This is a genomic window from Haloarcula taiwanensis, from assembly GCA_002844335.1.
Lineage (GTDB): Archaea > Halobacteriota > Halobacteria > Halobacteriales > Haloarculaceae > Haloarcula > Haloarcula taiwanensis.
In genome coordinates, this window is sequence record CP019154.1 from 509,612 (window position 1) to 566,345 (window position 56,734).

General features: G+C 63.6%; 55 protein-coding genes, 1 tRNA gene and 1 pseudogene (1 of these 57 only partly in view). 29 read left to right on the top strand and 28 right to left on the bottom strand.

Annotated elements, in window-relative coordinates:
- Positions 1–8: 8 nt before the first annotated feature.
- Positions 9–350, bottom strand: coding sequence for a ferredoxin (locus BVU17_02670; GenBank protein ID AUG46476.1), 342 nt, complete (start codon positions 348–350; stop codon positions 9–11).
- 57 nt (positions 351–407) lie between these two features.
- The gene (locus BVU17_02675; GenBank protein ID AUG48818.1) at positions 408–1,193 is read right to left on the bottom strand and encodes a molybdenum cofactor biosysynthesis protein; all 786 of its coding nucleotides are present in this window, start codon (positions 1,191–1,193) and stop codon (positions 408–410) included.
- A gap of 166 nt (positions 1,194–1,359) precedes the next feature.
- On the opposite strand from BVU17_02675, the gene BVU17_02680 reads away from it, so the two are divergent.
- Positions 1,360–3,681: an amino acid permease gene (locus BVU17_02680; protein ID AUG46477.1), complete on the top strand. Its 2,322-nt coding sequence runs from the start codon at positions 1,360–1,362 to the stop codon at positions 3,679–3,681.
- A gap of 21 nt (positions 3,682–3,702) precedes the next feature.
- Here BVU17_02680 and BVU17_02685 read toward each other — a convergent pair whose 3' ends face one another.
- The 3 genes from BVU17_02685 to BVU17_02695 all read right to left on the bottom strand — a co-directional run bounded on the left by BVU17_02685 (position 3,703) and on the right by BVU17_02695 (position 6,490).
- Positions 3,703–4,251, bottom strand: a complete 549-nt coding sequence (locus BVU17_02685; protein AUG46478.1) for a peptidylprolyl isomerase — start codon at positions 4,249–4,251, stop codon at positions 3,703–3,705.
- 166 nt (positions 4,252–4,417) lie between these two features.
- On the bottom strand, positions 4,418–5,350 hold the full coding sequence (locus BVU17_02690; GenBank protein ID AUG46479.1) for an epoxide hydrolase: 933 nt from the start codon (positions 5,348–5,350) through the stop codon (positions 4,418–4,420).
- A gap of 54 nt (positions 5,351–5,404) precedes the next feature.
- Positions 5,405–6,490: an anthranilate phosphoribosyltransferase gene (locus tag BVU17_02695; protein AUG46480.1), complete on the bottom strand. Its 1,086-nt coding sequence runs from the start codon at positions 6,488–6,490 to the stop codon at positions 5,405–5,407.
- A gap of 109 nt (positions 6,491–6,599) precedes the next feature.
- Between BVU17_02695 and BVU17_02700 the strand changes: the two genes are divergently transcribed.
- The 3 genes from BVU17_02700 (at position 6,600) to BVU17_02710 (ending at position 9,324) form a co-directional block, all read left to right on the top strand.
- Positions 6,600–7,637, top strand: coding sequence for a heme biosynthesis protein (locus BVU17_02700; protein AUG46481.1), 1,038 nt, complete (start codon positions 6,600–6,602; stop codon positions 7,635–7,637).
- A gap of 73 nt (positions 7,638–7,710) precedes the next feature.
- Entirely contained in the window at positions 7,711–8,310 is a 600-nt protein-coding gene (locus BVU17_02705) for a DNA-binding protein (GenBank protein AUG46482.1), read from the top strand.
- Positions 8,311–8,397: 87 nt separating this feature from the next.
- Positions 8,398–9,324 (top strand): GTP cyclohydrolase, encoded by a 927-nt coding sequence (locus BVU17_02710; protein AUG46483.1) that lies wholly within the window; start codon positions 8,398–8,400, stop codon positions 9,322–9,324.
- Positions 9,325–9,533: 209 nt separating this feature from the next.
- Here BVU17_02710 and BVU17_02715 read toward each other — a convergent pair.
- Positions 9,534–10,340: pseudogene (locus tag BVU17_02715) on the bottom strand (transcriptional regulator).
- 76 nt (positions 10,341–10,416) lie between these two features.
- Positions 10,417–12,030 (bottom strand): thioredoxin domain protein, encoded by a 1,614-nt coding sequence (locus BVU17_02720; GenBank protein ID AUG46484.1) that lies wholly within the window; start codon positions 12,028–12,030, stop codon positions 10,417–10,419.
- Positions 12,031–12,109: 79 nt separating this feature from the next.
- Between BVU17_02720 and BVU17_02725 the strand changes: the two genes are divergently transcribed.
- The 3 genes from BVU17_02725 to BVU17_02735 all read left to right on the top strand — a co-directional run bounded on the left by BVU17_02725 (position 12,110) and on the right by BVU17_02735 (position 14,266).
- Positions 12,110–13,486, top strand: a complete 1,377-nt coding sequence (locus BVU17_02725) for a cytochrome P450 (protein ID AUG46485.1) — start codon at positions 12,110–12,112, stop codon at positions 13,484–13,486.
- Positions 13,487–13,559: 73 nt separating this feature from the next.
- Positions 13,560–14,111: a membrane protein FxsA gene (locus BVU17_02730; GenBank protein AUG46486.1), complete on the top strand. Its 552-nt coding sequence runs from the start codon at positions 13,560–13,562 to the stop codon at positions 14,109–14,111.
- A gap of 81 nt (positions 14,112–14,192) precedes the next feature.
- A tRNA-Ile gene (locus BVU17_02735) sits at positions 14,193–14,266 on the top strand.
- Between the two features lie 67 nt (positions 14,267–14,333).
- Here the strand turns inward: BVU17_02735 and BVU17_02740 are convergent.
- A complete protein-coding gene (locus BVU17_02740; GenBank protein AUG46487.1) occupies positions 14,334–14,747 on the bottom strand; it encodes a low molecular weight phosphatase family protein in 414 nt (137 codons plus the stop codon).
- Between the two features lie 380 nt (positions 14,748–15,127).
- The gene (locus BVU17_02745; GenBank protein ID AUG46488.1) at positions 15,128–16,414 is read right to left on the bottom strand and encodes a hypothetical protein; all 1,287 of its coding nucleotides are present in this window, start codon (positions 16,412–16,414) and stop codon (positions 15,128–15,130) included.
- Between the two features lie 100 nt (positions 16,415–16,514).
- On the opposite strand from BVU17_02745, the gene BVU17_02750 reads away from it, so the two are divergent.
- From BVU17_02750 to BVU17_02760, 3 genes are read left to right on the top strand one after another with little or no spacing between them, the layout of a single operon-like run.
- Complete coding sequence (locus tag BVU17_02750; GenBank protein AUG46489.1) at positions 16,515–16,910, top strand: hypothetical protein; 396 nt, start codon at positions 16,515–16,517, stop codon at positions 16,908–16,910.
- Between the two features lie 47 nt (positions 16,911–16,957).
- On the top strand, positions 16,958–17,554 hold the full coding sequence (locus tag BVU17_02755) for a ribonuclease H (GenBank protein ID AUG46490.1): 597 nt from the start codon (positions 16,958–16,960) through the stop codon (positions 17,552–17,554).
- Positions 17,547–18,101 carry a rnhA operon protein gene (locus BVU17_02760; protein ID AUG46491.1) on the top strand — a complete coding sequence of 185 codons (555 nt, stop codon included), beginning with the start codon at positions 17,547–17,549 and terminating at the stop codon, positions 18,099–18,101. The genes BVU17_02755 and BVU17_02760 overlap by 8 nt, the downstream gene beginning before the upstream one ends.
- Positions 18,102–18,185: 84 nt before the next feature.
- Here BVU17_02760 and BVU17_02765 read toward each other — a convergent pair whose 3' ends face one another.
- Positions 18,186–18,545, bottom strand: coding sequence for a PadR family transcriptional regulator (locus tag BVU17_02765; GenBank protein AUG46492.1), 360 nt, complete (start codon positions 18,543–18,545; stop codon positions 18,186–18,188).
- Positions 18,546–18,842: 297 nt separating this feature from the next.
- Here BVU17_02765 and BVU17_02770 point away from each other — a divergent pair, with 297 nt between their 5' ends.
- A complete protein-coding gene (locus tag BVU17_02770) occupies positions 18,843–19,376 on the top strand; it encodes an inorganic pyrophosphatase (protein AUG48819.1) in 534 nt (177 codons plus the stop codon).
- Positions 19,377–19,719: 343 nt separating this feature from the next.
- A complete protein-coding gene (locus BVU17_02775; GenBank protein AUG46493.1) occupies positions 19,720–21,063 on the top strand; it encodes a nucleotide pyrophosphatase in 1,344 nt (447 codons plus the stop codon).
- A 40-nt stretch (positions 21,064–21,103) separates the two neighbouring features.
- Here BVU17_02775 and BVU17_02780 read toward each other — a convergent pair whose 3' ends face one another.
- Entirely contained in the window at positions 21,104–22,177 is a 1,074-nt protein-coding gene (locus tag BVU17_02780; GenBank protein ID AUG46494.1) for a cell division protein, read from the bottom strand.
- A gap of 101 nt (positions 22,178–22,278) precedes the next feature.
- Complete coding sequence (locus BVU17_02785) at positions 22,279–22,554, bottom strand: ArsR family transcriptional regulator (GenBank protein ID AUG46495.1); 276 nt, start codon at positions 22,552–22,554, stop codon at positions 22,279–22,281.
- Positions 22,555–22,696: 142 nt separating this feature from the next.
- Here BVU17_02785 and BVU17_02790 point away from each other — a divergent pair, with 142 nt between their 5' ends.
- On the top strand, positions 22,697–23,227 hold the full coding sequence (locus tag BVU17_02790; protein AUG48820.1) for a polyketide cyclase: 531 nt from the start codon (positions 22,697–22,699) through the stop codon (positions 23,225–23,227).
- Between the two features lie 15 nt (positions 23,228–23,242).
- Here the strand turns inward: BVU17_02790 and BVU17_02795 are convergent, their stop codons facing one another.
- Entirely contained in the window at positions 23,243–23,914 is a 672-nt protein-coding gene (locus BVU17_02795) for a halocyanin (GenBank protein ID AUG46496.1), read from the bottom strand.
- Between the two features lie 118 nt (positions 23,915–24,032).
- Here BVU17_02795 and BVU17_02800 point away from each other — a divergent pair, with 118 nt between their 5' ends.
- Positions 24,033–24,782 carry a hypothetical protein gene (locus BVU17_02800; protein AUG46497.1) on the top strand — a complete coding sequence of 250 codons (750 nt, stop codon included), beginning with the start codon at positions 24,033–24,035 and terminating at the stop codon, positions 24,780–24,782.
- Positions 24,783–25,000: 218 nt separating this feature from the next.
- On the opposite strand, the gene BVU17_02805 is transcribed toward BVU17_02800, so the two are convergent.
- Both BVU17_02805 and BVU17_02810 read right to left on the bottom strand, forming a co-directional pair.
- Entirely contained in the window at positions 25,001–25,186 is a 186-nt protein-coding gene (locus BVU17_02805; protein ID AUG46498.1) for a hypothetical protein, read from the bottom strand.
- Between the two features lie 149 nt (positions 25,187–25,335).
- Positions 25,336–26,085: a hypothetical protein gene (locus tag BVU17_02810; protein ID AUG48821.1), complete on the bottom strand. Its 750-nt coding sequence runs from the start codon at positions 26,083–26,085 to the stop codon at positions 25,336–25,338.
- A gap of 78 nt (positions 26,086–26,163) precedes the next feature.
- On the opposite strand from BVU17_02810, the gene BVU17_02815 reads away from it, so the two are divergent.
- Complete coding sequence (locus BVU17_02815; protein ID AUG46499.1) at positions 26,164–26,469, top strand: nucleotide pyrophosphohydrolase; 306 nt, start codon at positions 26,164–26,166, stop codon at positions 26,467–26,469.
- Here BVU17_02815 and BVU17_02820 read toward each other — a convergent pair whose 3' ends face one another.
- Complete coding sequence (locus BVU17_02820) at positions 26,470–27,624, bottom strand: molecular chaperone DnaJ (GenBank protein ID AUG46500.1); 1,155 nt, start codon at positions 27,622–27,624, stop codon at positions 26,470–26,472.
- A gap of 111 nt (positions 27,625–27,735) precedes the next feature.
- Between BVU17_02820 and BVU17_02825 the strand changes: the two genes are divergently transcribed.
- Positions 27,736–28,254, top strand: a complete 519-nt coding sequence (locus BVU17_02825; GenBank protein ID AUG46501.1) for a hypothetical protein — start codon at positions 27,736–27,738, stop codon at positions 28,252–28,254.
- An 83-nt stretch (positions 28,255–28,337) separates the two neighbouring features.
- On the opposite strand, the gene BVU17_02830 is transcribed toward BVU17_02825, so the two are convergent.
- The 9 genes from BVU17_02830 to BVU17_02870 form a co-directional block, all read right to left on the bottom strand.
- The gene (locus BVU17_02830; GenBank protein ID AUG46502.1) at positions 28,338–28,646 is read right to left on the bottom strand and encodes a hypothetical protein; all 309 of its coding nucleotides are present in this window, start codon (positions 28,644–28,646) and stop codon (positions 28,338–28,340) included.
- Between the two features lie 427 nt (positions 28,647–29,073).
- On the bottom strand, positions 29,074–30,966 hold the full coding sequence (locus BVU17_02835; protein AUG46503.1) for a molecular chaperone DnaK: 1,893 nt from the start codon (positions 30,964–30,966) through the stop codon (positions 29,074–29,076).
- A gap of 165 nt (positions 30,967–31,131) precedes the next feature.
- A complete protein-coding gene (locus tag BVU17_02840) occupies positions 31,132–31,812 on the bottom strand; it encodes a nucleotide exchange factor GrpE (protein ID AUG46504.1) in 681 nt (226 codons plus the stop codon).
- 75 nt (positions 31,813–31,887) lie between these two features.
- Positions 31,888–32,079: a hypothetical protein gene (locus tag BVU17_02845; GenBank protein AUG46505.1), complete on the bottom strand. Its 192-nt coding sequence runs from the start codon at positions 32,077–32,079 to the stop codon at positions 31,888–31,890.
- A gap of 45 nt (positions 32,080–32,124) precedes the next feature.
- The gene (locus tag BVU17_02850; GenBank protein ID AUG46506.1) at positions 32,125–32,745 is read right to left on the bottom strand and encodes a hypothetical protein; all 621 of its coding nucleotides are present in this window, start codon (positions 32,743–32,745) and stop codon (positions 32,125–32,127) included.
- A gap of 88 nt (positions 32,746–32,833) precedes the next feature.
- Positions 32,834–33,724 (bottom strand): tRNA pseudouridine(55) synthase TruB, encoded by an 891-nt coding sequence (locus BVU17_02855; protein AUG46507.1) that lies wholly within the window; start codon positions 33,722–33,724, stop codon positions 32,834–32,836.
- 4 nt (positions 33,725–33,728) lie between these two features.
- A complete protein-coding gene (locus tag BVU17_02860; protein AUG46508.1) occupies positions 33,729–34,307 on the bottom strand; it encodes a cytidylate kinase in 579 nt (192 codons plus the stop codon).
- 45 nt (positions 34,308–34,352) lie between these two features.
- On the bottom strand, positions 34,353–35,243 hold the full coding sequence (locus tag BVU17_02865) for an HTR-like protein (protein ID AUG46509.1): 891 nt from the start codon (positions 35,241–35,243) through the stop codon (positions 34,353–34,355).
- An 87-nt stretch (positions 35,244–35,330) separates the two neighbouring features.
- The gene (locus BVU17_02870; protein ID AUG46510.1) at positions 35,331–35,981 is read right to left on the bottom strand and encodes an adenylate kinase; all 651 of its coding nucleotides are present in this window, start codon (positions 35,979–35,981) and stop codon (positions 35,331–35,333) included.
- A gap of 451 nt (positions 35,982–36,432) precedes the next feature.
- Here BVU17_02870 and BVU17_02875 point away from each other — a divergent pair, with 451 nt between their 5' ends.
- On the top strand, positions 36,433–38,814 hold the full coding sequence (locus tag BVU17_02875; GenBank protein AUG48822.1) for a hypothetical protein: 2,382 nt from the start codon (positions 36,433–36,435) through the stop codon (positions 38,812–38,814).
- Between the two features lie 214 nt (positions 38,815–39,028).
- Here BVU17_02875 and BVU17_02880 read toward each other — a convergent pair whose 3' ends face one another.
- On the bottom strand, positions 39,029–40,078 hold the full coding sequence (locus tag BVU17_02880) for a histidine kinase (protein AUG46511.1): 1,050 nt from the start codon (positions 40,076–40,078) through the stop codon (positions 39,029–39,031).
- Positions 40,079–40,281: 203 nt separating this feature from the next.
- On the bottom strand, positions 40,282–41,157 hold the full coding sequence (locus BVU17_02885) for a homoserine kinase (protein AUG46512.1): 876 nt from the start codon (positions 41,155–41,157) through the stop codon (positions 40,282–40,284).
- Between the two features lie 123 nt (positions 41,158–41,280).
- Here BVU17_02885 and BVU17_02890 point away from each other — a divergent pair, with 123 nt between their 5' ends.
- Positions 41,281–43,512, top strand: coding sequence for a histidine kinase (locus BVU17_02890; protein ID AUG46513.1), 2,232 nt, complete (start codon positions 41,281–41,283; stop codon positions 43,510–43,512).
- A gap of 8 nt (positions 43,513–43,520) precedes the next feature.
- Entirely contained in the window at positions 43,521–44,876 is a 1,356-nt protein-coding gene (locus BVU17_02895) for a protoporphyrinogen oxidase (GenBank protein ID AUG46514.1), read from the top strand.
- A 42-nt stretch (positions 44,877–44,918) separates the two neighbouring features.
- Here the strand turns inward: BVU17_02895 and BVU17_02900 are convergent, their stop codons facing one another.
- Positions 44,919–45,527, bottom strand: coding sequence for a hypothetical protein (locus BVU17_02900; protein AUG46515.1), 609 nt, complete (start codon positions 45,525–45,527; stop codon positions 44,919–44,921).
- 121 nt (positions 45,528–45,648) lie between these two features.
- On the opposite strand from BVU17_02900, the gene BVU17_02905 reads away from it, so the two are divergent.
- From BVU17_02905 to BVU17_02950, 10 genes are all read left to right on the top strand, one after another.
- Positions 45,649–46,899, top strand: coding sequence for an NADH oxidase (locus BVU17_02905; GenBank protein AUG46516.1), 1,251 nt, complete (start codon positions 45,649–45,651; stop codon positions 46,897–46,899).
- A gap of 48 nt (positions 46,900–46,947) precedes the next feature.
- Complete coding sequence (locus BVU17_02910) at positions 46,948–47,172, top strand: hypothetical protein (protein AUG46517.1); 225 nt, start codon at positions 46,948–46,950, stop codon at positions 47,170–47,172.
- 52 nt (positions 47,173–47,224) lie between these two features.
- A complete protein-coding gene (locus BVU17_02915) occupies positions 47,225–47,641 on the top strand; it encodes a hypothetical protein (protein AUG46518.1) in 417 nt (138 codons plus the stop codon).
- A 74-nt stretch (positions 47,642–47,715) separates the two neighbouring features.
- On the top strand, positions 47,716–48,561 hold the full coding sequence (locus tag BVU17_02920) for a hypothetical protein (GenBank protein ID AUG46519.1): 846 nt from the start codon (positions 47,716–47,718) through the stop codon (positions 48,559–48,561).
- A gap of 110 nt (positions 48,562–48,671) precedes the next feature.
- Positions 48,672–49,445, top strand: a complete 774-nt coding sequence (locus tag BVU17_02925) for a hypothetical protein (protein AUG46520.1) — start codon at positions 48,672–48,674, stop codon at positions 49,443–49,445.
- 54 nt (positions 49,446–49,499) lie between these two features.
- Positions 49,500–50,033, top strand: coding sequence for a hypothetical protein (locus tag BVU17_02930; protein ID AUG46521.1), 534 nt, complete (start codon positions 49,500–49,502; stop codon positions 50,031–50,033).
- Positions 50,034–50,082: 49 nt separating this feature from the next.
- Positions 50,083–50,862: a hypothetical protein gene (locus tag BVU17_02935; GenBank protein AUG46522.1), complete on the top strand. Its 780-nt coding sequence runs from the start codon at positions 50,083–50,085 to the stop codon at positions 50,860–50,862.
- 69 nt (positions 50,863–50,931) lie between these two features.
- Positions 50,932–51,162 (top strand): hypothetical protein, encoded by a 231-nt coding sequence (locus BVU17_02940; GenBank protein AUG46523.1) that lies wholly within the window; start codon positions 50,932–50,934, stop codon positions 51,160–51,162.
- A 156-nt stretch (positions 51,163–51,318) separates the two neighbouring features.
- Positions 51,319–54,570, top strand: a complete 3,252-nt coding sequence (locus BVU17_02945; GenBank protein AUG46524.1) for a carbamoyl phosphate synthase large subunit — start codon at positions 51,319–51,321, stop codon at positions 54,568–54,570.
- A gap of 107 nt (positions 54,571–54,677) precedes the next feature.
- Positions 54,678–56,734, top strand: the 5' portion of a protein-coding gene (locus BVU17_02950; protein ID AUG46525.1) for a two-component system sensor histidine kinase. It continues 964 nt past the right edge of the window; 2,057 of the gene's 3,021 nt are visible here — the first part of the coding sequence; the start codon lies at positions 54,678–54,680; its stop codon lies off the right edge, out of view.

Here is a 56,734-nt window from a genome sequence, read left to right on the forward strand (position 1 = left end):
GCACTGCGCTACCAGTCGACGGAGAGCGTCCCGTCGCCGTTCGGGTCCGGGGCGATCTCCTCGTTGGTCCGCCGGTCGACGACGTGGATGATGCCGCGGTCTTTCTTCGCCGGGCAGGCCTCGGCGGCCGCGATGTTATGATCGAGATCCGATTCGTCGATGAAGTAAGTCTCGGGCTTGGCGATACCAGTATCCAGGTCGAGCGTCCAGTTGCGCGACTTCTCGGCGCACTTGCCCGCCCCGAAGCATTTGTTGGCCTCGAAGATTATCTTGTAGGGCTTCTCCTCGACCGGGGGGCCGTCCTGTTCGCCGATTTCGCTCGGGTCGACGTGTTCGTCCGCGTCTGCCATTACTCCGTGTTCGTGGCCGACCGTCTTTCGATTGTCGGTCTCGCCGTCGGGGGTTCACTACGTTTCGGCCGCCGGCACGACTTCGACGGGGTCCCCGACGGCCAGTTCCGCGCCGCGGTCGGCCTCGGGGACGTGGGTGATGAGCATCACGGTATAGAAGTGATCGAAGGCGTCCTGGTCGGCCCACTCCGGGAACGTCGCCTGCCGGCGCTTGACGAACTGCTCCCGGAACCCCGGCGTTGCCTCGCCGGTGTCGGGGTCCCGCTGGGGGACGACACAGCGACCGCAGGGGGTCACTCCCTCGAACCGGACGCCGCCGGCCCGGAAGGCGGGGGCGTCCGCGCCGACAAATCGGTCCTCCCAGAACGCCGGGACCCCGCCGATTTCGACGTTCGCCCGGAGCCGCCGGCGCAGGCCGTCGACGGTCACGTCGTCGAACCACGACGCTACGGTTTCCAGCGTCGCGGTGCTGATGACCGACGGCCCCATCTCACGGCGGTCGACGTAGCCCAGCGTCTCGTCGCGCTCGACGGTCAGGTCCACGCCGAAGAACACGCCGAGCCAGTCGGCCGCCCGCGAGCGGCCGCGCTCGTCCCGGAGGTCGAACGACGCGCTGTCGTCGTCGGTCGTGACCGACAGCGTCCCCGACTCGGGGTCGTAGCCGGTGTCGATGTCGTGGACGCGGCTGGTCCGCTTCCCGTTGACCACGTCTCCGGCGTCGTCGAACATGGCGAACTCGCGGTCGTGGGCCAGTGTGCCGCCCGGGCGGATCGATACCGATTCGCAGTCCATGCCGTCCAGCGCCTTGACGGGGTAGACGGTGAGTCGCTCGACGTGTGCCACTGCCATTAGCTTCGGCGGCCGGGCCTATAGCAGTGTCCCGTTCTCGGCCGCAGGCGAAGCCGACGCGGCGGCCGCCTGTCCGAAACCGGGGCGAAAACGAGGATATCCGGGGACGCGCCTGAACGATACTATTACGTATCGACTGGGGTAATCAGTCGCCAGACGAATGGTCGAACACACTCGAACGCTGGATTTCAAAATCGCGTTCGCAATCGGGCTGGGGACGATGATCGCGGCCGGAATCTTCTCGCTGTCCGGCACCGCCGTCGCAGCAATCGGATCGAGCGCCGTCATCGCGTTCGTCATCGCCGCCGTCATCGCGGGCGTCACCGCCGCCGCGTACTCCGAGTTCGCGTCGGTCTACTCAGAAAACGGCGGCGGCTACCTCTTCTGTTCGCGGACCTTCGAGGACCGGGACCTGCTGACCTACAGCATCGGGATGTCGCTGTTTCTCGGCTACACCGGCACGACGGCGTTCTACCTCGCGACGATGGACGAGTGGGTCGTCCGCTTTCTCCTTCCCGAGGCGCTTCACTTCCTGCCACACGGGACCGCCGGCGTGGCGACTGCGGTCCTGCTCGGCGTTCTCAATGCCCGCGGGACCGAGGAAAGCGGGAGCTTCCAGCTCCTCGTCACGGGCGCGAAGGTCGCCGTTCTGCTCGCGTTCATCGGCGGTGCGTTCGCCTTCCGCGGGCCGTCGGTGGCCGTCAGTAAGTTCGCTGGAAACTTCGGCGGCGGCCCCGTCGATATCCTGACTATCTCTGCGCTGGCGTTCATCACGTTCTTCGGCTTCTCGGCCATCGCGGCCAGCGCGGGCGAGATAATCGAGCCGAAGCGGACCGTCCCACGGGCCATCGCCGCGAGCATCCTCACAGTCACTGTCCTCTACGCGCTCGTCATCGTCGCGATGGTGAACTCCCCGATTCCAGCAGAGGTCATCGCACAGGAGGGCGAGACGGCGATGGGGCGGGTCGCCGCTTCGTTCCTCGGGAGCATCGGCGAGAGCCTCATTGTCGCCGGGGCCATCTTCTCGATGGTGTCGGCCTCGAACGCGTCGATACTCGCCGCGAGCAGCATCGGCTCGCTGATGGGGACCCGCGGGCAGGCCCCCCGGCGGTTCTCGCGCATCCACCCCGACTACGGGACGCCGTCCTGGAGTGTGGCGACCGCGACGGCGACCATCGTCGCGCTCATCGTGTTCTTCATCGCGCTGTTCCCGGCTGAGGGCGGCCTGTTCAGCGGGCTCGGCCTCCATCTCGGGCTGAACGCCCTGACCGGGTTCGCAACGCTGAACCTCCTGTTGCCGCTCGCCGTCGTCAACGTCGCGCTCATCTACTCCCGGCGGCGGTTCCCGGATATCACGCGGGGCTTTCGCGTCCCCGGCGTCCCGGTGGTCCCGGTCATCGGCGTGCTGGCGAACCTCGGGCTCATCTACAACCTCCCGCCGAAAGGCGTCGTGACCGGGCTCGTACTGACGGGCGCGATGGTCGTTGTGTACCTCGCCTGGGGCGGCGCGCCGGAGACCGAGGACCTGCTTCGGGAGGTGGTCCCGGAGACGCCGGCGTCGGGTGCAGCGGGGGCTGAAGCGGCCGCCGAGACCGGCGGCTTCCGCGTCCTCGTCCCAATCGCACGTCCGGGCCGGGCCGCTCGCTACGTCGAACTCGCCGCGGCGCTGGCGAAGGTGTCCGACGAGGACCCCGTCATCCACGTCCTCAACGTGACGCAGGTCCCCGACCAGACGCCCTGGGAATCCGTCCAGGACACCGCGAAAGCACGGACCGAGCGCATCCGGTCAGAACTGGGGGATGACTACGGCGTCGACCTCCTCATCGAGGGCCACACCTGCCGGGACGTGGCCTTCGATATCCTCCAGACGGCGCGCGACGACGACGCCGACCTCATCCTCATGGGGTATCCTGAACGCCATCAGGACGTGACCGAGACCGTCGAGCGCGAAGCACCCTGTGACGTGTTCTTCGCCGACAAGACTGCGTCTGCGGACGCCCTCGACGTTATTAACATCGGCGCAGGCGGCGGCCCCCACCATCAGGCCGTGCTCCCGCTGGTGAACGCGCTCGGGCAACTGGGGAGCGACCTCCACCTCATTAACGTCAGCACCGACGACGAGGGGGCAAACGAGGCGTCGGGGACGACGCTTGACGCGCTTGAGGGCGTCGAGACGACCCAGGTCCACAACGTCCGTGCCGGCACCGTCGCCGACGGCCTCGTCGAGACCGCGGCGGAAAACGGCGGCGTGCTGGTCATCGGCGCGTCGCGGGACCGCTGGCTCAGGCAGGCCCTGTTCGGCAGCACTCCTGACGAGGTCATCGCACTGGCCGCCGACCGGGATGTGCCGGTCCTCGTCTACGCCAGCCAGACCGGCGTCTCGGGCCGGCTGAGCGAGCGGCTGTTCCCGGTCACGCGGTACCTCAGAAAGCGGCTGTCGCGGTCGGGCCGGAAACAGGGGTCTAGCCCCGACTGGAACTAAGTCGTCTCGCAGCCGGCGCGCTTATCGGTGGATGTCGACCGATTCGAGCAGCATTTCTTGGGTCGGCGCGTCGTTGCGGTCGGTGTCGACGCTGCCAATGGACTCGACGACGTCCATCCCGTCGACGACCTTCCCGAAGACGGCGTGTTTGCCGTCCAGGTGGGGCTGGGCGTCGAGGGTGATGAAGAACTGCGAGCCGTTGGTGTTCGGGCCGCTGTTGGCCATGCTGAGGACGCCCGGGCCGTCGTGAGTGAGGTCGTCGTGGAACTCGTCGTCGAAAGAGTAACCGGGGCCGCCGCGGCCGGTGCCGGTCGGGTCCCCCATCTGGATCATGAAGTCCTCGATGATGCGGTGGATGTCGATGTCAGTGTACAGCGGATCGATCCGCTTCTCGCCGGATTCAGGGTCCTCCCACGCGCCGGTCCCCGGAGCGATTTCGGTCCCGTCGTAGTCGTTGGCGCCTTCGGCTAGGCCGACGAAGTTCTCGACGGTGGTCGGCACGCGCTCGTCGTACAGTTCGACTTCGATGTCGCCCTCTGTCGTGTGCAGGGTCGCGGTCAGGTCGCTCATACTCGGTCGGAAGGAAGCCCGGCAGAAAAGCCTGCCCACTGACCGAGGGTTCTTGTGCCAGCACCGAACCACCCCCGCCGTGTCCTGACGACTGACCGCGTGGCGTCCAGCGGGTGTCCGACACGCCGCCACGCGCCGGTGAGTGTCGGCTGTTCGTCGTACCAGGCTACGGCAGGTGTGACAGCAGCAGGTCCGATACCTGCTCGGGGGCATCGAACTGGACCCAGTGGCTTGCCGCCGGGAGCCGCTCGACTCGACAGTTCGGGACCCACTCGCTGAGGTCCTGCGTCAGCGCCAGCGAGAGCGCGTCGTCTTGCACGCCCCAAATAAGGAGCGTTGGCGCTGTCACCGGGTTGTCGCCGACGCCGCCCACAGTGAGCGTCAGCTTTGCGTTCCGCCGGGCGAGCGCCCGGTAGTAATTAACTGCGGCCGTGCGTGCGCCCGGTTGCCCGAGTGCCCGCTTGTACCGCCGCACGTCGGTCTCTGTGAAGGCGTCGGGTCGGGTTGGCCCGTCAGTCAGGATACGCTCCAGCATGGCGAAATCGTTCCAGCGGAGGCTAGCCTCGGGAAGGACGGGGAGCTGAAAGAACAGCACGTACCAGGACCGAAGTAACTGGTCGACCGAGCGGCGGATCTCGCGCTCGTATGCTGACGGGTGGGGCGCATTCAGGACCGCCAGTTGGTCGACTACGTCCGGCCGGTCAATGGCGGTCTGCCAGGCGATGACGCCGCCCCAGTCGTGACCAACGATGTGGGCCTGCTCCCGGCCGAGCGCCGAGACGAGTCCGGCCACGTCGGCGACCAGTTCGTCGATGTGGTACGCGGCGACGCCGTCGGGCTTATCAGAGTGATTGTAGCCCCGAAGGTCCGGCGCGACCACACGGTAGCCGGCGTCTGCGAGCGCCGGTATCTGGTGTTTCCAGGCGTACCAGAACTCCGGAAACCCGTGCAACAGGACGACGAGGTCGCCGTCCTGCGGGCCAGCGCTCACGGTATGGAGCCTGATACCGTTGGTGTCGGCCAGCTCGTGGACACCGGGCGTCTCCGATGCGGGTACCGTCCACGCAGTGCTGTCACGAGCGCTAGCGTGTTGTCCCATCAGAATGCCTTCGCCCGCTCGGTAGAAATCGGTTCCGCTCTGCTCGTCGTCGGATTAGAAGGCCCGGAGGTCGTCGAGTGTCTCCGCTGCACTGCCGTCGGCAATCGCGCCACGGGCCCGTTCAAGCCCGTCCTGAATGCTGTCGGCGTCCTCGCGGGCGTAGATCCGGAGCGCGGCGTTGAGCGCGACAGCGTCGGCGAAGCCGTCCTCGCGTTCGCCGGTCAGTACGGCTTCGGTTATCGCCGCCGACTCTTCGGCCACGTCATCGACCTGCAGGTCCTCGCTCTCGATGTCCATCCCGTACTCGCCGGTGCGGATCTCGAAGTCCGCGATGTCCTCGTCGTCGGATTCGTCGCCGGTGACGGGCCATTCGGCGACGATGGTCTCGCCGGGGCGGACGTCGTCGTAGCCCTCCATTCCCTGGAAGAACAGCGCCCGCTCGACGCTGCTGGTCTCGGACTGAGCGAGCGTGCGGACCATCTTCTTCGCGAAGGCCAGGTGGTAGAAACTGCCGAGGTGGACGCTGGCGTCGGCCGGGTTCGCCAGCGTCTCGACAGTGTTGACGAAGGTCCGGACGCCCATGTTGTCGCGGCGCTCGAACAGGGCGTCGATGCCGGGGTTGAACGCCGGCTGGTAGTAGAAGCCAAAGCCGACCTCGTCGACCATGTCGGCGCTCTCGCTCGGCTCGAGTTCGGTTCGGACGCCGAGTTCGTCCAGCACGTGCTTGTAGGCGTCCTGTTTCTGCGTCGGGACGCGGTCGCCGGAGTGGACGACGACGGGTGTGCCGGCGGCAGCGGCAACAACACCCGCGGCGACGCCGAGAATCGCCGACCGGCCCTTGCCGTCGTAGTTGGCCCCGCAGTCGACCGGGTCAGCGTCCGGCGTGGCTGTCTCGACCGACTCCTCGGACATCACGTCGACGTACGCACCCAGTTCCTCGGGGGTGTTGCGTTTCCAGCGGTTGGCGAGCCAGAACGCACCAAGCGTCGTGTGGTCGGGTTCGCCGCCGAGGATGCGCTGGAACGCCTCCCGGGCTTGCGTGCGGGACATATCGTCGGCAGATTTGTGACCGGAGCCGACGACTTCCGTCATGAGTCGTTTGAGCGGCCATTCGCCGTACTCCCGGGTCGCTTGCGCCATGGAAACGTGTTCGGGCCAGAGTTCAAAAGCCCCTGCGTTTCGTTCTCAATTTGTGGGAACTGACCGCCTTCCCGAAAGGGATACACGACTACGCTCCTAATCGTGTACAATGAGTCTCAAGTCGGGTGAGTGGCGCGAGCAGATCGACGAGGTAGACGCTGCGCTCATCGACGAGTTCCAGAGCGATTTCCCGATTCAGGAACATCCCTTCGAGGCTGTCGGTGAAGCGTTGGGAGTCTCGGCGGGGGAAGCACTCGACCGGGTCAGAACACTCCGTGACGACGGTATCTTCCGTCGGTTCGGCCCAGTCCTCAATCCGCCAGTCATCGGCTCTTCCACGCTGGCGGCTGTCAGTGCCCCGGAAGACCGGTTCGACGAGGTCGCAGAGATAATCAACGGGTACCGACAGGTGAATCACAACTACGCTCGCGACCACGAGTGGAATATGTGGTTCGTTGTCACTGCAGGCTCTCGACAGCGGCGCGACGAGATCCTAGCCGAGATTGAGGAGCGAACCGGTTGTTCGGTACTCGTCTTGCCGATGTTGACCGACTACTACATCGATCTTGAGTTCCCGGTTGTCAACGGGGACCGGTTCGCCCGGGAGAGTCTGGAGACGACCGACGCCACTGCGACCCGCATAAGCGAAGATGCCGCCGCGGACCTCTCGGAGCTGGACCGACAGTTGTTGCTCGAAATCCAGACCGGCTTCCCGCTTGTCGCAACACCCTACCGCAACGTGGCAGACGCTCTCGATGCCGACGTGTCGGACGTACTCTCGGCGATCAAGCGCCTCCAGCAGACTGGCTGTATCAAGCGTATCGGCTGTGTCGTGAATCACATCGTTACCGGGTTTGACAACAACTGTATGGTCGTCTGGGACGTGCCGGACGACGCTCTTGACGAGCGCGGGCAGGCAGTCGGCGAACTCCCCTACGTCACGCTCTGCTATCATCGGCCACGCCGCCCGAAGCAGGACTGGCAGTACAATCTCTTCACCATGATTCACGGGCGCGAAGCGGCCATTGTCGACCAGAAGATCGACGAACTCGCGACCGAACATCTGCCGTACGACCACGACCGACTGTACTCGACGGAGACGCTCAAACAGACTGGGGCACGATACGACGATATTGTCGGCCAGTAACCATTTTCAGTCAGGTCGTCTCGGGCAAGATGGCCGGAATCCTTTTGCAATTCTGTGGTATATATGCTAGCTAATGACAGAGAGGCGACGAGCGACGATCCTCGTTGTCGATGACGAGCCAGCGGTGGCTGACGTGTACGCGGACCAGTTACGTGACCGGTACGCAGTCGAAACGGTGTACAGCGGTGAGGCAGCCCTTTCGAAGCTAGATTCCACAGTCGACGTTGTCCTGTTAGACCGGCGGATGCCGGACCGCTCCGGCGACGAGGTACTGTCGGCGATCCGTGAGAAACGCTACGACACACGCGTGGCAATGGTGACCGCAGTTGACCCCGATTTCGACATCATCGAGATGCCCTTCGATGATTACGTCATCAAACCGGTGTCGAAAGAGGACCTCTTCGGGACAATCGAACAGTTGCTTCGGTACGCCGATTACGAGGAACGACTGCGTGAGTGCTACTCGCTCACGGCGAAATACGCTGCACTGGAGTCTTCAAAACCACAGGCGGTCCTCGATGAAAGCGAGGAGTTCACTGCACTGAGAGCCGAGCTTACCGAAGTCCGTGCGGAACTTGACGAACTCACGGGTTTGTTCGACGCCACTGACTTCGAGTTGCTGTTCCGAAACTTTGAGACGGACGAGTCAATGCCGGACAGCACACAGTTTTGATCCGGTTCGGAGTGGTCGCTTCGGGACTCACGGCGACCCGCCCACCCTTTCGAAAGCACTAACCGATTCTCTTCCATAGAGAGGGCAATGAGTCAACAACTCCCGGACGTGCAGGCGTCGAGTCCGGACGTAACGGTCGGTCTCAATCGCGTCGGTGTGACGGGCGTCGAGAAGCTCGTCAAACTGGGGCGTCGTGACCGCGACCCCATCGTACTCATGGCGGAGTTCGAAGTGTTCGTCGACCTGCCGTCTTGGCGAAAGGGTGCCGACATGTCCCGCAATATGGAGGTCATCGACGAGACGCTGGAGACCGCCGTCTCCGAGGAGGCCTACCGGGTCGAGGACGTCTGTGGCGACGCCGCCGAACTCCTGCTTGAGAAGCACGACTATACGACGAAAGCGGAGGTTCGGATGGAAGCCGAGTACGTCACACACGAGAAGACGCCGGAGTCGGGGATGGCCACCCAGTCGACGGCCGATATCATCGCCTCGGCGACAGCGACCGAAGACGGGACGAGCGAGGAAATCGGTGCCCGCGTCACCGGGATGACCGTCTGCCCGTGTTCGCAGGGGATGTCAGCCTCTCGCGCCCGTGAAACACTCCAGCAGCTCAACGTCGAAGACGATGTCATCGAAGAGTTCCTCGAAACCAACCCACAGGCCGGCCACTCACAGCGCGGCCACGCCACGCTCACCGTCCAGAGCGACGGCGCGCCTGAGGTCGACCTGAATGAACTCATCGAAGTCGCCCGGGATTCGATGAGCGCCCGCATCTACAACCTCGCGAAGCGGCCCGACGAGGACCACATGACCTACGAGGCCCACAAAGACGCCAAGTTCGTCGAGGACTGCGTCCGCGCCCTCGCCGAGGGCGTCGTCGAGACGTTCCCGGACCTGCCGGACGACGCCGTCGTGACGATGAAACAGTCGAACGACGAGTCCATCCACCAGCACAACGCCCACGCCGAGCGCGTCGCGCAGTTGGGCGATTTGCGGCAGGAAGTCGGCGAGTAGCGAGGACTGAGCGAAGCGAAGTCCTCGGAACGTCGAGCGGGGAGCGTAGCGACCCGCGAGACTACCTTAGTTGTTGAACGAAGCGCAGTCCTCGAACCGTCGAGCGAGGTGCACGAGACGCGCCGCGTCTCGATTGCGAGCGGTGAAGCCGCGAGCGCAATCTCGCGGTCGCTGTCTGTGACTCTGTTTCTCACTCACCGATGACCCAGTTACGGCGGGCCGACCGGCTTTGCTTCTGCCCAGTGTTCTTCGAACGCCTGGCTGATATCGGCAGTGAAATCGGAGTCTTTCATGTCGATGACGCCGAAGGTTTCCTCGCGGCCCAGCGGGTGCGGGACCTCGATACAGACCTCGACCCCATCGAGTAGCTCGAACGTGGTCCTGATGTTGGGGCTGGCGCGGGCACTGTAGTTGTCGTAGTGGAAGAGGCGCTCGTAGTACTCGCGGTTGGCTTCTTCAGGAAGACTCTCGAACAGATCCGGCCGAACGAGCAGAGACACTTCGACGCCCCGTTCCAGCGCCGCTTCGAGTTCATCCACGATTCGCTCGGTCCCGGAGAGGATGTCGACCTGCCGGGCGGGTGCCGAGCCGACCATGATAATCTCGTCGTCGGCGGCGGCCAGCCGCTCAAGCAATAGGTCAAGCGAATTGTCGGGGCCAACGGCGGCTGTCCAGAACGGCTCCTCGACGGGCTCTGCCGACTCCAACTGTGTCGAGAGGTCGTCGACGATTTCCTCGTACTGGCCGACTTTCTCCTAGAGTTCCCGCTTCTTGTCCTCGAGCAGGCGGTCGAGAGCCGTGTCCGGTTCGACGGCGACGTATTTTTTGGGTCGGCTGGCGGTCTGGCTGCGGACGAGATTGTACGTTTCGAGGCTGTTTAGCACGTCGTAGATGCGGCCCATCGGAACGTCGCTGGCCCGCGATAGCTCCTTGGCCGTTGTCGGCCCTGTTTCCAGCAGTGATCGGTATGCTCTGGCTTCATATTCGGAGAGTCCGAGATCTCTGAGACTGGACATACCCATACATCAAGGTACGTGTGCAAAAACTTGTCGGGGGTTTACCGTTTGTCCACGTTTGCGGCCGTTGTTCGTGTCAGTGCTCGCCAGTGAGTGCGGCTTCGAGTTCGGCCGGGGTCGTCCCCTCGGCGACGATAGCATCCCCGTCGAGGAGTCGTGCCGTGCCGTCGCCGTCCGGCTCCGGGACGACGGTGATTTCGTGATCAGCCAGTCGAAGCGCCGCGCGGTGGAGATCGGTCCCTGCCTCGGTCCCGACCGTGAGCGTCTGGGGCTGCTGGAGACGCGCCGCAACACCGGCGTAACCAGCGACTTCGACGCCCATGCGCTCGGCCGCGCCGGCGAAGGACTCGACCGCTGAAAGCGCTGCGTTGCGGTATCGGTCCTCACCGGTGAGCGCCGCGAGGTCGACCAGTGCGTCGGCCAGTTCCACCGTCGCGTCGAGTGGGTGAAGCGAGCGGTCACAGAGCCCTGGCCCGCTTGCAGGCCCGTCACGGAACGCACCTCCGTCCTGCTGGCGGTTTTCGATCGTCCAGTCCGCGACAGCTTCGGCTGGCCCCGGCTCACCGAGGACCTGCCAGCTCGTCGTCAGCCCCTGGAGGAGCTGTGCCTGGTCCAGCAGCAGGCCGGTGTCGCTGTCCGTGCCGTCGTAGTGGGCTACCTCGCCGCCGTGGACGAGGGACTCACAGACCGCGTCCCGTGCGCGAGTCGCGTACTGCCGGGCGCGCTCGTCGTCGGTGTAGGCCGCCACCCACAGCAGGGCGTCGATGGCGAGGCCGTTGCGGTCGGCGAACACCGTGTCGTCGATGTTCGGAGGTACCGTTCCCTCCCGCTCGCTCGGTTCGAGCCGGTAGTACTCGTCGGAGCCGGCCTGGCTCGCGGCGAAGGCGTCGTCGGCCCACAGCGTCGTCGTGAGGTAGTCGACAGTCCGCTGGGCGGCGTCCCGGTACGCTTCGGTCCCGGTGTACCGGTAGCCGTGGGCGAACGCCCGGACCAGCGCAGCGTTCTCGTCCAGTAGTTTCTCCCGTCGCGGGTTCCCCCAGTTGCGCTCCGTGGCGTACCGAAAGAAGCCGCCGTCGTAGGTATCCAGCAGGTGGGTCCGAATCGCCTCCAGCGTCCGGGTCGCCTGGTCGCGCGCCCGGACGAGGGCGAACTCCACGGTCCGTGGCAGCGGGAACTTCACGTCGGTTCCCCAGCCGCCGAACTCGTCGTCGAACGCGCCTAGCAGTTGCTCGACCATGTGCTCCTCGATGCGCGGGCGGAGCTCGCCAGCAGGGGGTGATTCGTCCTGTAGCTGCCGTGGGACCGACCCCGCCGCCGCGCCTTGGGCGTCCCACGATTCCCGGACAGAGTCCAGAATACCGCGGAACCCGTCCGGTCCGAGGAACGTCGCGCCGGTAATGACCTCGCCTTCAGGTGTCAGGAACACCGTCGACGGGAACCCGCCCATCGTGTACCGCTCCCGGACGCGGGGATTGCGGTCGGCATCGACACGGACCGGGATGAACCCGTCGTTGATGTTGGCCGCGATGCGGGGCTCGCCGAACGTCCCGCGGTCCATGGCCCGGCACTCAGCACTCCACGGGACCGTCAGCGCCAGCAGCACCGGCTTCCCCGACTCGGCGGCGTCCTCGAAGGGGGCCGGTCCCCACTCGCGCCACTCGACCTTCGTGTCGCGTGCGTACTCGTCCATACCTGCCCTGGGCGGTGAGCGTACAAAGGCTCTCTCACTCGGCGAAAGACCGATTGTCGGGGCGACCCAAGCGTCGGCGATGGATACCCCGCAGGCGATTCCCGAAACACCGGAGCCGGTCACGCCGGGTGACCGGCCGCCCCGACTCGGCCGCGTCCCGTTCATCGACAACACCGCCGCGATGCTACGTGACCCGCTCGGGTTTTACGACCGTGCCGGGGCCCACGAGGCCGACGTGGTGGGGTACAGCGTCGCCGGGACGACGGGCTGTTTCGTCTGCCACCCGGACCTCGTCGAGCAGGTGCTGGTGACCGACGCCGACGCCTACGAGAAGGGGAAACTACTGCAGGACACGCTCGGTCAGTTCATCGGCGAGGGGCTGTTCCTGCTGGAGGGCGAGGAGTGGCAGCGCCAGCGGACGGCGCTCCAGCCGGCGTTCTACCGGGAGCGCATCGCCGCCTACGGCGACACGATGACCGCGTTCGCCGACCGGACGGCGACGGGATGGCGCGACGGCCAGCGTCTCGACGTGCGCCCGCACATGCAGTCGCTGACGCTGAACATTCTCGGCAAGACCCTGCTCGACGTGGACATCGAGACCACTGCGGACGCGCTGGAACCGCTGCTGGACGCGCTGCGCGAGCGCCTGGACCCGCGGTCGCTGTCGGCGTACCTCCCGCTGTGGGTCCCGACGCGGACGAACCGCGCCGTCACTAATTCGCTGGCCGAGTTCCAGTCCACGCTCGACGACGTCATCGCCGCCCGCCAGCGCGAGGCCGACCGCGCCCGCGAAGCCCGCGACGACGTGCTCTCCCTGCTGCTCTCGCTGGACGACGAGACGATGGACCGCGAGCGACTGGGCCACCAGCTGCTGACCTTTCTGGTCGCCGGCCACGACACGACGGCGCTGACGCTGACCTACGCCTGGTTCCTGCTGGCGAACAATCCCGACTGCCAGCGACGCCTGCACGAGGAACTTGACGCAACACTGGGAAACAGACAGCCGACGCCCGAGGACCTGTTCGACCTGCCGTACCTCGACGCCGTGGTGAACGAGGTGCTCCGGCTGTACCCGCCCGCTTTCACCGTGTTCCGTCAGCCGACGGAGCCGGTGACCCTCGGCGGATACGAACTCTCGACGGACGCACAGCTCACCCTCCCGCAGTGGCTCATCCACCGCGACGACCGCTGGTACGACGCGCCCGACGCGTTCCGCCCTGAACGGTGGGACGACGACCTCGAAGCGTCGCTCCCGGACTACGCCTACTATCCCTTCGGCGGCGGCCCGCGCCACTGTATCGGCATGCGCTTCGCCCGGATGGAGGCCAAACTCGCACTGGCGACCATCGCCCAGCGGTACGCCGTCGAAGCAGTCACCGAACCGCCGCTCTCACTGGCGATGCAGATTACGCTGAGTCCCGCAGAGCCAGTCGAAGTCCGATTACGAGAGCGGTGAGCGCCTGACCGGGCGGCCGACAGTCCGGTCTCGCTCTCGAAAGGCGTTTGGGGGCGGGCCTGCAAGCAGTCGTATGCTCCGGGTCATCGGGCTGTTGCTGCTCATCCCGCTGTTCGACATCGTGTTGCTGGTGACGGTCGCGATACCGTTCCTCGGCCCGCTCGTGACGGTCGCGCTCGTCGTCCTGACGGCGCTGGTCGGCATGCTGCTGGTCCGTGCCGAAGGCCGTGCGACGCTCCGGCAGATACAGCAGCGGCTCGCGGTCGGCGAACTCCCGACCGACGAACTCATCGACGGCGGCCTCCTCATCGCCGCCGGCGCGTTCTTCCTCACGCCCGGCCTGGTGACGGACTTCGTCGGCCTGCTGCTCGCGGTCCCGTTCACCCGCTACCCCGTCCGGGCCGCCACGCGCCGCTGGGTCGTCCAGCCCTACGTCGACGCCAAGACCGGCGGCTTCGCCAGCGGCCAGGTGTATGTCGGCGGCTTCCCCAACGACGAGAACGGGCCCACTGGCCCCGGCCCGACTGGTCCCGACGGCGGCTCCGGCACCGGCTCCAGCGGCGGCGGCTCCTTCGACCCCGACGAAGCCACCGACGTCGACTTCGACGACAGCGACGAAAACTGAAGCCCTGACGCGGTTTCACATCCCCAACCGGCCGCGAAACGTTACCCTTTTCAATACCCCTCGGGTACAACTGAATGCGTTGGGCCAATAGCTCAATCAGGTTGAGCGCTCGGCTGATAACCGGGAGGTTCGCGGTTCAAATCCGCGTTGGCCCACTATTCTCGAACCGTCCTGACACCGTGAGAGAGTCGACTGCGTCGTGACGGCGTCAGGCTGGCCGGGCTAGTCGGTGTACTCGTCGAACAGGTCGGCGACGCGCTCCGCTATCTCGTCTCGGATTTCCCGCACGCGCTCGACGGACTGACCGTGGGGGTCGTCCAGCGCCCAGTCGCGGACTGCCACGTCGGCATCGAGGTCGAGCGTCGAACACCCCATCGTCGCAACAACGGTGCAACTGTTGAGTTCGTCGTTCGAAACAGCTTGCGGGACCCGGTCAGATAGGTCGATGTCGAGTTCGGCCATTGCCTCGACGACTTCCGGATGCACTTCGTCTGCGGGGTCCGTGCCCCCGGTCAGGATTTCGACCTCGTCTTCGAGCCCGCGGCGGGCTCGCTCTCGTTCGGCGAACGCTGCGGACATCTGACTCCGGCCGGCGTTCTGGACGCAGACGAACCCGAATCGAAGTGGCGTAGTCATACCTGAGCGTTCCGGGCGAGCGGAATAACCCTTCCTAAGACCGCTATTGTGGGCTATATAGTCGGCGGCCACCGCCCGCTCTGGACCGGTCAGGCGGGAGGACTGCGAGCCAATGAGTGGGAGCCGTCCGGCCGGTGACAGGTCGGCGAACCTATATACCCTTCAGATTGAGGGGCAGTCCCTTCGGTCGTCCCCGTCCCTGCCTGCCACATGCCGGAGTACCGCTTCGCGTGTCCCAACTGCGGTGCGTGTACGACGGTCGACGGCGGCGTCCGGGAGCGCCTGCTGGCGGTCGGGTGTCCGGTCTGTGCCGAATCGGTCGACGCCTGGGCGTTCGTCGAAGTCCCGGCACACACCGACACCTGACGGGCGGCGGGCCGCTAGAAATCGCTCAGTTGCGACTGGAGTCCGGCGACGAGTTCGGACTTGCGCCGCAGTGCCCCGAGGCTGACGGGGAGTTGGTCGGCGATAGCTGTCAGCGTCTCCCGGAAGGACTGGGCGGTCCCGGGTTCACCGTCGAAGGCATTCCGGACCCCTTCGCGCACCTGCCAGACGCCGACGGGTGCCCAGTAGTCGTCGGTTATCTCCCGCAGCACCAGACACTTCGCCTGTCTGTCGCGCTCCTGCAGATGTTCGAGGACGCCGAGCCGCGCCGCGTAGTACGCCCCCGCAGTCTCCTCGACGTAGGCCGTCCGACCCTCGTAGCCCTCGTGGGCACTCGACATGTAGTAGCCAGTCTCCGGACGTGGGTTCCAGACGCTCTGAGGCGCTTTCATTTCGACGAGTTCGAACTCCCAGCGGCCGGGCGCGAGCACGACCCAGTAGCGGTTCCCCATGTACTCGTTGTACCACAGCTCCGGCTTGTCGATGGTGTCGGCGTTGCGGAGCGTCCCGCGGACGTACTGGCCGACCGTGTCGTCGACCGCCGTAATCGACCACCGCGTCGGCACCAGCGACCGTTCGCTGGCCTGGCCGAGCGCGCCCGCCGAGAGGATAGTGTTGATGTCGTAGACGTCGAAGCCCCGACGGTACAGGTACGCCATCGCGCCCTCCGCGCGCCAGTCGTCGTCCGACAGCGTCTTCTCGACGGGCCGGGGGACGTGGGGGTTCTCGGCCAAGTCGGCCCCTGTCGCGTGTGCCCGCGGCCCCGTCGGCGTACCCACGTCGTCGAACTCCACGTCCAGTTCCGGCGTGCCGTCGAGTCCGACCTCCACGTCGACGGGATGGTCCGCGATGGCGACCTCTCGTTGGACGCCGACGAAGCCGTTCCAGACGTCGTGGACGCCGCCGCCACGTCCGCTACCGGCGCTGACCGAGTCGACCGACGCCGTCTGCGTGGAGTTGACCATCCCGGTCCGGCGCTGGAGCACGTCCTCGATGCCCAGCCCCTCCTGGTACCACTCGCCGCTGGTCGCGAACCCGGCCGCGGCGGCGTCGGTGTCGACCGGGGAGAGCAGGCCCGTGGAAACGTTGGGGTATCCCGAGCGACCGACGAATATCTCCGGGGCCGTCGACCCGAACAGCGAATCGCCCTGCACCGCGGCCTCGAACTGGCGCTCGACGTCTTCGAGGTGGTCCGTGATGGCGTAGGACTTCTCCGCAGCGAGCCGCCGCCGCTGTGCGGCTTCGTCCTCTTCGAACCCCTCGATGAACTCGTCGAGTTGCATCTGTCACGCCTTCGGCCCTCCCCGATAAGAACCTTTCCGGGGGTCCGTGGGAGAGCAACTCTTACAGGGTTGGATTGAGTAACAACAGGTGATATAAATCATGGCAAATACAACGAAGTGGTTCCTCCTCGGCGCAACGCTGGTCAGCATGGTTGTCGTATTCGTCTCGGCGCTTATTCCGGTCGCGTACCAGCAGGCGCTGGTCAACCTCCTTGTTGGGGAACTTGCGGCACTCACGCTCGCCCATTCCACGTACCGCGTTTCGTCGGGGAAACAGGTAAGCCCAGCCGCAGCGGCGATAACCATTCTGTCCGGGATCGTTCTGTTTCTCTCACCCATTTTCATCGAGCCTGTCGACCCCATCCTGTCGATAATGTTTGCCGCCGGAGCCGTTGTCACCATCGGCGGGCTGGTCGGTGTCCTGGGTCGGTTCTTGGGCGGTGAAGAGGGCCGACAGACCGGTGCCGAACGCATCAGAAGCAAAGCCGGGAACTGATAGACCGACCACAACGTCTATATCGACGGGTCAGCCACCCTCGGACAATGCCGGTTATCGAATGTGACGAGACGACGGCCCGCGAGCGACTGTCGGATGCGGGGCTCGACATCCGACAGGGAAACACTGATCACGAGCGCTGGCGCGTCGAATATGGCGGCGCGACGGCGGTCGCCTATGACGGAAAAGTCGTTGTTCAAGGTGAGGGGACCGCACAACTTGAGGCCCTGCTGCGCGGCAATGACGGCGGGCGCGTCCATGCGTATTTTGACGGCGCATCGCGGGGCAACCCGGGACCGGCCTCGGTCGGCTACGTACTGGTCGACGACAGCGGGATTGTCACGGAAGGCGGCGAAACGATTGGCACGGCGACGAACAATCAGGCGGAGTACAAAGCGCTCATCCGCGCGGTCGAAGTCGCACGCGATTACGGATTCGACGACGTCCATATCCGAGGCGATTCTGAGCTTATTGTCAAACAGGTCCGCGGTGAGTGGGATACGAACGACCCAGACCTGCGCGAAAGCCGTGTCCGCGTGCGCGAACTGCTGACCGACTTCGACGACTGGCAGATCGAGCATGTTCCGCGGGAAATAAACGACCGTGCGGACGAACTAGCAAACGACGCACTCGACGATGACTGACCTGCCGACAGACGTGACCGAACGGGCCGAACGGCTGACCAGACTCGCTCGCGAGGCGGTCGACGATGCCGAGGCCGACGCCTACAGGACCGAACGCGACGAAATCCTCGCCGGGTACGACTACACTGCCCGCATCAGGAACGATGAGACGGGTGACGTGCTCGTCTGTCATCCCGTCGAATGGGTCGATGACGGCGTCATCCGTCCAGAGCGGGTCGACGACATCGACCGCGGCGTGGAAATACAGCTCTCAGGTCCCGGTGACCCGGACGAGTGGGCGGAGATCGACGCTGCAAACCGGGCTGTCGTCGAAGCTGTGACCGACGCACACGGTGAGACACACGGCGCGAACGCGGAGTTGCTTGCCGACTTCATGGGTAACCACTACGCGAAACCGATCTCCGAGGCGACGCCAGACGAAATCCAGGAGTTTCGGGACGAGTACGTCCGGCGAAATGCGTGGCCAACTGCGGAACAACAGTCGGTGCTCGAGCAGTCGATCCGTCTCACTGTCGAAGAAGCCGGTGGCCGCGTTCCCGATGCGTAACTGCTCGGTACACCTGTCGGTAATCAGTATTTATTCTGCGTTAAGAATTGATTAACAGTAGTTCGCAGGTGCCCAGGTGCGAGTCTACTGCTGTGCCGCGATCAGGTCACGGAGTTCGTCGGCTCGACCGTCATCGGAAATGAACTTTCCGAACACCCAGCCGAGCTGGTCAAGGACTGCGTCCTTGCCCGACTCTGTCAGGGAGTACTGGTTCGTTCGCTTGTCGAGTTCGCTTTTCTCGACGAGACCCATCTCGACGAGGTCGTCGAGATTCGGGTACAGGCGACCGTGGTTGACTTCGTCGTCGTAGTACTCTTCGAGTTCGCGCTTGATAGCGAGACCATACCGCGGCTCTTCAGCGAGTATTACTAGGATATTCTGCTGAAAAGCGGTAAGCTCTTTTGCGATGCCCGGACTGTCAGTAACTGTTTGTGCCTCTGACATAGTTGGGTAAATGTCAGCAAGCTATTTAACACTTGTTAACTCTGGCGCACAACGCCTGCTGTGGGGCATTAACCACCACACAACTAGCAGGTACAATAGTGTTGTTTTCGTTATATTATGTGCTCTCGACCGAATGGCTTTTCCGATTAATTTGCTTTCAGATTGTCGTTTACAGGCGGTAAGTGTAATCTAAGAATATATCTGTAGTTAGATATTATTGGGTTATATAGCGCATAATACCGAATAGCTATGGCTATTACGAAAGGATTTTTTGACGGCGTCGCGCAGTCGGCGATGATGACGAACCTCTGGGAAGACCTCGAAACTGGACCGAACCCACCTGAAGAAATCTACGCTGTTGTTGAGTGCCTGAAAGGCGAGCGTAACAAGTACGAATACGAGAAGGACATCCCCGGTGTCGTCCTCGACCGCGTTCTTCACTCGAACGTTCACTACCCGTCTGATTACGGCTTCATCCCGCAGTCGTACTACGACGACGAGGACCCGTTCGACGTGCTCGTGCTTGTCGAGGACCAGACGTTCCCCGGCTGTGTCATCGAGGCCCGCCCCGTTGCCATGATGAAGATGGACGACGACGGCGAGCAAGATGACAAGGTCATCGCAGTCCCGACCGAGGATCCGCGCTACGACCACATTGAGGACCTCGACGACATCCCACAGCAGACCCTCGACGAGATCGACGAATTCTTCGCGACCTACAAGAACCTCGAAGAAGGCAAAGAAGTTGAAACGCTGGGCTGGGAGGACAAAGAAGCCGCAAAGGACGCTATCGTCCACGCGCAGGAACTGTACGACGAAGAGTTCAACTGACGCTCCCGGGACTACCTTTCGCGGTTTCGCTCCACTGGCAGTGTATTTCCAGAGGTAATACCGACAGGCGCCTCCGATTATGTATGAGCATGGGTAATTTTTTGCCCGTGTGAACACTATGAATACGCGTATGGCTACTGACGACACCGACACGGCGCTGGACCACACGACTGTCGTTCCGCGAATCGAGCGACGGTCTACACCCGGAATCGCACATCTAACCGTGGTTCCGGAGAACGCGGACCGGTCGTCCTGACCAGGCTGCTGTGACGATGATTTTGCCGCTTTCGGTGACGCGGTCCCGAAAAGAAGTTTCTTGTTCCTGACCTGACTAACGGGTCGTATGGGATTATTCGACCGGTTGAAGGGCGACGACGCACCGCGTGTTGCCTTCTTCGGCATTGACGGCGTACCGTTCAGCCTCATCGACGAACACCCTGACGTGTTTCCGAACCTTACGGAGATGGCGTCGGACGGAAGCGCCGGCCCCATCGACAGCATCGTTCCGCCCGAGTCTAGCGCCTGCTGGCCAGCGTTGACGACCGGCGTCAACCCCGGACAGACCGGCGTGTACGGCTTCCAGGACCGGGAAGTTGGTTCATACGACACCTACGTCCCGATGGGGCGTGACGTGCAGGCGACGCGGCTCTGGGACCGCGTCACCGACGACGGCCGCAACGCGACGGTGCTCAACGTCCCTGTGACCTTCCCGCCACAGCGCAACGTCCAGCGGATGGTGTCAGGCTTCCTATCGCCCGGCGTCGACAAGGCCGCTTACCCGGACGAACTCCGGGACCACCTCCAGGAAAACGACTACCGCATCGATGTCAACGCCAAACTCGGCCACGACGACGACAAGAGCGACTTCGTCGAAGACGCGCACAAGACGCTCGAAAAGCGCTACGAGACGTTCAAACACTACGTCGAACAGGACGACTGGGACCTGTTTTTCGGCGTGTTCATGACCACGGACCGGGTCAACCACTTCCTGTTCAAAGACTACGAGCGCGACGGCGAGAACCAGGAGGCCTTCTTTGAGTTCTACAAACAGGTCGACGCCTACCTCGGCGACCTGCGCGACCGACTCCCCGACGACGTGACAATGGTCGTCGCCTCGGACCACGGGTTCACCTCGCTTGACTACGAGGTCCACTTCAACGAGTGGCTCCAGCAGGAGGGGTGGCTCGACTACGCGGACGACGACCACTCTGAACTCGGCGATATAAGCGAGGGCACGAAGGCCTACTCGCTCATCCCCGGCCGCTTCTACATCAACCTGGAGGACCGTGAACCGAACGGCGGCGTCCCGCGGGACATGTACGAGTCCGTCCGCGCCGACCTCAAACAGCGTCTCGAAGAACTCGAAGGCCCGGACGGCAAGAAGGTCGCTGACCGCGTGGTCACCAAAGAGGACGCCTTCCGCGGCGACCACGACGACATCGCGCCGGACCTTACCGTCGTTCCGAACCACGGCTTCGACCTGAAAGCCGGGTTCAAGGGCTCCGAGGACGTGTTTGGCGTCGGGCCGCGAAACGGCATGCACAGTTTCGACAACGCGACGTTGCTCGTCGATGACCCGGACGTCCGCATCGACGACGCCGACCTCTACGACATCGCGCCGACAATTCTCGACCTCCTCGACCACGACTTCGACCGCGCCCAGTTCGACGGTAGCAGCCTCGCCTGAGGCCCCTGCTGCGGTCGGGTGATTCTGAGGCCCGGAGCAGTCAGAACAGGCCGTCCAGCTCGTCGTTCGTGAACTCGTCCGGATCGGTCGTTGCGCCCTGTGAGTTCGCTGCTTCTTTAGCGCGGTCCATAAATTCGTTAACCCGTTCGGACCGTTCGACGCCCGAAAGAACGATGAGCGACGCGACTTTATCCGAACCGAGTGGGAAATCCCCGCCCCGGACCTCCATACTCCCGGTCTCGTCTTCCACCCAGCGGCGCGCTCGTTCGATACCCTTTCGCGAGAGGCGTTCGGGGTCACCCGCGACGACGAGGAGGGCCGAGTCGGCCTTGACCGCGTTGGGCAGGCTCATGCTCGTAAGGAGGGCATTCCGTGTCACGCTGGTGATAGTATTGACGTTCTCGCCGGCGTCCTCGCTGGCCTCTGCGCTGGCGTACCCGATAGAGGCGATGCCGCCGCCTCTGAGCGTGTTGATGATTTCCGAGGAGTCGACGACACTTTCGCCGACCCCCTCGACTGCCTCGCCGGAGGCGAACAGCAGGCCGACGCGCTGTGAGATAGCGTCGTTGACGCGTTCGAAGCCGGCGGCGACGCTGTCGCCGCTGCCCCGCCAGGCGTCGTTGTCGACGAGCAGGAGGGAGTCTGCCTCGCGGGCAGCGGTCTTGAGCGACCGACCGGCGTTGGCCTGGTAGAGGCCACCCTCGTCCCGGCCGGGGAGGATGCCGAGGACGTACACCGGCTTCTCGTAGATACGCTTGAGTTCGCGGGCGAGCATCGGTGCGCCACCTGAACCAGTGCCACCGCCGAGGCCGGCGACGACGACGATGGCCTCGGCCTCGGTCGTGATGCGGCCGTCGAGTTCGTCGAGCACTTCAGTGGCGTTCTCTTGCATAATCTGGGCGCCGAGTTCGTTGTCACCGCCGACGCCGTGACCTTTCACGCGGTCCTGTCCAATGAGGGCCGTGTCTATATCGAGGTTCTGGAGGTCTGCTCGTGCCGTATTAACGGCGAGGGCTCCCCGAACAGCATTGAACCCCATGTCGTAATCGAACTGGGCAAGCGACTGGGTCACTTTCCCACCAGCCTGCCCGACACCAATCAGGACGACTTTCATACCAGATGTCTTGTGAGGCTGACTAATCAACGTTGTCCTCACACTGTGAACGGGCGACAAGGCAGGGTAAAGCGGTTCTTGACCCAGAATACAGGGTGCGCTTACTCGACCTGAAGCGTGTAGATCCGTTTGCGAGCGTCGGCGAAGGAAAACCGGGACTCGATGACGCCGACATCTTCGAGACGGGAGAGGGCGTACCGAACCGTCCGTGGCGGCAGTAGCGTCTCCTCGGCGAGCTGGCTCTGCGTCAAGGTCTCGTTGTACTCCAAGACTTTTGCGACGAGTTTCGCGCTCGGCGGGAGATCGCGGACGGCTTCCCATCCGCCACTCTCATATTCGCTGTCGGTATCAGCAGATTGGATATCGGATGTACTCATGGTACTACCACTGTACCCAATACAGGATGATAATATTTTCTGTTCGATATTATGCTCTGTGGAAATGTTACGGCAAAAATCGCTGCCACGGACCCGGCTCTATGCCCGAAAGTTTACGGTCAGTACATCCGGTGTCACAGACGTGGACGAAGTCGAGGTCAGCACAGTCGTGTATGTCCCACCCGAAGAAGTCTACGAGTTTCTGCTGGACTTCCCGGGCTACGCACAATACTCGGAGTATCTCGACCGCGTGGTACAGGACGGCGACGGCTCGCCGGGGACGAACTACGACCTCGTGTTTTCGTGGTGGAAGCTCTCTTACACTGCGCGCTCGGAGGTAACTGACGTTTCGCCACCGACGCGCATCGACTGGCGGATCGTCAAAGACATCGACGCCGAAGGACACTGGGCAGTCGAACCGGGTCCGGACGGCGTCCCGGCGAACGTACAGTCGGCGTCACGGGTGCGGTTTCACGTCGCGTTCGACCCCGGGTCGGCCTCGAGCAGTGCCATCGACCTCCCCCGACTGGTTTCGATGGACTGGGTTATCGAGAAAGTCAAGCCGCTCATCCGCAAGGAAGCGACCAAAATCGTCGAACGTGTCGTGGAGGACCTCGAAGGACAGAAACGGGACGTCGATTTGGAGATTCACGCCGGCCCGGATTCGGTGTAACGCGGTGACGGAGCGTTACTCGGGCGTCTCGTAGTCGCCGCCGTACCGGATGAAAAAGTACGCGAGGCCGAGCGTCGCGACCATCACGAACGAGGTCGCGACACCGAGCGTTTTCGCGCTGTTTGGCACTTCCGGCGGGCCGGAGCTCCCACTACCACCACCGCCGCCACCGGAGGACTTCGTCGGGTAGTCGGTGCCGACGACGATAGCTCCTTTCATCCCAAGCCCTTCGTGTGGTACGCAGACGTAGGGATAGATGCCGTCCTCCTCGAAGGTGTGTTCGTAGTTGACGCCGGCGCTGGAGACAGCGCTCCCGGAGTCAAGCGGGCCCTCGCCGTCCGAGACGACGTTGTGGCCGCCGCCGTTGCCCGTCCACTCGAACTGGACGGTCGCGCCGTTGTCGACGTGGATCGCGGCCGGGCCGAAGCCGAAGGCGCCGCCGTTTGCCTGCACGCCGACTTCCACTGTCGCCGTGTCCTGTCCGGTCGCATCGACGACCGAGCCATCGTAGTTTCCAACCTGGTCGAGGAATCCGCCGAAATCCGGCGGCCCCCCGCCGCCACCGCCGTCGCCACCTTCGGTGCCTTCCTGTGCGGTCGCGGTGCCTGCTGCGGCCGACGCAGCCGTGGCCCCTGCCGCCGTCCGCAGGAAGCCCCGACGGGACACGTCCGCTCTACCGTCTGTCATACCTGACCGTTTGGGACTCCCCGTCCTGAATATGTCGGTTTCGAATCGGGGCAGAGCAATCACACACCAGTCACAGGTGCCGTGAAACATTTAACGCCGGTAGAACGAAACCACCGGTATGTCTACCGGAAGCCACGGGGTCGTCGGCGGGATTCGTATCGACCTCAATAGATTACACGAAACGTGGATGGAACTCGTGTATCCGCGTCAGCGAAACGCTAACGACACCGTCCTCGGCACGTGGACGCCAGACACCTCTATCGGGCTGGCTCTCTATCACCTCTGGTCTGCGCTCGGGGTCCCAGTCATCGCGCTGGTGTATCCGCTAGTACTGTGTGGCGTCGTCCTGCGCTACCAGACCCGTCGCATCGACGGCACGGCGACCCGTCTGGGCGTTGTTGGTGTGGTTCTCCTTTCGGTCCTCGCCTGGGGCGGTCTGGCGGCTCTCGCGCGACTCGAACCGGGGAGCATCAACCTCGTGTCAGGTGGGTTCACCGCCGTCGCTGTCGCCGGCGGCGTTGCGACACTGTCGGCTGCACTGGCTGTCACGTTCCGGCGGGTCGGTGGCCGCGGGACGACCGTCGCGCTGGCGTATCCGTTCGCTATGACCGCTATCTTCCTGCCGCCGGTCGTCGCCGCGCTGTACTCGACGACTGTCGCCTCGGTCGTCATTCCCGCAAGCGACTCGCTGTCCCGGTGGTTCCTCTATGAGGTGCTGGCCGCCGTCGGCGTCGCGGAGTTCTTCATCGAAAACTTCGACCGGGAAGGCATCGCCTACGTCATCATCTGGCTCGGCATCTCCATCCCACTGGGCTGGCTGCTCGGCCTACTGGTGACGCTCGCGGACTTCGTCCGCCCGACTGAGTGACGGCAAAGCCACCGTGTAGACGACCCCGTCTCCAGCGACAGCCCGGTGTTACGTCCGACGAAGTACTTTCCGAAAATAATGTGGTTTTGTCGTCTGACAGAGGGTATTCAGACAGGCCTATACACCAGCCAACACGCAGCCCTGCCGGTAACCGAGTGGCGTTGAAATCGGAGGAACTCAGGCCGTTGTTCTGTGACCACGCGGACTGAGAGCGGCTGTTACGGACTGGCGCGGAACTCGCCGTGTTTCATTCCGAAGAAGAACGCGATGACCGAGAAGACGATCATCGAGGGCAGCACCATCATGAACACTGTCGAGGAAGTCATTACCCTCGTGAGCGCGACCGCCGCGACGGCAACAATCACGACGAGTGGGGCAACCGCTGACACGAAGTCAAAATCCATACGCCCGCTTGTGGCCGGACAAATATATTCTTTAAGAAAGCAACAGCGGCCTCCAACTGACTGCCGGGCGGTTCCGTCTCTTGTCCACACCAACACGGCGAGTGCCGCGTACCCGCTGAGGATATCAATGACGAACGTCCGCCCGGTTGCTACGACGGCGTCGCGTCGCCCGGTCGAACAACGATCTCCTCAGGTACGTTCCGGTCAGCAACAGCGATATCGGCTTCCTCGTCGCCGCCGAACACAACTGTCGCACCGGCCCGCATCGGCGCGAGCAATCCGGCGACGACCGCGCCTGCAGTCGTCATCGGTGCCCGAAGCGCGACAGTCGTCTCTGCGTCGATGTCGTAGTCGGCGACGACACGGCCGCTCTCGGCCATGAGCTCGCCGTGCGTGTAGGTCCTGTCGGCCGCCAGCACCGCGTCGTCAGGCGCGACCTCTCCCGGTGGCTGAAGCGGGTTCTCGCTCCACAGTTCTCGCTCGAATTGGGCGATTGTCGGGTCATCGACCGGACCACCGTAGGCCAGTCCCTTGGTTCCTGGTCCCTGCGTGTAGCGGTCGAGCCACGCTGCCGGCGCGACGAGCGCTGTCGCGTCGACCGCATTCGGCGGGTCCATATCCACAATCGCCCCGTCGAGCGCCGCCGCGAGGAAGGCAAGTAGTGCGTCCGGGGCGTCTCGAAGGTAGCCCGGTCGGTCCCCGTCTGTCGGCTCTTTCGGACCCACGACGACGGCGACCCGCGTCCCGTGCCGGACGCCGTAATGCCGCAGCAGATTCCCGCCTTTCCAGGCGTTCGTGGCGAAATCGGAGTAGCTGTACGGCGTCGCCCGCTCCGGCGAACGAAAGAGGACGCCGTCGCGGTCGCGGGCCTGCGCGACAAGGTCACCGAGTACCTGCATACGTTGTCGTTCGGCTCCACCGATGAAAAACAGCGCGGCCACAAAGCGGATGTGGATAGGGTCCTCCACTGCCTGTAAATGAAACGACAGCAACAAATCGCTGACGTACTCAGCCGGAGCGACATCGACACGCCGCCCGCCTACCGACTGCTCGATGTCGTGACTGAACTCGGTGACATTGCGGCCGCAGTCAACGAGACGACCGGCTACGGCACTGATTCGGCGGCACTGTCGGTACGGGAAGCGGAACTCGGCGACGCTCTATTTGCACTGCTTGCGCTGTGCGTGCAACTCGACATCGACGCCGATGCCGCGCTCTCGTCGGCGCTTGCGAAATACGAGGGCCAATCCGGAGCAAACGGGACATCGGCGAGCGACGGCTGACTACAGCGAGTTCTTCAGCTTCTCGAAGAAACCTTCCTCGACGTCGACCTCCTCGCCACCGGCCTCCGCGAACTGTTCGAGGGCCTCCTTCTGCTCGGCGTTGAGGCTGTCGGGCGTGACGACTTGCACCTGCACGTAGAGGTCCCCCCGGCCGCGGCGGCGGAGGCGGGGCATTCCCTTGCCCTCTAGGCGGAACACCTCACCGCTCTGGGTACCGCTTGGCACGTCGACCTCGACATCGCCGTCCAGCGTCGGGACGGTGATGGTGTCGCCGAAGACGGCCTGCGGGAATGAGATGGCCTGCTGGTGTTGCAGGTCGTCGCCGTCGCGCTCGAAGTTCGGGTGGTCGCGGACGTTCACCTCGATGAGCAGGTCGCCGTTCGGGCCGCCGTTCTCGCCGGGCGCGCCCTCGCGCTCCATCCGGAGCGTCTGTCCGTCGGCGATACCGGACGGAATCTCGACCTCGAGCGTCGCGTCGTTCTGGACCACGCCATTACCCCGGCAGGTCGAACACGTCTCATCGTATAGCGTCCCCTCGCCCTCACACCGGCGGCAGGTCGTCGTCTGCTGAACCCGACCCATCGGTGTCTGCTGGACCTGCGTCGTCTGGCCCTGCCCGTTACACTCCGGACAGGTCTCCGAGTCGGCCCCCGGCGGATGACCGGTCCCGCCACAGTCGTCACAGGCTTCCGGCCGAGTGACGTTCAGTTGCTTCGTCGCGCCGTTGTAGGCCTCCTCAAGGTCGATTTCCAGCCGCGTCTGGAGGTCCTGTCCCTGTCGCCGTCGACTGCCACCGCGCCCGCCGCGGCCGCCGCCACCGAAGAACTGGTCGAAGATATCCTGCATATCGAAACCGCCAGCGCCGCCACCGAAGGGGTCTCCACCCATCCCGCCGCGGCCGCCGCCACCGCCAGCGCCGCCGCGCTTCTCGGCCTGCTCGAAGCGCTCGTGGCCCATCTGGTCGTACATCTGGCGCTTCTCCTCGTCGGTGAGGACCTCCTTGGCCTTCTTGGCCTGCTTGAATTTCTCCTCGGCGTCGGGGTCATCGCTCACGTCCGGGTGGTACTCCCGGGCTTTCTCTCGATAGGCCTCCTTGATCTCGTCTTCGGAGGCGTCCCGAGAGACACCCAGTATCTCGTAGAAATCCTGACTCATTCGTTGTACAAGGCTTAGACGATTGAGCTACTTCAAAAGAACGGGTTGCCGACTAGTAGTGTTCGACCCGTACCGGGGCGCTTATTTCCGTGCCGAGGGAGGATTCTGGCAATGAGTCCTGAGTCGTCGCGCGGTCACCGGGGTCTCGTCACGGTCGAGCGAGTCGCAGTCTGGGGGCTCGCGGCGCTGGCCGTCGTCGGGCTGGTCGCCCTCGTCGTCGGCCCCGGCGCTGATCTGCGGACGGCGTCCCCGTCGGTTACCATTGAGGGTGAGTTCGACGCTGAGGCGGGAGCGGTCACGCTCACCCACACCGGCGGGGACCGGCTTACCGACACCAGTACGCACGCGCTGGAGCTTGTCGTTACCGACGCCGACCAGAACCGCTCGATAACGTTGACGTGGGCCGGGCCGGACCAATTGCCCGTCGACTCTAGCGATACGGTCGTCGTTGACGACCCGCGCGTGGACTCGAACGGTGACGGTAACTACCTTGATGGCGACGTCTCGGTCGGCTTCTACCTCGACGCTGGCGACACCGTCGCGGTCCGCTGGACCGGCCGCCCGCTCGGCGCGCCGGCCGAACGGACAACGACGCTCGATACAGTAACGCTCGGGAACGAGACCGGCTGACTGCTTCCTCACAGGGAGGGTCGCCAGAGCGTTTTGGAGATGCGTTTTTGGGCTTCGACGGTGGTGTTCATTCTCCCGCGCAGTCACAGACGGACAGACTCAGTGCGGACATACACGTCCCCGGTTCCGGTCATGGTTACTGCGTACTTGCCCAACTGAAACGAGAGTGAGACGGTACTGTCCGGCCCTGACGACTGAACAAATAGTTGATCGAGTGCGTCCGGATCGAGCGTTTCGATGAGGGGCGACAGCTCTGTTGCCTCTCGGTCAGCCGCGATCGCGACCGTTTGTACGACTGCTACTGACGGCGAGACTGCGTTCCAGTCGAACTCCGCATGGAGGGTGTCCGGGTCGTCAGATGGCCGGTCGGGCTGGCTGTCGGACCCACTCATTACTAGAACTGTGTTGGTCAAACGTATTAATTCTACGCTTAATTTACAGGTCAGGTTACTTATATATGGGTCGAAAACTCAGTTTGCTTGACTAGAACATCGGCCCTCTCGTCGAGGCTGTGGCTGCTTCGATGCAACGCCGTACGGACCGTGATATCCTACACGCAACTGTGCTCCTGTCGCAACTGGACTGGCTCCACAGCACAGTAACTTCTGCGGGGGCGTTCCGGTCAGACGATTCTCGCTCGTCAGTTCAACCGACGTGCAGACAGACGACGAACGGTCACTGCCGCCACTAAACTCTGTTTCGGCCACTCACCGTACGACATCGAACCGGCGTGACCGTTCAGTCGGTCACGGTTCGGGGATGGCCTGCCAGTTGGTCGGCTTCCGGTCCGCTGTCCCGACCCAAGCGATGTGATCTGCCCTATTCGTCTTCGTCAACGTCTTCGAAGTCGGCGTCGACGTACTCCTCGCCCTGCTCGGCCGCGCCGCCCGGTCCGGCAGCCCCACCGGGACCGGCTCCGGCCGCGCCACCCGGACCAGCGCCCGCAGCGCCGCCGGCGGCCTGCTGGGCCTGCTCCTGGTACATCTGCTTCCCGATCTCCTGCAGTTCCTCGCTCAGGGTCTCGGTGACTTCCTCGTAGTCTTCTTTCGTGGCGTCCTCGTCGTCGAGGACTTCCTCGACGTCCTCGATTTTGGCCTCGATGTCGGCCCGGAGGTCGTCGTCTATCTCCTCCTCGTTTTCGTCGAGGAGTGTCTCGGCGCGGCGGACGGACGCCTCGGCCTCGTTGCGGGCTTCGATACGCTCGCGGCGCTGTTCGTCCTCCTCGGCGTGCTGTTCGGCCTCCTGTTGCATCTCTTCGATCTGCTCGTCGGAGAGGCCGGCACCGCCTTCGATGGTAATGTCCTCCTTGTTGCCCGAGCCCTTGTCCTCGGCTTCGACGTTGACGATACCGTTCTCGTCGATGTTGAACGACACTTCAATCTGGGGCGTGCCCGCAGGGGCCGGCGGGATGCCCGAGAGCGCGAACGCGCCGAGCAGTTCGTTCTCCTCGGCGATTTCACGCTCGCCCTGGAAGACGCGAATCTGGACCTGCGTCTGGTTGTCCTGGGCGGTGGTGAATATTTTGGACTCCTCGGTCGGGATAGTGGTGTTCTTCTCGATGAGGCGCTCGAACAGGCCGCCCTTGACCTCGACGCCCAGCGACAGCGGCGTCACGTCGAGCAGGACGATGTCGTCCACGTCGCCACTCAGGACGCCGGCCTGGATGGCCGCGCCCAGCGCGACGGCCTCGTCGGGGTTGACGTTCTTCTTGGGCTCCTGGCCGGTCATCTCCTCGACCTTGTCCTGGACCTGGGGCATCCGCGTCGACCCGCCGACGAGGATGACCTCGTCGATGTCGCTTTTCGTGTAGTCGGCGTCGGCCAGGGCCTGCTCCGTCGGGCCGACGGTGCGCTCGATGAGGTCCTCGGTGAGCGACTCGAACTTCGCGCGCGTGAGTTTCTGTTCGAGGTCCAGCGGGCCGTCGTCGGTGGTCGCGATAAAGGGGAGGTTGATGCGGGTCTCCTTGCGCGAGGAGAGCTCGATTTTGGCCTCCTCGGCGGCCTCGGTCAGCCGCTGGAGGGCCTGCCGGTCGTCGCGCAGGTCGATGCCGTGTTCGGCCTCGAACTCGTCGGCGAGGTAGTCGATGATGGCGTGGTCCCAGTCGTCGCCACCGAGGTCGTTGTCGCCGTTCGTGGCGACGACCTCGTAGACGCCCCCGCCCAGGTCGAGGATGGACACGTCGAAGGTCCCCCCGCCGAGGTCGTACACGAGGACGGTCTGGTCGGACTCGTCGTCCAGCCCGTAGGCCATCGCGGCCGCGGTCGGCTCGTTGACGATGCGTTCGACCTCGAAGCCGGCGATCTCGCCGGCGTCCTTGGTCGCTTGGCGCTGGCGGTCGTTGAAGTATGCCGGGACCGTAATGACGGCCTTCTCGATTTCGTCGCCGAGGTACTCCTCGGCGTCGTGTTTGATCTTCTGCAGAATCATCGCCGAGACCTGTTCCGGCGTGTACTCTTCTCCGTCCAGTTCGACCGTGTAGTCGTCGTCGCCCATGTGGCGCTTGATCGACTGGATCGTCTCGTCGGGGTTCTTTACCGCCTGGTTCTTCGCCGGTTTCCCAACGAGTCGCTCGCCGTCGTCGAACGCGACGACGGACGGTGTTGTCCGCTCGCCTTCGCCGTTGACAATGATTTCAGGGTCGCCACCTTCCATGACCGCGAACGCGCTGTTCGTGGTCCCAAGGTCGATACCCAGAATCTTGTTGCTCGCCATCTTACCCGCTCATAGCGGATTGGGCCGGTTAAAAGTTGCTAGATGTACTGATTGGAAAAACGGACAAAGGGACCTCCTCCGGGCGGTTTTATACTCGATAGTCTCCTCTGACCGGTGATTATTTAATGTACCGCTATACGACCGCTATACCGTTGATATCGCCCGCTATTCCTCGCCCTCGCTGACTGTGACCTGTGCCTCGCGCAACACTTTGTCGGCCATCTCGTAGCCCGGCCGGTGGACATCGGCGATTGCTCCGTCGGGCTGGTCGCTGTCGACGCGGGCAAGCACCTGATGCTGCGTCGGATCGACGTCTCCGCCGGGATCGGGGTCGATAACCTCGACGTTCTCGGCATCGAGCACGTCGTCAAGCTGGCGAAGCGTGGACTCGACCCCGCCCCTGATATCAGTGTCCTCGTCTTGTTCGAGCGCGCGCTCCAGATTGTCCCGAACGTCGAGCAGGCGCGTTACGAGGTCTTCGGTGGCACGCTTCTGTTCCTGCTCGCGGCGCTTGTCCATCCGCTTTTTGTAGTTCTGGAACTCCGCTTGCTTGCGTTTGAGCTTTTCCTCCAGCTCCTCGATGTCGTCGTCCTGCTGTTCGACCTGCGATTCGAGGCTGTCCACGCGCGACCGTAGCGCGGAGAGTTCGCGGGCGATGTCTTCAGGATCCGATTTGGCGACCCGGTCGACCAATTCGTCGTCGATATCGAACTCGCCCAGGTCAACCTCATCCGCGTTGCCGCCCTCGGGCACGTCCTCGAAATCCGCGTCGCCGTCCGCTTGCGCCTCGCTCGCGGTCGACTCCTCGGTCGCGGCCGCGTCGTCGGCTGCGTCCTGCTCAGTCATACCCGATAGAAGTCGTCACGTAAATAAAAGGATTCAGAAACGGTCTGGCGGTGACACTGTCCACCGACACTGGTATCACAGGAGGAAGCTGACGACCATCAGGACGAGGAAAACGACCACAAGTATTTTCGCGATTCGCATGCTGAGCCCCGCGATACCGCCCAGACCAGCCAGTCCGGCGACGACGGCGAGGACGAGAAACAGCAGGGCCAGTTCGAGGAACCCGCCGCCGGCTTGGAGCGGGGCCGTGGTCAGTAGGTGCGTCATGACCGTAGCCAACGCCTTCTCCCCGGTTTATTATACAGCCACTAATCAGGGGTCGACAGCGAACGCCCCGGGGTCGTACTGGAACCGCGTGCGGTAGGCCTCCCACTCGTCGAGTTCCTCGAGACGGTACTTGCCGAAGGTGGGGTTCCGGACCAGCTCCAGTTCCGCGAGCCGTTCCTGAACCGGGTCGAACAGAGTCCCCCAGTCGAGCTCTCGGAGCGATTCGTCCGGGTTTTCGTCGTTCTCGGTGAACGTCAGGCCGTTATCGGTTCGCTCGATGGTCCCGTACTGGTACCGACTCCAGACGGTGTACTCTCCGAACGGAACGGTCTCAGTCGGCGGCGGCGGGCGGCGGTACTGTGCCTGGAACCGCTGGTGTGTCTCACCGCCACCCCACAGCACCCCGCGGGTAAGGAGCTTTATTCGTCGGTTGGCGTCTACGCCGCTGTTGTAGACGACGCGTGCGTGCTCGTACTCACTGGACTGAAACTGTTCGGCGACGTCGTCGTCGTGGTGAACGTCGACCTCGTGCTGATACGGTAACGGCGTCCGGAGGGCGCGTTCGAGCACCGAGACCGTCTCAGCGCCCCGGCGCAGGTCGTCGTACGGTCCTGTTCCACGCCACTGCGCCGGGTCGGCCTCGTCGGGGTCGACCCATCGGTCCATGCTAATACTATGTTGGAGACGGTCTTAGTTTTTCCCGCGACGTGCGCATCCCGCTCAGCACGACCGCCGCCGGCACCAGCACGCCCGCTCATACCAGCACGCGGTCGATTTCGACAACAAGGCCATCAGCTGCGTCCGGGTCGCCAACGAGCGTTCCGAGACAGACTGCAACGCCACCGGGAGTAATGGTGACGACCTGCGACCCCATCTCAGCCGTCGCGTCACCTACTTCGGCCGGGCCGGCTTCGATGACGCCCGGCGCGTACACCGGCGCACCCTCGGCGACTTCGCGGGCGGCGCTGGGCGCAATTATGACCTGCGGCAGGTGGACCAGCGCGCGTTCTGCAGGCTGGATAATCTCGCGCACCTCCGACTCGTCCCCCTCCTCGGCGAACGCGAGCGCGTCCACGAGGTCGTGCATCGTCGACAGCGACGCGTCGTCGAAGGTCCCCGTCGCCGTCCGTCGGAGGTCACCCATGTGTGCGCCGGTTCCCGCTGCCAGTCCGATATCGTGGCACAGTTTCCGGATGTATGTCCCCGACTCACAGCGCACCCGGAGAAGCAGGCGGCGCTCCTCGCGTTCAAGCACGTCCAGCGAGTGAATTCGGCGAGAGCGCAACTGGCGCTTCACCGCGCTTTTCCGAGGTGGCTTCTGGTAGATGTCCGTCTCGAACTCGGCGACGATGTCCGTGATGTCTGCCGGGGCCTGGTCGTGGAGCTCCAGCACCGTCACGTACTCCTTGACCGCGTCGTCGAACACCTGCGCCATCCGGGCGGCGTCGCCGAGCAACACGGGGAGACAGCCGGTCACCTTCGGGTCGAGCGTCCCGCCGTGAGCGACCCGGTCCTGGCCAGTGGCGTCCCGAATCCAGGCCGCGACCTGGTGGGCCGAGGGTCCCGGGGGCTTATCGAGGTTGACGACACCGAAGGACCGAAGCGAATCCAGATCCCGTTCGTCGGGCGGGGCACGGAGCGTCATCGGCTCAGAACTCGTACCGGATGTTCTCGACCGGTGCCTTCCCTTCGTCGCCGTCGGGACTGTACGACTCGACGGCGTGCAGCGTCACGCTCAGGACGCCCTGCGGGTCCCAGCGGGCGGTGTTGACCGACAGGTCGTAGATAGAGAGGTCGTCGAAGTCGATGTCGTAGTAGTCGCTGTAGCGCTGGGCTTCGCTCTCGCCGCGCTCTTTCGTCTCGGTCTTGGCCTGCTCGAAGGGCTTGTTCTCGCGGGTCGCGATGCGGTCGGCGCGCACGTCCAGGGGCGCTGTCAGCCACAGTTTCATGTCGGCGTACTCGCCGGCCATCCAGCCGGCCAGACGGGATTCCAGCACGAGGTCGTCGCGCTCGGCGGCGATGTCCCTGAGTCGCCGGTCGAGGTCGCGGTCTATCTGGTCGTCCTCCTCGGCGGCCTTGTTCAGTTCCAGCGGCGTCATCCCGCGTTCCTCGGCCAGCGAGCGGAAGATGTCGCCGCCGCTGACGTGCTCGTAATTCAGTGCGTCGGCCAGACTCTTGGCAAGTGTACTCTTGCCGCTGCCGGCCGGCCCGGAGACGGTAATCAACATAGAGGTGTTCGGGTGGCCCCGATAGAAAGGGCTGTCTCTTCGCGCCTACCCGGTCGGCGTCGTCTCGACGTTGAGCGCCTTCCGGATGATCTGGGTGAACGAGAGCGAGCACAGGAAGTACCAGACAATCCACGCCTGTACCGGGCCGACGACGCCGTTGCGCCACGCCTCAACCTCCCCGAAGATGGGGAGCGTAATCACCGGGCTCGCCTCGACGCCGGCTCCGAAGACGATCCAGTAGAGCCAGAGGAACAACGGGATGTTGACCAGCATGATCCACACCATCGGGCGGAACTGCTGTTTGAACATCCCCATCTGGTCGGTCATCAGCTCCATCTGCTCCTCTTCGAGCCGGTCTAGCGCTTCCTGGTCGTCGCGTTCCTTTGCAGCTTTGCGGCGCTCTTTCAGGTCCTCCATCTTCTCCTGATGGTCGCCCATCCCCGACATGTCCATAAGGTTGTCCTGCAGAATCGTCGAGGTAGTCCCGGTAATAATCGCAAGCACCAGGATGACGACATAAAAGGGGAGCATATCGTTGAGCGGTCCGAGGACGATATCGATGACCCCGCCCGCGATAACGTCTCGAACAGACGTCATCGAGTAGCCGGCAAACAGGCCGAGCGTTCCGAGGCCGGCGAGCTTGTCCCACTTCGACCAGCCGCTGTCCTCGTCATCATCGCTCGGTGCCGCGTCGGACTCTTCGAGCGCCTCGCGGACGCCCTCGGGGTCGTCGATGACGAACCCCTCGCCATCGGCGTCGATGAGCAGGCCGGACTCGATGAGCCGTCCCCACTCACCGCTCGTGAGGTCGTCACTCACGTCACTCCAGGTGACGGTCCCGTTCTCTTCGGCCGCAGCGAGCACCGTCGAGAGCGCGTCAGTCATTGCCTCGCCGTCTTCGGCGAGTCGTTCTACCTTCGGCGCGGTACGTGCCATTGTGTGTGCTTGAGTTGCGACGGCATATCAACGTTTTACTCTGACTGTCTCGACGACATCGGCCTCGAACGGTAGTTCCGCCGGGTCTCAGGCCGTCTGTGCGTCGACAGCGTCCTGAATATCGCTCCAGACCTCGTCGGGCGTCTGCTCGCCATCGACAGCGACGAAGCCGTCGTGGTCCTCGTAGTGGTCGATGACCGGCGCGGTGTTGTCGTCGAACACGTCCAGTCGGTTGCGGACGGACTCCTCGTTGTCGTCGTCGCGCTGGATGAGGTCGCCACCACACTCGTCACAGACGCCCTCCTCCTCGGGTTGGTTGAACTCGACGTGGAAGTTCGCGCCACAGTCGTCACAGACGCGGCGGCCGGTGAGTCGGTCGACCAGTTCCTCGCGGGACACGTCTAGCGAGAGGATGACGTCGAGGTCGGTCATCCCCTCGAGTTCCTCGGCCTGGTCGAGGTTGCGTGGATAGCCGTCGAGCACGAAGCCGTCGGCCTGTGAGAGGGCTTCGTCGACAATAGCGTTGACTACCGCGTCCGGTACGAGGTCGCCCGCTTCCATGTACTCGCGGGGCGTGTCGTACTCGGTATCCATGTCGCTGATGTCCATGTCTTTGTTCGCCCGGAGCGCGTCACCGGTCGTGATGTGCTCGACGCCGTACTCCTCGGCGAGGTTGGCGCTCTGCGTTCCTTTGCCGGCTCCCGGCGGCCCGAGAATCAGGATTCGCGGATTCGACATGGTCTGGGTTTCCGAGGGGTCCGTTAAATGGTTGTCCAAATGCGTCTGTCGGAGCGAGACGCGTCAGGCGATGTCTAGAAGGGTGCGGGTACGCTCCCATCGCTGTCCGCGGTATAATGTGGTCCGTCCGGAAACCGGAGTGGTTTTATGAATTAGGTCCACCTAAAAATATGCTGCGCCGGTGAGATGGCCAGATTGACCGATACAGCGCGGTTCGATAAGCATCATGTTTTTTGGCTAGCCTAAAATTCGAAATCTATTTGTACTGTTTTAGGCATGCCTAAATCGCATGGTGGACAATGCCGATGATTCGACTAGTCCGACTCGACGTGACTCCCCGAACAGCGTGCGAAGCGCGCGGTGGAGACCGTCGGCGCGGACAGAGAGCACGACAAGAGTATCGCGAACAGCACCGACCGACAAACTCCGGAGCCTGTTTCTGACGGCGTTGGTGGTGGCGTCGGTACTCGTCGGTACCGTCGCCGCCTCCGGGACAGCGGCCGCCGCTGGTAACGTCAGCGTCGAGCAGGCTGTAGAGTACTCGGCAGCTAGCGGGGGCAGTACGATCGAACTGGCGCTGAACGAGTCCGTCACCAACGGACTCGACGGGACCGACGAACTCGCGCTTTACCTCGACGGCGACGAGGTTTCCGGCACGCTTGTCGACCGTATCGACGCGGACGGAACCGACGGCCGCGTCGAGATTGATCTCACACAGGACGTGGCGCCGAACCGGAATCTGTCGGTGAAGCTCACTGACTTCGGGAGCGGGTCCGTCACCGCGACGGACATCAGCGTGACCTCGAAGACGATCACACCGGCCTCTGACGGCGGCTCCGACGCGAACGTCTATCACGGCGAGGTCATTGCTGTCGAGGACAGGGACGCCAATGCCGACACAAACCTAGTCGTCGAGGCCGGCGGCGGGAGCGGCGTCCTCGACGGGAGCTACGCGGACAACAGCCAGGTCTACGTCTTCGACACGGACGACGTCGACGCGGGGGAGCGCTACGACGTCACGTCCGGTTCCGACGCGGCCGGGTTCCGTATCAGTGACCTCGAACTCGCCGTCGAGGTGAGCGACACCAACGTCACCGACGAGGACAGCATCACCGCCGACGTGACTGCCATCCGCGGGGGCACCACGGCGACCGGGACGCTGACCGACGGCGATGGTGATGAGGTCGCGACCGCGGTCGAGACTCTCGATGGCACGGAGGCCGTCGAGTTTGACTTCGGCAGCCAGTCGGCCGGCAACGGACCGTACACGGTCAGCGTCACGGATAACCAGAGCGGTCTCGCGGTCACCTCGACGGACATCACCGTCTCCGAATCACAGGAGGGAGAGGTGCGCTTCGAGGACAGCGTTGTCTCCGACGAGCGCGGCGATGTGGTTAGCGTCACGTACCAGTTAGAGAACACGGACGACGGCTACATCGTCATCGGCGACGAGGGCGAGGACAACTACGCCGTCTCCGGGCAGATCACCGACGATGACGGCGACGGCGAAGTCACCGTCCTGTTCAACAGCTACCTCGCCGGCGTTCCGAACAGCGGAAACGCGAGCATTGCGGCGAGCGACGTCCTCAGCGTCTCTGGCGACGACGAGATCAGCGGCGTCAGCGAGAGCGGGTCGTTCGCGCGAGCTGACCTCACGGCCGAGGCGCTTGACGCGGCCAGCTACACGATGAACGCGACCGCCGGCACAAGTCAGATTGACGACCCCGACGCTGTCGGGACGCTCCGGTTGGAAGCGCGTTCGACCGAACACGTCCAGAGCTGGGTCGCCCCGAAAGACGCCGACCTCACGGACGAGGACGTCGGCATCTACGACCGCGTCGGCACAACTCTCACGCAGTCGACCGCAGTCGCAGACGGTGACATTGTCGTCCACCGAGTCACCGCCTCCGGTATCGAGGGCGCGATCGACTACCGGACGGACGTCGGGGGCGCGAGCAACACCACGGCCGCGTTCCTCCAGGCCACCGGGGACGGGGACGCGTTCAACATCTGGGTCAACCGGACGAACGTCGGCGCGAACGCCGACGAGGACCCGCTACACCTCAACAACAGTAACGTGGTCGTGGTCGATGACCCCGACAACGACACGTACTTCATCGCTGTCGAACTGTCGAACGTGAACTATCAGAGCGGAGCACCGGTCCGTGGAGACGGCGACGACGAGATCACGACCACCTTCTCGGTCTCGGGCGCCACCGGCCTGAGCGACGATGACGATGAGGGGACAGCCAACTACACGATTACGGAGCGCGACGCTGGCTTCGACACGACCGACGGACGCGTGACCGTCGAGGCCGCCGTGAACCAGTCCGTCTCGGGTACGACGACGATTGCGCCCGGTTCGGACGTCGAGGTCAGCCTCGCTTCCGAAAGTCAGGCGAACCCGTTTATCCATCGTCCTGGTGCGACTGTCACGTCGAACGGGACATTCACCGCTACAAGTGACATGAGCAAGTACGCCGCCGGCGTGAACTTCACCGCGGACGTTCTCGACGTGGATGGTGACAGCTTTGCCGCCGACAAAGACGGGCGCATCGTCTCGGCGGCCACGGCGAACGGCTCCGTCGAGTCTGCGAGCGCGAACGTCAACACCACCGGGGAGCCGACCGAGCAGCCGCCAGAGGAACCGAGCACGACGGTAGATGACGTCGAAGCGACCGCAACATCAATCGCGGACCAGACCACGGTTGCACGCACCGATACGGTGACAGAAGTCGCCACTACACCCGCGTCCGGCCCGGGCTTTACTGTAGCCGTCGCTCTCATCGCGCTCGTCGCCGCGGCGCTCCTCGCCGTCCGACGAAACGCCTGATCGAGACGGAGCGGCAGCGGTTAGAAGCCCCTGCGCCGCGGCCGAGACGTAAGTAGACGCGGGCGTCGACTCCCGGGCAAAGGCGTCCAGCATCGTACTCGCAACCTTTCGGCGGTGTTCGAAATGAGCACGTCAGGGGAAGCTGACTCCCAGTCGTGGTCTCTCGGGTCGAGTCCGTCGCGGGCTATGCCCCGTCGCCGACCGAGGGGCGCGGCTACCGCTTATCGTCCGGCGGCTCCCGCGCAGGCAAATAGAAGAAGACGGCGTTCCCGTCGCCGTCCCGCTCGAATCGGAGTTCACCGCCGAGAGACTCGATACACCACTTCATCACGAAGAGGCCGACGCCGGTCCCGTGTGCCGTCTCCGTGGCCTGTGTCGGATCAAAGAGCGCGCTGACCTCCGTGTCGGGAATCGGCGGGTTCGAATCGCGAATGCATATCTCCACCCGCCCGGTGTTCGGTGACGGGCCGATGTGTACCTCGACTGTCGGGGTGACAGCCTCGCTGTGGATGATTGCGTTCTCGACGGCGTGGGTGAGCGCGTACGTGAATGCGTCAGTGCTGTCAATCCACATCTCCGCCTGGTCGGTGACGGTAATCTCCGCAGCAGGGTAGTCGGTTACAATTGTGTTTACGATACCACAGACCCTGCGCGTTACGTGACAGCGAGTGTAGTCCGTGCCGGGGCGCGTGACCGCCCGTTCGATCTGTTTGACGGATTCGACGATATTGGTGAGGTTTTCGACCCGGGACCGAATCGTCTTGCTGGCGTCCCGCACGGACTCAGTCCCGGCCGCGGCTGTGATACGGGCCGTGTTACCGGCGATGACTGTCGCTTCGTTCCGCAGGTTGTGTCGCAGTATCCGCCAGAGGAGTTCCTCGCGGTGGTGTGTCTCGAAGTAGTCCGTGATATCACGTATCTCTGCACAGACGTACGTCTCCTCGGACGCGACTCGCTTCGAGAGGTGTATCCGAGCCCAGATGAGCTCGCCGTCCGCCCGCTTGATCCGCCACGTGAACTGGCGTGACTCGCCCGCGGCGCTGTCCTCCAGCCGGGACCTGAAATCGGCGACGGAGTGGACGAACGTGTTTGCGGTGTACTCCCCGATTGACCGCTCGCGCAACTCCGAAACCGAGTATCCGAATATTTCTGCCACTCGTTCGTTCCCGTCTAGGATAGCACCACTATCGGGGTCGTACAGTGCGATACCGATGTTGAGCGCGTCGTACGCTGCTGGAAGCGCGTGCCCCGTCTGAGATGCCATTGATAGTTCAGGTGGCGGAGCGAGACGCCTTGGCGTTACTAATAGCAGTACATAGCAGTATACCGCAGTACTGACATCTCGTCACCCGTCGGAGTACCTCTCTGTCGCGCTAATGAGACGATTTTCGGTATCCTCGACAACTGCCTTCGAAACGGAGCGATCTGCTCCTCGCAGAGCCCACTGATGCGGGCCTGCGGACAGTCTCAGAACACTTCTGCACCGCGGCCGATTCGGGTCTGATACACGCGGGCGTCGACGCCGCGCTCGCCGAAGGCGTCGAGCATCGTGCTCGCAATCCGGCGGCGGTCTTCCTCGGCACACGCGGCGATGACAGTCGGCCCGGCCCCGGAGATGGTGACGCCGGTCGCACCGGCCGCCAGGGCGGCCTCGCGGACCTGTTCGTAGCCGTCGATGAGCTTCGCGCGGGCCGGCGTCACCACGGTGTCGTGCATCCCCTGCCCGACGAGTTCGGGGTCGTCGCGGTGCATCCCCGTCGTCAGCGCTGCAGCGTTTCCGACTGTTTCCACCATCTGCTCGACCCTGGCGCTCTCGGGGACGACGTTGCGCGCGTCCCGCGTGGACACAACGATATCAGGGAGACACGCCACGAGCGGGATGTCGGCGTCGACCTGCGTGACGCCCTTCTCGGTCGCGATGGTGAACCCGCCCATGATGGAGGGGGCCACGTTGTCGTCGTGGGCGTCCCCGGAGACGACGGCCTCGCCCTTGGCGGCGATGGGGACCAGTTCCTCGCGGGAGTACCCGCGGTCGTACAGTTCGTTCAGCCCGACGGCCGCTGCGGCGGCGCTGGCCGCCGAGGAGCCCAGCCCAGAGGCGGGGCGGACGCCCTTGTCTATCTGAATGCGTGCCGGCGCATCGAGCGCCTCGGCGACCGCACCGACGGTGTTCTTCTCGGGGTCTTCAGGGATGTACTGGCTGCCAGCGCCAGTCATTTCGATGGTGACCCGGTCGGCCTTCTCCAGACGGACGACGTCGGCCGGACGCTCCAGTGCGACACCGAACACGTCGAAGCCGCTCCCGAGGTTCGCACTGGTAGCCGGCGCCCGGACTGTCAGCATGCCTGCGAATTTCAGCAGTGTAGGCAAAAAGGTAGCGAACCGACACTGTGGCCGCGTCGCAGTACTGAGAACGCGGCCCAAAGGCATAATACAGGGAAACCTGACGTTGGAATAGGTATCGATATGGATGTCGACATCGCTACAGTCGCCATCCTCGGGAACGCGGGTGGGGCGCTCATCGGCTTCGCAATCGCTGTCGTCGCCGCCCGGAACCAGGATGTCCCCGGCGCTCGCCAGTACGGCTGGCTCGCGGCCGCTGGGGGTTGCTGGTGTACGATCTCGATATGGCAGATAGTCGTTTCGGACCCTGCCGCTGTCAAGACAGTGTATCTGCTGTCGCGAACCGCCGCTATGCAGGTCATCGGGCTCTGGATCGTCTTCGCGCTCGTCTACACTGGCCGCCAGTCGTGGCTTCGGCCATCGTCGCTCGGACCGCTGTTTCTCGTGGTAAACGCGGACGTGCTACTACTGCTGACGGACCAGGCACACGACCTCGTCGAGGTGACAGCCGTCCCTGTCACTCAGCTCGGGACGACGCTGGTCGCCATCCAGCGCGGTCCCACGTTCGCGGTACTTCTCGCCGTCAGTTACGGGCTGTTACTGCTCGGATACGCACTCCTGATTGAGTTCTTGTTCCGGTCGCAGAACGTCTATCGGCGACAGACAGCGGCCATCATTATCGGAACCGGCCTTCCGATATTCGTCGCTGTGCTGTATGATTTCGGCTACACACCGCATCCGGCTATCGACCTTACACCGGTGGCGTTCTCGCTCAACGCGGTGCTCGTCGGGTGGGTACTATTCAAAGACGAATCGCTGTCTGTGACGACGCTGTCGGGAGATACGCTCGTTGACAACCTTCCCGACCCGGTCATCGCTCTCACCGACGACTGTGTAATTATCGATTACAACGCCGCAGCGGCCAGCGCGCTGGATCATCCGGACCCCGACGGAGAATCACTTGATGATCTTGCTCCAGGAATCGTCGAGCACATCGAGCGTGGCGAGGTGTTCTCGTTCGGTGATTCGTTCACGTACTACAACCCACAGACGACGAGCCTCACTGATCAGTCCGGGACAGAACGCGGCCGGCTCGTCGTTCTCAGAGACGTAACGGGCCAGCAGCGCCGACAGGACCGACTCGAAGCGCTACAAGCCGCAACACAGCAGTTCATCGAAGCAGAGACCGCCGAGGGAGTCGCTGAGATGGCTGTCGAGTTCGCGACGGCCGTCCTCGATAAGAACGCAGCAGGCGTGTTCATCGAAAACGATCGCGTTCTCGAACCGGCCGTCATCAGCGAGTCGATCGAACAGAACGTCGCGGAAGAGCTGCTGTACGGTTCGCCGACGGACGAGCCTGAAAGCAAACTCTGGAAGACGTACGAGACAGGTGAGATACAGGCTGTCTCACTGGACCAGGATGGACTCGACCCGCTCGACAACGCCCTCATGCTGCCGCTCGGTTCCCACGGCGTGATGGCGATCACGTCACACGACAGCACCCTTGCCACGGAAGACAGGCGGTACGCTGCGATTCTCGCACAGACGACGCAGGTGGCCCTCGATCAAGTCGAACGCGAGCGCGAGCTCCGCCAGAGCCGCAGTTCTGTCCAGCGCCGCCGCGAGCAGATCGAGTTCTTCAATGGCGTCCTCAGACACTCGCTGCACAACGCGATGGTCGTCATCCGTGGCCGCGCGGAACACATCAGAGAAACCGTACCGCGGTCGAAACAGCGACATCTCGACAGCATCAGCGACTGGTGTGGGAAGCTCACTGAAATGAGCGAGACGATACGGGATATCAACAACACGGTGACAGCGAGCGAAGCCGAGCGGCTGGACGCCGTCGACCTCAACGCCACGCTCCGTCGCTCAATTGAGTCGCTCCGGGACGAGTACGATTCGGTAGCTGTCTCCTGTGAACTCGATGAGGACTACAGTGTGCAGGCGAACGAACTGCTCGAAGAGGTCCTCTTGAGTATCCTCCGGAACGCAGTCGAGCACAACGACGCCGACAGCCCGAAGGTGACTGTGTCGGTCCAGCAGGCCAGTGACTGGCTGCAGGTCCGCATCGCTGACAACGGCCCCGGTATGAGTGACGAACTGAAGACGACGGTGTTCGAACGCGGGCTCTCGCCCGATCAGACCGCTGGCGGGTTCGGGCTCTACTTCGTCTCGGTCATGATGGACCTGTACGGCGGGACGCTCTGGTTCGAGGACAATCATCCGACTGGGACCGTCGCGATCCTCGAATTCCAGCAGGCGGTGACAGGCGGTGCGGTCGATGATGACCAGCCTGTCGACACCAAGACGGCGGCGACCGAAGCGCAAACTAAATCCCACAACCGCGGATAGGTCGGGGTATGATTGGCGTCGTCGGCGGCGGTATCGCCGGCCTCTCGGCAGCGTACCGGCTCCAGCAACGCGGCCACGAGGTCCGAGTCTTCGAGGCGAGCGAGGACCTCGGCGGCCTGGCCGCGACCTACGAAACGGCCGGGGACCACATCGAGAAGTTCTACCACCACCTCTCGAAGTCCGAGGAGACGATAGTCGAACTCGCCGAGGAACTGGGGCTGGGCGACGCCGTGGAGTGGCACATCGGACAGAACGCCTACTACGTCGACGGCGTCGTCCACCCGATGGACAAGCCCTGGGAAATCCTCACGTATCCGCATCTCTCGCTGTACGACACGTTCCGGCTTGGGATGCTCGTCCTCGACATCGACGTTCGCGGCGGCGTCCCCTCGTTTGACACCTACGAGCGACTGGAGGACTTCGAGGACGTGCCCATCGAGGAGTTCGTCGTCGAACACACCACGCGGGGCGTCTACGAGAACTTCTTCGAGCCGCTGCTGGACGCGAAGTTCGGCGACCGGAAAGACGACGTGAGCGCCGCGTGGCTACTCGGCCGGGTCAAGTTCCGCGGCGAACGGGACATCCTGAACGGCGAGATTCTGGGCTACTTCGACGGCGGGTTCGGCCGCCTGCTCGACGCGCTGGTCGAGGCCGTGGGCCGCGAGAACATCGAGACGGGCACGCGCGTGACAGCGGTCGATACGGGCGGCGGGGCCGTCTCGTCGCTGACCGTCTCCGACGGCACCGGGACGACGACACACTCGGTCGACGATGTCGTCGTCGCGGCGATGCCGAACGTGCTTGAGGACCTGACCGGCTACGCCTGCGACATCGACTTCCAGGGGACGGTGTGTTCGGTCATCAGCATGGACGAGTCCCTGCTAGATACGTACTGGCTGAACATCGCCGACGACGCCCCGTTCGGCGCGCTCATCGAGCACACGAACTTCGTCTCTCCCGAACGGTACGGCGGCGAGCATCTGCTGTACGTCGCTCGCTACATCCAGAACGAATCTGAGGCGATCTGGCAACAGAGCGACGACGAGGTCGCCGAGACGTGGCTCTCGGGCATCGAGTCGCTGTTCCCCGAGTTCGACCGCGACGCCGTCAACTGGGTGCGGACGGCCCGCAACCCACGGACGGCACCGGTTTACGAGCGCGGGTATCTAGATATGGTCATCCCCTACGACCTCGGCGACGCCGTCGCGGACGGGCTCTACTACGCCGGCATGGCCTCGCGGGCACAGTACCCGGAGCGGTCGCTCAACGGCGGTATCGTCGCGGGTTTCGAATGCGCCGACCGAATCGCGGACGGCTCGGCGGCGACCGATGCAGAATCGCCGCTCTCCGAAGCCCGGCGCTGAGACGCCCGCTAAAGTTCCGCGGTCCGAGACGCCGTTCGTCGCTCAGTCCCCGGCCGCGTTCTCCACGTCGTCCTCGTCGATGACCGGCGCGTCGGTCGCGCTCACATCGTCCGGTTCCTCGCGGCCGCCACCGACAATCGTCTCGCCGTCCTCTGTTTCGACATACACGTCGTCGGCGAAGCCACCGACGGCATGGGGGTGTTCCGGCTGGTCCAGCCGCTCCGGCGTGGACGGCGCGTCGGCGACGCCGTCGGCCGGGCGGAAGGAGCCGAGCGGGTCGTCGATGGTGATGCCGTGGGTCTCGAAGAAGTCCGCGTACCGCTCGTAGTGGGCTTCCAGTTCCTCGGCCGGGAACTCCATCATCTCCGTCCAGCCGTGATTGTAGAAGTCGAAGTTGGCCTGGATGTGGGTTATCTCGCGGGCCTCGGCCTCGGAGTAGTCCGCCTCCAGTGCGGCCACGTAGGTGTCCATCGTGGCGTCGAAAAAGTCATCGAGGTGGTCGCGCCGCTCCTCTCGGTGTGCCTCGTCAGCCTTCCCGAGGAAGATTTTGGTGTGGAGTTTCACCAGCCCGTAGTTGGCCACCGACCGGACACCGGGTGTGGTCAGCGCCTTCTTACTCGCCCAGTGGCGCGGGTTCTGGTAGATTTTCATTTCAGAATCGAATACGGGCCCAAGCGCCTTCAAATCCCCGACTATCGGTGTGTTCAGTGCGCTATCGGAAACGATACACAGATAGCAATCCACATTAGGCCTGATTTCGTATCGGCCGTACATGAGCACGTCGCACGTAATCATCGGTGACGGCATCGCGGGTGCGTCCGCAGCCGAGACAATCCGGGAAGCGGACCCGGACGCGTCGGTCACAGTCCTGACCGACGAGGGGGAGGCACTGTATAACCGGATCCTCATCAAGGAGTTCGCCAAGGGGAAGCTGCCGGAAGCGCCCATCTCCATTCACGAGCCGGAGTGGTACGACGAGCGCGACATTGACCTGCAGCTGAACACCCACGTCACGGACATCGACCCCGACGCCCACGAGATCCAGACCCACGAGGGCGACACCTACGAGTACGACAAACTGCTCGTCGCGACGGGCGGGACGCCGGCACAGCTCCCGGTCGAGAACAGCGACGCCGACGGCATCCACCACTTCTGGACGTTCCAGGACGCGCGTGGCATCCGCGAGCACGCCGACGAGGCCGACCAGGGCATCATCGTCGGCGCGGGCCTGCTCGGCATCGACCTCGCCGCCGTGTGCGCCGCACAGGAAATCGACGCGAAGTACCTGATGCGTGGCAACCGCTGGTGGCGCTACGCGCTCTCGGAGGACGGCGCAGAGATCATTCACGAGGCGCTCGAAGAGAACGGTGTCGAACCCGTCTTCGAATCCGGCGTCGACCACTTCGAAGTCGATGACGATGGCAAAGTTACCGGTGCGGTCGACCCTGACGGTAACCACTACGACGGCGAATGGGCCGGCGTCGCTATCGGCCTCGATTTCAACACCGAGTTCCTCAACGGGACCGGGCTCGAACTCGACGACGGCGTCGTCGTCGACGAGTACATGCAGACCAACGTCGAGGACATCTACGCCGCGGGCGACCTCACCCAGTTCTACGACACCATCCTCGACTCCCAGGCGCAAAACGGCGCGTGGGGTTCGGCCAAGGAGCAGGGCTCGGTCGCCGGAACGAACATGGTCGCCGACGCCGAGGAGAAGGAGTTCCGCTGGGTCTCCTCGTACTCCATCACGCACTTCGACTTCCCGTTCCTCTCCTTCGGTCACCCGACCCGTGGCGACGACGAGGCCGAACGGAAGTACTCCGACAGCGAGTGGCGGCGGCTCGCGTTCGAGGACGGACAGCTTATCGGCGGCGTGCTGATCGGCGACCTCTCACAGCAGTCGGCGTTCAAACAGCTCATCCGCGAGGAGCGACAGGTCGCCGACAAGAAGGAACTGCTACTGGAGAAGGAAGTGGACCTCGAAGAAGTGAAGGCGCAGACGCCCGCGCCGGCCGAATAAGGCCAGTCGACACCGATATTTTTACGCACTGCTGACGTAGCGACGCACATGCGTGACGCCCTTCCCCGCGCCGTTGCCTGGCTCACCCGCCGGGGCGACCAGTCAGGTGAGGCAGACGAACCAAGCGACGACAGCGGCGGCTTTGCCGGCTCGTTGCTCGATGCGTCGGTCAATCATGGGCACGGTCAAGGCAACCCACAGGCTACCGGCGAGATGGCGGCGGTGCGAGAGGAGGCCGACAGGCTCGCGCAGGCGGACAAGAATCGTGAGTAACTGCCCGCGGGAGAACGACGCTCTTTTTTCGCCCTAAAGCGGAGAGTCGCGTATGGATGGCGGCAGCGGCGATATGACACTCGCGTTCGACCTTGACGCCCTCAAGCAACTGGCCTACCCTGACAGCGTGTTCAACGACGCGCGCCAGTGGTCCGAGTACGTCGGCGTCATCTCCGAACAGCCCACCTACGTCGTGACCAACTTCACCCGGAAACACCGGATCAGACAGGACTTCTTCTCCGGCCCGCGCGGCCGCGAGGAGAGTCTCGAAAACGTCAAAGAGCAGTTCGACACCGACCGGCACGTCTTCGTCGGTGCGGACGACGAGGACGCCGACCTCGCCGAAGCGGCGGGCTGGGAGTACCTCCCGGTCACGCAGGCCGCGGAGGCGGCCGAGTGGGACCTCGGCGACCCGGAGACACCGGACGCGACAACCGACGAGGACGAGGCGCGCGACGACTGGCCGTAGGCGACACACTCCCGCTGTCGGCGGGAATCTACGCTTCGACTAGTTTTATATTTTCCCGGAGAGCGACTGAAGATATGGCCCTCCAGATCGGCGATGCCTTGCGTAGCGGTCTCGATACCCTCCTCAGTGAGGACGGACTCCTTGTTACTGGCGTTTTCCTCCTGTTCAACCTCGGGAACACTGTCGCAAACTCTTCGTTCACCGAAGCGCTGTTCGACGAAGTGATGGACATGGGCGGTCCCGCTGGGCCGGGCGGCTCCGCCGGGGCAGGTGCACCGGGGTTTTCGGTGTCAGATTTCACCGGGCCGTTCAGTCTTGATATCGCATTGCCGGTTGCCGTCGTGATGGTCCTCCTGTTTCTGGTTGTCGGCCAGCTCGTCAAATTCTGGGGGATCAGGCTCTTCACCGAGCCACAGGAGATCATGGACGAGAATACGTCCGAGCGGGCCGTTATGGCCGCCGTCCTCGGTGGCGGCGTCGCAGTCGTCACGTTCGCAGCCTCGATGAGTTCGACCGCGCTGAACGTCAGCGGGCGTCTGCTGCTTGGGGGACTAGCTGGTCTTCTTGGCGGTCTCCTGTCTCTGATCGTCGGTCTCGCCTTCGTCTACCTGCTGCAGTCGATTGCCCTGTACGACGGCGGTTACGTCGACACGCTCAAGCACTGCGTCGCGCGGTTCATGGATGCCCCGGCACAGATCATCGTGCTTCTGTTTCTCCTGTTGCTTCTCGGGATCATCCCGGGCATCCCGTCTACGGCGTCAGTTATTTCGGTGTTCCTCCCCGGCTCGTTTGACTTACCGTCCCAGTCGGTGCTGCAGGTCGCGTCAATGGTGTTGAACGCACCAGTGCAGGCGTTCAGTCTCGCAGTGATTACGGACGCGTACCTGCAGGTGCGGGCGGACCGGGACGACGAGTTCTGAGAGCTGGACTCGCGTGCCCTCTTGATACTGGTTTCGGGCCGTCGACCGGGCGGTGTTTAGCTCAAAAACATTTATTCAGCTTTATGTCTCCCCCATCAGGGGTACTGTGTATGGCCCTCCAAATCGGCCGTGCCTTCCAAGACGGTATCGACGAACTACTCAGTGAACGCGGGGCGGTGTTTGCCGGCGTATTCATCGTCTACGGATTACTCAGCTCTGTCGTCTGGGCGTCGCTTTCGCAGGCGTTCACAGAGCTGTTTCTGGGGCAATTGCCGAGCGATGCACAGGTAAATCAGGCGGCAATGGCTGGTGGGACACCACTGGCACTCGACCTGCCGCTTGCAGTTGCTGGCGTCGGTGCGCTCGTGCTGCTTGTCGTCAACGAGGCGCTGAATGTTGTCGCAATCCGTGCCTTTGCCAGCGGTGACCGTGAACCGATTCCCGACAATGTGGGCCGGCGGCTCGGGAAGACCGTTGCAGTCGCAATCGTAGCCGGCATTCTCACCACTATCGCAGTGGGGATCGGCATTATTCTGCTCGTCATTCCCGGACTGGTGTTTGCACTCCTGTTTTTCTTTGTCCGACAGGAAATTGCACTGAACGACAGCGGCGTTATCGAGTCTATCAGCAACAGTGTTAGTGTCGTCATCGACAACCTCCTCGCTACGTTTGTCCTGGCCGTTGTTCTCTCGGTGCTCGGACTCGTTCTTGGAGGCGGCTTCAGTTTCCTCCCGGTTCCGTTGCCGCCGATGGTCTTGACGACGGTCTCGACTGTCTTCTCAAGTGTCGTCAGCGTCTTCTCCATCGCTGTGACGACCGTGGCGTACCTCCAAGCAACGGAGTCCAGCTACACACAGGAAACAGCGTCTATCGGCGGGCTCTGAACCACTGTAGTTCGTATCGCGGCCTTTAACCACGCGAACGACCAATCTCAAGTAATGGCTGAACCGCGCGTGCCCGGCGGGCGCGAGTCCGAACTCGAACTGGCCTGTGGCGAACTTGTCGACACGCATGACCTCCATCTGGGCATGCGGGAGTTCGCGTGTGACTGCGGGAAGACACACGCCGTCGTGCTCGACCCGCACCCGCTGGCACGCTTCGTGCCGGAGTTTCTCACCGAGGTGCTGCACGCGACCATCGAGACCAACGACGACTACGACGAGTTCACCACCGTTCACCTGATGGGTGTCGTGATGGAGGAGTTCCCCGAAAAGGTCGTCGCCGCCGACACCAGTGAGGACGGGTCGGTCGGGTTCTCGCTTGCGTGGGTAAGCGACTTCGACTCCCGTCGCCTGCACGAAATCGTCGTCGAACTGCTCGTGGAACTGATGGAACACGCCATCAGCCACGCCGAGGACGACGAGGTGATGGCGGAGTTCGAGGAGCAGATGCTCCAGTTCGACGTCGACGCGTTCGTCGAGCAGTACCGCGACGAGCGTGACTTCGACGGCCGATCGGACACCGCTATCTGAAACAGACACCGACCTGAGTACTTAGTGTGGTGCACTCACACACCCACATATGGCAGGTCGTCTCGCGGTCCTGCTCGTACTCGTGCTTTTGACCGGCTGCGGAGCCTTCGGCGGGGCGGAACGACAGACGGTAACCCCGGTTCCGGTCCCAGAGCAGCCACAGGACAGCCGGGCCGTCCCCGCTGTGACCGAGAACGCTGTCGACGCCAGGCGACTCGCGGCGGGCCACCGGCGCGCGACCCGGAACCGCTCGTACGTGCTGGGGATGCGGCTCTCGCTGGAATGGGGGACTCAAATCGTCAGCTTCGTCGTCGAAGACAGGTATCGCTATCAGTTTCGGACCGAAATCATCAACAAAAATTACACCAAGCGAGTGTACAACACCCGGAATCGGCGCTATGTCTACGACGAACGTGCACAGGGTGCATGGAGCGCAACGAGGCGGCCAACCCCGGTCCGCGAGGTGCTCGACCCTGATCCCGCTCGACTCATCGAAGCATATCTCGCAACGAACGTCAGCGTCAAGCGGCCGAGGGACGGCTGTGACACCTGTCCCGTGATACTCACAGCCACGGAGCCCCCTGCGGCGTTCGAACCGGCCGACAATTACAGCGTGCAGGCGACTGTCCGGCCGGACGGACTCGTCCAGTCGTTCACTGTCTCGTACTGGGATCGTTCCAGAAAGGCTCGGGTCAGTTACGAGATCAGGTACTCCGCGATCGGCGAGACAGCCGTCTCCAGACCGACGTGGGTCCGAAAGCGCTGGGGGAACGCGACAGACAACGACCCTGTCCTGTCCGACAGCCAGCGACGCGCCGCCGTCGGCTGATTTCCCGAAATCAGCCGTCTGACTGTTGTCTGACGGTGTTATATGGTAGTTGCGGTGTTGTGACTGTGTATGGCTATGCGTGAGGGAGAGTTCGAGCGCATCCTGACAGTGCTCGAAGAAGCCGACGCTGACAGCACACTGACGGCCCGCGAGATCTGTGACTTGCTGGAGGAACACGACGAGGCGGTCGGGAGCGCTCACCGCGTTGCGACAGTCCTGGGCCGTCGTGCCCAGTCCGGCGAGGTCGAGGTCATTCAGGGCCAGCCCTATCGGTATCGTGTTCCCGACCGCGACAACTGACCGGATTCAGCAACGCTACCGCTCGAATCCTCTCTTGGTACACATCTCTAAGAGTGTCTTCCGTGTGCCGCTCAGGTGTTACGATATTCGAAATTAGGCTTCGAGCTTCGCATCCTTTCGCCGGGCTTATTACGATGTATAGACTCCGCTCGTACAATGACAGCGGACGAGGACCGTACAATCCTGCTCATCGGCAGCGGCCCGATCAAGATCGGCCAGGCGGCCGAGTTCGACTACTCCGGCGCACAGGCGTGTCGCGCCCTCCAGGAAGAGGGTGCCCGCGTCGTGCTCGTGAACTCGAACCCGGCGACGATTATGACTGACCCGGAGATGGCGGACAAGGTGTATCTCGAACCCATCAACACTGAGGCCATCTCTGAGATCATCCGAAAAGAAAACCCCGACGGCGTCATCGCCGGTCTGGGCGGCCAGACCGGCCTGAACGTCACGGCCGAACTCGCCGAGGAGGGCGTCCTCGACGAGTACGACGTGGACGTGATGGGGACGCCACTGGACACTATCTACGCGACGGAGGACCGCGACCTGTTCAAACAGCGGATGGAGGACATCGGCGAGCCGGTGCCCCGCTCGACGACCATCACGCTCGACGAGGGCGAGTCGGTCACCGACCTAGACGAGGAGTCGCTGGTCGACCGCGTCGAAGCCGCCGTCGACGAGGTCGGCGGGCTCCCCGTAATCGCACGCACGACGTACACGCTGGGCGGGTCCGGCTCCGGCGTCGTCGACGAGATGGACGAACTCATCGAACGCGTCCGCAAGGGCCTGCGCCTCTCGCGTAACAACGAGGTCCTCATCACCGAGTCCATCTCGGGCTGGGTCGAACTCGAATACGAAGTGATGCGCGACGCCGACGACTCCTGTATCATCATCTGCAACATGGAGAACATCGACCCGATGGGCATCCACACCGGGGAGTCGACCGTCGTCACGCCCTCGCAGGTCATCCCCGACGAGGGCCACCAGGAGATGCGCGACTCCGCGCTGAAGGTCATCCGCGACCTCGGCATCCAGGGCGGCTGTAACATCCAGTTCGCCTGGCACGACGACGGCACGCCCGGCGGCGAGTACCGTGTCGTCGAGGTCAACCCCCGCGTCTCCCGCTCCTCGGCGCTGGCCTCGAAGGCGACCGGCTACCCCATCGCCCGCGTGACAGCGAAGGTCGCGCTCGGCAAACGGCTCCACGAAATCGAGAACGAGATTACCGGCGAGACGACCGCCGCCTTCGAGCCGGCCATCGACTACGTCGTGACGAAGGTGCCACGCTGGCCCATCGACAAGTTCCAGGACACCGAGTTCGAGCTTTCGACGGCGATGAAATCGACCGGCGAGGCGATGTCAATCGGGCGGACCTTCCCCGAGAGCCTGCTGAAGGCGCTTCGCTCCTCGGAGTACAATCCGGCCGCGGACTTCGACGAGATAGCCGACGCGGAACTGGAAACGGAGTACCTCGAGAAGCCGACGCCGGACCGCCCGTACGCGATGTTCGAGGCGTTCTGTCGCGGCTACACCGTCGAGGAAGTCGTCGACATCACCGACATCAAGGAGTGGTACGTCGAGCGGTTCAAGGAGGTCGCCGACGCCGCCGAGGCCGCCCGCGATGGTGACTACGAGACCGCTGCACAGGCCGGCTTCACCGACCAAGAGATAACCGCGCTGGCCGGCGGCGAGTTCAACGACACGCACGTCTCCTGGCTCCCGGCCGACCTTGACCAAGACGGCGGCGACGAGCCGGAAGTCGAGGCGGCGACCGACGGTAGCGGTGTGCAGATCGAGAACGTCGAGACGGACACGACCGACCGCGACTTCAAGCTCGTCGACACCTGCGCCGGCGAGTTCGAGGCGACGACGCCGTACTACTACTCGACGCGAGACCCGCTGTCGGGCATCGACCGCAACGAACTCCAGATAGACCCCGACCTAGAGAGCGTCGTCGTCGTCGGCGGCGGCCCCATCCGCATCGGGCAGGGCGTGGAGTTCGACTACTGCTCGGTCCACGCCGTCCGCGCGCTGGAGGAACTGGGCATCGACGCCCACGTCGTCAACAACAACCCCGAGACGGTCTCGACCGACTACGACACCTCCGACGGGCTGTTCTTCGAGCCGGTCACCGCCGAGGAGGTCGCCGACGTCATCGAGGCGACCAACGCCGACGGCGTGATGGTCCAGTTCGGCGGCCAGACCTCCGTCGACATCGGCCACCCGCTCGAACAGGAACTCAAGCGCCGCGACCTCGACTGTGAGATTATGGGCACGTCCGTCGACGCGATGGACCTCGCCGAGGACCGCGACCGCTTCAACAAACTGATGGACGAACTCGGCATCTCACAGGCCGAGGGCGGCTCCGCGACCTCCAAGGAGGAGGCGCTGGACCTGGCCCACGACATCGGCTACCCGGTCCTCGTGCGCCCGAGCTACGTGCTCGGCGGCCGCGCGATGGACGTTGTCTACAACGACGACGACCTCGAAACGTACATCGAGGAGGCCGTCCGCGTGAGCCCGGACAAGCCGATTCTCGTCGACGAGTTCCTCGCCGACGCCGTCGAACTGGACGTCGACGCTGTCGCCGACGAGGACGACATCCTCATCGGCGGCGTGATGGAACACGTCGAAACCGCCGGCGTCCACTCCGGGGACTCGGCCTGCATGATTCCGCCCCGCTCCCAGGAAATCAAGGACGTGATGCCCCGCATCCGCGAGGTCGTCGAGGACATCGCCGACGCGCTGGATACGGTCGGCCTGCTGAACGTCCAGCTGGCGGTGCGTGACGGCGAGGTGTTCGTCCTCGAAGCGAACCCGCGCTCCTCGCGCACTGTCCCGTTCATCTCCAAGACCGCCGGCGTCCCAATCGCCAAAATCGCCGCCAAGGTGATGTCCGGCGCGTCGCTGTCCGACCTTGACGTGCAGGAGCAGATTCCCGAGCAGGTCTCTGTCAAGGAGGTCGTCCTGCCGTTCGACCGCCTGCCGGGTTCGGACCCGCGTCTCGGCCCCGAGATGAAATCCACCGGCGAGGTCATGGGCACCGCCGGCTCCTTCGGCAAGGCCTACCAGAAGGCCCAGATGGCCGTCGGCAAGGCAATCCCGCTCGAAGGCACGGCCATCGTCGACCTGCCCATCCTCGGCTTCGAGGAGCACTTCGACGTGCGGGACTTCGACGACTACGAGGACACCGACGCCATCATCGACGCCATCCAGAGCGGCGAGGTCGACCTCGTCCTCTCCCGCGACCGCGACGTGCTTGAAGCCTGTGTCGAGGAGACGGTGACGTACTTCTCGACCCACGAGAGCGCTGAGGCGGCGCTTGAAGCGATCAACTCCGCCGACCAGCCACTCGCTGTACAGGCCATTGACGAGCGGCCAAAGACCCAGCGCGAGTGGGGCGCTGAGTAACCCGACCGCCCGTCAGGGACAGGTCGCTCATTGCGGTAGCACTGATTCCGATCACTCGAACAGACGGGCACAAATACTTATTCGTTGGACCCGCCCATGTATCATTCATGGCCGATGCCGTACGTGTCCTCCACGTCGAGGACGACCCCGAGTTCGCGTCGATGACGGCAGCGTTTCTCAGCCGTACCGACGACCGGTTCGACGTGGTCTCGGCAACGTCGGCGAACGAGGGACTCACCCGGCTCAGCGAAGAACCAATCGACTGTGTCGTCTCCGATTTCGATATGCCCGGGCAGGACGGCATCGAATTTCTGGAATCTGTCCGGGCTGTCGATGAAGACCTCCCGTTCATCCTCTTTACTGGGAAAGGTTCCGAGGAAGTGGCCAGTGAGGCCATTTCGGCCGGTGTGACTGACTACCTCCAGAAGCAGCAGGGGACTGACCAGTACACGATTCTCGCCAACCGCATCACTAACGCGGTCGAGCAGTACCGATCACAGCAAGCACTGGACGCGAGCCGGAAGCGACTCTCGCTGTTTATCGATAAGTCGCCGCTCGGCGTCATCGAGTGGGACGAGAGCTTTGAGGTGGCGCAGGTCAACGAGAAAGGCGAAGAAATCCTGCAGCGAGCGGAGTCGGCGCTCGTCGGCACGGGATTTGAGACGCTCGTTCCGGACTCGTCGCGGGATGCAGTCGAAGAGACGATCACGGCCCTGCAGGAAGGCAGCGGCGGCTACTATACGGTACTCGATATCGAGACCGGTAACGGTGAGCAGATTGTCTGTGAGTGGCACAACCGCATCATCCGAGAGAACGGAGAGACTGTCGCGATATTCTCACAGTTTCAGGAGATAACGGAGCGTCGGCGGCGACAGCAGCGCATCGAGGCGTTGCACGACACAACGCGGGAGCTGATGCACGCCGAGTCTCGCGAGGATGTCGCCGCACTGGTCGTCGAAACCGCACGCGACCTGCTCGGACTGCCGCTCAGCGCTGTCTTTCTCGCCGACGAGTCAGCCGACCTTCTCAGACCGGCCGCGGCGACCGACCAGGCACAGGCGAGTATCGGCGAGCACCCGACGTTTAGCGAGGGTGACAGTCTCGTCTGGGAGGTGTTCGACTCCGGTGAACAGCGCGTCTTCGACGATATCTCCACTCACCCTGACCGCTACAACCCCGACACCGACATCAGCAGCGAGATACTACTCCCGCTGGGCGACCACGGCGTGCTGGTCGCCGGCTCGACTGACGCCGCCGCGTTCGAGGGCGCATCGGTCTCGCTGATGCGAACCCTCGCTGCGAACACCGAGGAGGCGCTTTCCAGACTCGACCGGCAGCAAGAACTCAGAACGCTCACAGAGCGGCACGAACTCGCGCTCGAAGGTGCCGAACTCGGCGTCTGGGACTGGAACGTCAAGACGGACGCGGTCACCTTCGACGAGCGGTGGGCCGACATGCTCGGGTACTCGCTGGACGAACTCGAACCCACGGTCGACACCTGGGACGAACTGATACACCCGGAGGACCGCGAGCAAACATACGAGGCGCTGAACGCCCATCTCGACGGCGAGACGGAGATCTACGAATGTGACCACCGGCTCAGGACGGCCACCGGTGAGTACCGGTGGATCCGCGACATCGGCAAGGTGTTCGAACGCGACGAGAACGGCGACCCGGTCCGTGCAGTGGGGATCCATCAGGACGTGACCGACCACAAAGAGCGGAAACAGGAACTCGAAGACACGAGCCGCAAACTCCAGGTCATTCTCGACACAGCCCCGACCTACATCCTGATGAAAGACACCGATAGTCGATTTCTGTTCATCAACAGCGCGGCCCGTGACCTCTACGGGATCGACGCCGACGAGTCCGTCGTCGGAATGTCCGATTACGATATTCTCCCGGACCACATCGCGGAGCAGACCCACGCCGACGATCAGCGGGCCCTCGAACAGAAAGAGACCGTCGAAGTCGAAACGGTGATCCCTGTCGACGGGACAGATCGGACACATCTGACGCGGAAGACACCGATACTCGACGAGGACGGCGAGCCCTACGCTCTCTGTGTCGTCGCGACCGACATCACCGACCAGAAACGGCGCGAACAGGAACTGGCCCGACTCACTGACGAGTACGAGGCGGTGTTCGAGAACACGAACGACGC

Excerpts from the sequence above, each read along its gene's own strand:
- BVU17_02880 (AUG46511.1), bottom strand. The coding sequence starts at position 40,078 with ATGGCATCTCAGACGGGGCACGCGCTTCCAGCAGCGTACGACGCGCTC.
- BVU17_02930 (AUG46521.1), top strand. The coding sequence starts at position 49,500 with ATGGCTGAACCGCGCGTGCCCGGCGGGCGCGAGTCCGAACTCGAACTG.
- BVU17_02945 (AUG46524.1), top strand. The coding sequence starts at position 51,319 with ATGACAGCGGACGAGGACCGTACAATCCTGCTCATCGGCAGCGGCCCG.
- BVU17_02800 (AUG46497.1), top strand. The coding sequence starts at position 24,033 with ATGTCTACCGGAAGCCACGGGGTCGTCGGCGGGATTCGTATCGACCTC.
- BVU17_02705 (AUG46482.1), top strand. The coding sequence starts at position 7,711 with ATGACAGAGAGGCGACGAGCGACGATCCTCGTTGTCGATGACGAGCCA.
- BVU17_02920 (AUG46519.1), top strand. The coding sequence starts at position 47,716 with ATGGCCCTCCAGATCGGCGATGCCTTGCGTAGCGGTCTCGATACCCTC.
- BVU17_02905 (AUG46516.1), top strand. The coding sequence starts at position 45,649 with ATGAGCACGTCGCACGTAATCATCGGTGACGGCATCGCGGGTGCGTCC.
- BVU17_02750 (AUG46489.1), top strand. The coding sequence starts at position 16,515 with ATGGCAAATACAACGAAGTGGTTCCTCCTCGGCGCAACGCTGGTCAGC.
- BVU17_02805 (AUG46498.1), bottom strand. The coding sequence starts at position 25,186 with ATGGATTTTGACTTCGTGTCAGCGGTTGCCCCACTCGTCGTGATTGTT.
- BVU17_02820 (AUG46500.1), bottom strand. The coding sequence starts at position 27,624 with ATGAGTCAGGATTTCTACGAGATACTGGGTGTCTCTCGGGACGCCTCC.
- BVU17_02935 (AUG46522.1), top strand. The coding sequence starts at position 50,083 with ATGGCAGGTCGTCTCGCGGTCCTGCTCGTACTCGTGCTTTTGACCGGC.
- BVU17_02830 (AUG46502.1), bottom strand. The coding sequence starts at position 28,646 with ATGAGTGGGTCCGACAGCCAGCCCGACCGGCCATCTGACGACCCGGAC.
- BVU17_02745 (AUG46488.1), bottom strand. The coding sequence starts at position 16,414 with ATGCAACTCGACGAGTTCATCGAGGGGTTCGAAGAGGACGAAGCCGCA.
- BVU17_02900 (AUG46515.1), bottom strand. The coding sequence starts at position 45,527 with ATGAAAATCTACCAGAACCCGCGCCACTGGGCGAGTAAGAAGGCGCTG.
- BVU17_02710 (AUG46483.1), top strand. The coding sequence starts at position 8,398 with ATGAGTCAACAACTCCCGGACGTGCAGGCGTCGAGTCCGGACGTAACG.
- BVU17_02730 (AUG46486.1), top strand. The coding sequence starts at position 13,560 with ATGCTCCGGGTCATCGGGCTGTTGCTGCTCATCCCGCTGTTCGACATC.
- BVU17_02915 (AUG46518.1), top strand. The coding sequence starts at position 47,225 with ATGGATGGCGGCAGCGGCGATATGACACTCGCGTTCGACCTTGACGCC.
- BVU17_02885 (AUG46512.1), bottom strand. The coding sequence starts at position 41,157 with ATGCTGACAGTCCGGGCGCCGGCTACCAGTGCGAACCTCGGGAGCGGC.
- BVU17_02810 (AUG48821.1), bottom strand. The coding sequence starts at position 26,085 with ATGCAGGTACTCGGTGACCTTGTCGCGCAGGCCCGCGACCGCGACGGC.
- BVU17_02775 (AUG46493.1), top strand. The coding sequence starts at position 19,720 with ATGGGATTATTCGACCGGTTGAAGGGCGACGACGCACCGCGTGTTGCC.
- BVU17_02670 (AUG46476.1), bottom strand. The coding sequence starts at position 350 with ATGGCAGACGCGGACGAACACGTCGACCCGAGCGAAATCGGCGAACAG.
- BVU17_02680 (AUG46477.1), top strand. The coding sequence starts at position 1,360 with ATGGTCGAACACACTCGAACGCTGGATTTCAAAATCGCGTTCGCAATC.
- BVU17_02795 (AUG46496.1), bottom strand. The coding sequence starts at position 23,914 with ATGACAGACGGTAGAGCGGACGTGTCCCGTCGGGGCTTCCTGCGGACG.
- BVU17_02725 (AUG46485.1), top strand. The coding sequence starts at position 12,110 with ATGGATACCCCGCAGGCGATTCCCGAAACACCGGAGCCGGTCACGCCG.
- BVU17_02785 (AUG46495.1), bottom strand. The coding sequence starts at position 22,554 with ATGAGTACATCCGATATCCAATCTGCTGATACCGACAGCGAATATGAG.
- BVU17_02870 (AUG46510.1), bottom strand. The coding sequence starts at position 35,981 with ATGTCGAATCCGCGAATCCTGATTCTCGGGCCGCCGGGAGCCGGCAAA.
- BVU17_02685 (AUG46478.1), bottom strand. The coding sequence starts at position 4,251 with ATGAGCGACCTGACCGCGACCCTGCACACGACAGAGGGCGACATCGAA.
- BVU17_02695 (AUG46480.1), bottom strand. The coding sequence starts at position 6,490 with ATGGCGCAAGCGACCCGGGAGTACGGCGAATGGCCGCTCAAACGACTC.
- BVU17_02840 (AUG46504.1), bottom strand. The coding sequence starts at position 31,812 with ATGACTGAGCAGGACGCAGCCGACGACGCGGCCGCGACCGAGGAGTCG.
- BVU17_02765 (AUG46492.1), bottom strand. The coding sequence starts at position 18,545 with ATGTCAGAGGCACAAACAGTTACTGACAGTCCGGGCATCGCAAAAGAG.
- BVU17_02690 (AUG46479.1), bottom strand. The coding sequence starts at position 5,350 with ATGGGACAACACGCTAGCGCTCGTGACAGCACTGCGTGGACGGTACCC.
- BVU17_02720 (AUG46484.1), bottom strand. The coding sequence starts at position 12,030 with ATGGACGAGTACGCACGCGACACGAAGGTCGAGTGGCGCGAGTGGGGA.
- BVU17_02895 (AUG46514.1), top strand. The coding sequence starts at position 43,521 with ATGATTGGCGTCGTCGGCGGCGGTATCGCCGGCCTCTCGGCAGCGTAC.
- BVU17_02700 (AUG46481.1), top strand. The coding sequence starts at position 6,600 with ATGAGTCTCAAGTCGGGTGAGTGGCGCGAGCAGATCGACGAGGTAGAC.
- BVU17_02835 (AUG46503.1), bottom strand. The coding sequence starts at position 30,966 with ATGGCGAGCAACAAGATTCTGGGTATCGACCTTGGGACCACGAACAGC.
- BVU17_02855 (AUG46507.1), bottom strand. The coding sequence starts at position 33,724 with ATGACGCTCCGTGCCCCGCCCGACGAACGGGATCTGGATTCGCTTCGG.
- BVU17_02850 (AUG46506.1), bottom strand. The coding sequence starts at position 32,745 with ATGGACCGATGGGTCGACCCCGACGAGGCCGACCCGGCGCAGTGGCGT.
- BVU17_02865 (AUG46509.1), bottom strand. The coding sequence starts at position 35,243 with ATGGCACGTACCGCGCCGAAGGTAGAACGACTCGCCGAAGACGGCGAG.
- BVU17_02890 (AUG46513.1), top strand. The coding sequence starts at position 41,281 with ATGGATGTCGACATCGCTACAGTCGCCATCCTCGGGAACGCGGGTGGG.
- BVU17_02760 (AUG46491.1), top strand. The coding sequence starts at position 17,547 with ATGACTGACCTGCCGACAGACGTGACCGAACGGGCCGAACGGCTGACC.
- BVU17_02780 (AUG46494.1), bottom strand. The coding sequence starts at position 22,177 with ATGAAAGTCGTCCTGATTGGTGTCGGGCAGGCTGGTGGGAAAGTGACC.
- BVU17_02940 (AUG46523.1), top strand. The coding sequence starts at position 50,932 with ATGGCTATGCGTGAGGGAGAGTTCGAGCGCATCCTGACAGTGCTCGAA.
- BVU17_02910 (AUG46517.1), top strand. The coding sequence starts at position 46,948 with ATGCGTGACGCCCTTCCCCGCGCCGTTGCCTGGCTCACCCGCCGGGGC.
- BVU17_02845 (AUG46505.1), bottom strand. The coding sequence starts at position 32,079 with ATGACGCACCTACTGACCACGGCCCCGCTCCAAGCCGGCGGCGGGTTC.
- BVU17_02740 (AUG46487.1), bottom strand. The coding sequence starts at position 14,747 with ATGACTACGCCACTTCGATTCGGGTTCGTCTGCGTCCAGAACGCCGGC.
- BVU17_02755 (AUG46490.1), top strand. The coding sequence starts at position 16,958 with ATGCCGGTTATCGAATGTGACGAGACGACGGCCCGCGAGCGACTGTCG.
- BVU17_02825 (AUG46501.1), top strand. The coding sequence starts at position 27,736 with ATGAGTCCTGAGTCGTCGCGCGGTCACCGGGGTCTCGTCACGGTCGAG.
- BVU17_02770 (AUG48819.1), top strand. The coding sequence starts at position 18,843 with ATGACGAACCTCTGGGAAGACCTCGAAACTGGACCGAACCCACCTGAA.
- BVU17_02860 (AUG46508.1), bottom strand. The coding sequence starts at position 34,307 with ATGTTGATTACCGTCTCCGGGCCGGCCGGCAGCGGCAAGAGTACACTT.
- BVU17_02925 (AUG46520.1), top strand. The coding sequence starts at position 48,672 with ATGGCCCTCCAAATCGGCCGTGCCTTCCAAGACGGTATCGACGAACTA.
- BVU17_02815 (AUG46499.1), top strand. The coding sequence starts at position 26,164 with ATGAAACGACAGCAACAAATCGCTGACGTACTCAGCCGGAGCGACATC.